Here is a 57,671-nt window from a genome sequence, read left to right as displayed (position 1 = left end):
GGAGTCGCTAACTGTAGATAGACTTAAGTTAGTGGTATATAACTGGTTTCCGGTAACTGCATCTGAAGAATCTACATTCAGGGCTCCGTTTGCTAAATTGGTGATTTTGTATCTAGCACCTTGGACGCCGTGGCTGGCGTCATATCCAACCGTTCCATCCTGATAGCGCTTCCACTGCAAGGCATCTGTCTGCAAATTATTAACAGTTGTAGATACATTATTTGCAGATGATGATAATGAAGTAAGGATGGAGTTGGTTGTAGACAGCTGACTGCCGGTTACTGCGTCTGTAGAACCAGCTAATAATGAACCGGCTGCAACATTGGTGATTTTTTGCGGTGCACCGGAACCATGGCTGGCATCATACGCACTACCATTCCATTGCAGGGCATCTTTTTGTAAAGCAGAAACATTGGTATTTAATGTGTTGATGTTGTTATTGACGTTACTAAGGTCACCTGCTTTGCTTAAGGTAGTAGAGAAAGAATTCAGTGTGGTAGAAGTTAAAGTAGAAATACTGTAAAGCTGTCCGGCATTAACTGCATCAGTAGAATTGGCTGCCAGGTCGGAAGCAGCAATATTCGTAATTTTTTGAGCGGTGCCCGAACCGTGACTCGCATCATAAGAAGAGCCATTCCATTGCAAAGCATCTTTTTGTAGGTTTGTAATTTTATTGTTTAGTGTACTAATGCTTGTGTTAGCGGAACTTAAATTAGTGCCTAAAGATATGACGCTGTTGCTTAAAATGCCAATGTTGGAATTAACATTGCTTAAATCTCCGGCTCGCTCTAATACAGAGGAAAGGGTACTTATGCCCGTCGAGGTTGATGTAGATAGAGTATAAAATTGTGTTCCATTGATCGCATCTGTAGAATTAAAGGCTACAGAACCAGCGGCAACATTAGTAATTTTCTGAGCTGAAGTTGTGCCATGACTGGCATCATAAGCATTGCCGTTCCACTGTAGGGCATCTTGCTTCAGACCGGAAATATTGTTGGTTATGGAGCTGATATTGGTATTGATATTAGTCAGGTCACCGACTTTACCCAAGGTTGTAGACAGCGAATTCAGCGTTGTGGAAGTAGATGATGAAATACTGTAAAGCTGACCAGCGTTGACTGCTTCAGTAGAATTGGCAACTAGTTCGGCTGCAGCGACATTGGTAATTTTCTGAGCGATGTTTGTACCATGACTGGCATCATAGGCAGAACCATTCCACTGTAAAGCATCTTTTTGTAAACCACTAATATTGGTGTTCAGGGTGCTAATGCTGGTATTAGCACTAGTCATTCCGGTGTTTAAAGTAGAAATACTATTGTAAGCTGAGCTTAGGCTGGTAGATGCAGAGGAAGACAAAGTATAGAGTTGTCCGCCGTTAATTGCATCTGTGGAAGATGATGTGACAGACCCAGCAGCAACATTAGTAATTTTCTGAGCAGCATCCGTACCATGACTGGCATCATAGGCAGAGCCATTCCACTGTAAAGCATCTTTTTGTAAACCACTAATATTGGTGTTCAGGGTGCTAATGCTGGTATTAGCACTGGTCATTCCGGTGTTTAAAGTAGAAATACTATTGTAAGCTGAGCTTAGGCTGGTAGATGCAGAGGAAGACAAAGTATAAAGTTGCCCACCGTTAACTGCATCTGTGGAAGATGATGTGACAGACCCGGCAGCAACGTTAGTAATTTGCTGAGCAGCATTCGTACCATGGCTGGCATCATAGGCAGAACCATTCCATTGGAGTGCATCTTTCTGCAGACCGGATACATTTGTGCTAAGCGTGCTGACGCTATTATTCAAAGGGGTTAAATCGGATGCTGCATTGATTGCAGTAGACAGACTGGTGAACCCATCCGAAGTATAGTTTGCAAGATTTTTTAATTGGGCAACGTTAACCGCATCTGTATCGGCTGTACCAGCTGCCAGACCGTTAATCTGGCGGGTAATCTGAGAAGTTGAATTACCGATGGCAACCGCAGCTGCAGTACTTTTCCATGTTGCAGACTGATTAGTGGTATTAGTATTTTTTCCAGAGGGGTCAAAGCCGACAACACCGGCATCAGTATTGGCCAGAGAATCACTACCCAATGCCACAGATTTTTCTAGAGTGGCATTGGCATTGGCACCTACAGCAGTTGCACTGTCTTTCTGAGCCACACTGCTCAAACCAACTGCTACACTGCCGATACCATCGGAAGTTGCTAGTGACCCCAGTGCGACTGCTGAAGTGCCGGTAGCCTGTGAACCAACGCCCATTGCTATTGAGGTTATTCCAGACGCGAGAGCAGCGACTCCATATGCCTGTGCGCCACCGGCTGTAGCAGTGGCATTATTCCCGAAAGCAGTAGAGTAGTTACCTGTGGCATAAGATCCGCAGCCAGTTGCAAAAGAATAGACGCCGTAAGCTACTGGCATAACATTAGAGTCTCCTCCAGTAGGTGTACCCATAAAACCGCTTGAACCGCTTGTTGTTCCGTTTGTTACGCCGTCACCATTCCAGTTTTGTTGACCGTTACTCGTGCCGTAAGGATTAGTGGTTACAGTACCTCCTAACACGGTTTTGCCGGTAAAGGATGAATTTTGTACAAAACGCAGGTACTCTTCTTGCGCTGAGATGCCAGTTTGACCTATATTTCTACGGCCATTCACTTTGTCTGCACCACACCAGTCATCATCGCCTGCAAGAACAACGCTACCATGGCTTCCATTTGAATATAATTCAGTTGCGGCGCTACTACTTGGATTTAACCCACCTGTAATGGCTACGTTTGCTGCTGTAGCTGGTGTAATGAGATGCAATTGCAGCATAAGTGCGGTAAGCGTAAAGCTGACAATTTTTTTCAGTCCACATTTATTCAGTAATCTTTTACACAAGGGAAGATCAGAGACGATATTCGATTTTGTATGGCTATTTGCTAATTCTGATGCTGCTACCCATGTTTGTGTGTGTTCATTCCAGACATTACGATATACCTTGTTCATAGGTGACTCCTGATTTTGATTAATTAACTAACAAACAAACTAAACCTCTTATTTAAATTTCTTTTTCTGCGGTGTTCTGTTGATACCTACAAATAAAACTGTAAATCTGAAAACAAATTGCCTGTATTGCTATCCATTAATCATTAATTAATAATTAATGGCAGCTTTGATGGCAGATTACGCTTGAAAAAAAGATGCTTATAAGTTCTTAATTTTTAATTATTTATATTTTCGGAAGAATGGTTGATTTAACCTAATGTTGTAACTATTTAATATAATGGTATTAATTCAGACCTAATTTTAATATTTAAATTAATTAATTAACAAATGTGGATATTTAAAAAGAGAAATTAGAATAGCTGAAGCACAGGTGGTTATGCTGAATTTGATTAATTTTTGATTTTGCAGACTATCTATATGAATGTTTGTAAAAAAATATCACTTCTAAAAATAAATATTCTAAACATAAGTTATGTTTTTTGCGTGTTTTGGTGTTGTATTCTTAAATATTTTAGATTTTTTATAAATGATTTAATGTATGAGTTGTTTTATGTCAAAAGTATAATTTATTACTGTTTTGTGAATTGGTTTTGTTTTAGTTGTTAGCTTGTTTTTGTAAGGAACGTTGTTCTATAAAGTATTCTGTGTAGTAGGTTATCTGCATCGATCTGCTTTTGGCAAAATATGATGGTATTTAATTGTTTTGTTATTGGTCACTACAGGATAGATATTAGTAGATGTTATGCCAGCAGTTTTGCTGTCTGCTGGCGCTGTATTTTGTAGCTAAACACCTAGTGTGGCTCCGCCATCTACTACAATTTCCTGCATGGTTATCTGAGCTGCTTCATCGGAAAGCAGGAAGGATACGGTATTGGCTATGTCTGCGGGCTGAGCTAGCTTTCTGAGCGGAATACCGAGGCGATATTGGCCTAAATCGCCATCAATAATACTGGCCGGTGGCTGGTTATCTGGCCATAGTTGCTGCTGCATGGCGGTGAGGGTGGAGCCGGGGGAGACGATGTTAACGCGGACGTAAGGGGCGACTTCGAGTGCCAGATTGCGACAAAAATGGCTGAGCGCGGCTTTGGTGGTGGCGTACAGACCGAGCTGGGTACGAGGCATGCGTGCGCTGTTGGAGCTGATGGTAACGATGCTGCCTTGCTGCTGCTGATAGAAATGGCGTGCCATATGCTGGCTGATGGATACGGGGCCAAGCAGGTTGACATTCAAGCTGGTTTGCCATTGTGCCTGTGTGGCGTTGAGCAATGAGGTGAGAATGAGCATGCCGGCACAGTTGACGAGTCCGGTGATGTGGTGTTGGACGATGAGGGTGTTGAGTAGGATCAGGGTTTCTTCACAGGCACTGATGTCTTGACTAATCCCAATCCAGCCGGGTTTATAGGGGGGCTCAATCATTTGCTGTATCGGCCAGCTTGCTGGCACGGGCTGTTTGTCGATACCGATTACTTTGTAGTTTTGCTGAAGAAGCCGGAGGGCTACAGCTGCACCGATGCCCTGTGCGGCACCGGTGACGATAATGGTTGGTTGCATGTGGTTCTCCTTGTGTTATTAAAACTGAAATACGTTGAGCATGGTTTGCATTTTGGCTTCGGTTTCAAGCCATTCGGTGGCGGCATCGGAGCCCACTACGATACCGGCTCCGGCATAAAGGCGAATTTTGTTTTGGTTGAGCAGGCCATTACGGATGGTGACGACCCATTCGCCGTTGCCTTCGGCATCCATCCATCCATTGAGCCCGCTGTAGTAATGACGGTTGTAGCCTTCATGGCTGAGGATAAATTGTTTGGCTACTGGGGTGGGTGTACCACAGACTGCCGGTGTGGGATGCAGATGCAGTGCAAGATTCAGGGCATCAGGGGCGCTGGGTTGTAGCTGTCCCTGAAATACGGACGACAGGTGAAACATGGTGGAGGTGGTAAGAATGTCTGGCGTTTCTGAGGCGCTGTATTCATTGCAGTATTTGCTGAGCTGATGGCGAATGTTGTCGATGACAAACTGGTGCTCGTACCGATCTTTGGCTGAGTGATACAACTCATTACGGATGCGGTTGTTTTCTTCTGTATTGCTGCTGCGCGGACGAGAGCCGGCCAGTGGGTTGCTGCGAACTTGTTGCTGCTGGCGTGAAAGCAGGAGTTCGGGGCTGGCGCCAAAGATGTACTGGTTATCTTCAACAGGTATCAAAAAGCTATAGGCATCGGGATTTTGCCGCGTTAGGGTGGTGAACAGTTGTTCGGGGCTGTGCTGTTGGTTGAATTCGAATTCTGTGGCCTGTGATAACACAATTTTCTGCATATTCCCGCTGTTCATAGCTTTTAAGGCTAGCTTGACGCTGTGTTCAAATGCCGGACGTTCAACCAGTTTTTTCTGATGCAACATGGTGTTGGGTGCTGCTGTGTGTGCTGGTTGTTGAGCTGAGTTTGGTGTGGTCTGCTCAAATTCGCTGTAGAAATTAAGGGTGGCATTTTGGTTGGTGTCAAAGGGGATGGCACCGATAAGAATGGGGTGGGGATACCCTTGGGCTTTGATGAAATTGAAACATTCAGTTATCTGCTGGTTAAAAAGGGTATCGGAATTCACGGGCATGTGGATTTGGTGAATCAGATGCTGTGCATAGATGTGGTGATTTCTGCTGGCGAAACAGGCCAGTTGATTCTGATAATTTGAAATCAGGGACTGGGAAGCGCTGGATTTTTGTGTCGTCATTTGGGTTACCTGTGGGGTTGATACTGACCGTGCTGTAATTAAAAATTCAGATAAATCAAGCTATGTAAGTTTTGTTATATTAATGCAAACAATTATCATTATCAATTAATATGTGTTTATTTAGCTGGTTTGATTGTGTTTGAAGAAAAACTGCCACAGGTTGGTATCAGATGCAGGCGAGGGTGATGATTTCCTGTCGGCTGAAGCGGTAATGGACAATAGCCAGTTGCGGTGCTGCTGGCTGTGCGTGTACCTGAAAAATAAGCTGGTGGCTATCGGCGGTTTGATAAGTAATGGCACTGAAACTGATGAGGTGCTGATATCGGTGAAACCAAGCTTTGATGATGCTTTCTTTGGCCGAAAAGAGTAGTAGTGCCTGCTGTGGGCTAATCTGCGTGGCAATGAGCTGCTGTTCGCGCGGATGCAGAAAAAGATTCAGCCTATTTTGGCGAGTATCTAGATTGTGTTGATGTTGCCGGTGTTCGATGTCGATACCAATATAGGGCTGTGCAGGCTGTATTTTTTGTACGCTGGCTACGGCTGTGCAGTGCTGGGCATAAATGCTGTGGCTGATACTGCCTTGGAGTGATTCAGGAAAAAGCGGTTCTCCGCAGGTACCAGTGGCAAGGGTGATATGCTGATAGCCAAATGGCTGTAATGCATATTGTGCCGCCAGCCGTCCAGCCACGAATTCGTGTTGGCGTTTGGGTCGGCTATGGCGGATGGGTTCAGACAATAAAATGCTGTGTGACTGGCATAGCTCATGCAGTACCGTTGTATCCAAAAAGGGTATGCGAATCTGATGGATGACGCTGTGGCCAATGTTTAAGGTGCGATGGCTAAACTTTATCGTGGCAGAGGTGTTCCTTCCGGACGTATTTGTGTTGCTTAGGGTATTTTCTTCTATGTGCATAGGGCTCAGCTTTGCCGGATGTTAATCTGCGCTGCTTTTTTAAAGCCTATTTCATCCATCGCTATCAGGACATATTCAGTGTCTGTGTAGGCTGCCACGGGGCAGAGCTGCGATGAGATACGAATATTAGGGTAGTGCATTGCTCAAGTATGGTGTTTATCAGTTGCTGTTCAGTATGTTCATCCAGAGCTGAGGTGGCCTCGTCGAGTATCAGTATAGGAGCGTTTTTAATCAGGGCGCGGGCAATGGCCACGCGCTGTTGCTCACCGCCAGACAGGGCTGAACCTTGTTGACCAACGCTTTGATTAATGCCGGTTTCTGCACGGTCTATCACGGCACCGAGCTGGCATTTTCTGGCAATGGCTTCGATTTCGGCATCGCTGGCTTCAAAGCGGCCGATGCGGATGTTTTCAGCCAGTGTGCCGGTAAAGATGATTGGGTTTTGGGCAACATAAGCCATGTTGTTTACCAGTGTTTGATAGGTCAGTTGTGTCAGGGGGATGTCGTCCAACCGGATTTCGCCCTGTGTGGGATCGTCAAATCGCATGCACAGTTGCAGCAAGGTGCTTTTGCCGCTGCCGCTGATACCGGCTACATGTAAGCGTGCCCCGGCTGGTATATCTGCAGTCACTGCTGTGGAACTGGGGGTAGCAACGATGTTGTGCAGGCTGAGACGGGGCTGGTGTGGTGTGCGGGTTTCGGCTGCTTCAGGCAGTACTGGCGGATGAGTAAGCTGCTGGAAATGGCGTAGTGTGGTGATTAAGTCGTTGATGCTTAATCCGGCCGTGGCCAGTGCGCTTAATGGTGCGCCGGCGCGTCCCATCAGCAGTATGGTGGCCAGTATCAGGCGTTCATCACTGATGCCGGACAGGATGCAATACAGTGCCATGCCGGCCATGGGCAAAATATTGGCAATAGCGGCTATCAGGCTGGCCCATGCGGCGCTGCGGTTGATTTTATTCAGTAGGTTTTCCTGTTGTGTCCATTTTTGCTGAATGGAATCGAGTGCACGGGCTGGGCTGGCGGCGGTGCGCAGCAGATTGAGGTGTTCAACTAATTCGATGGTGGAGGTGGTGCTTTCAAGCTCGGTCTGATGGCGGCGGGCATCAGTTTTGTTTAGGTCATACTGTGCCCACAACTGAATGGCAAAGGCGATGGCAATCATGGTTAATGCAACCAGCATGGTGCCGGCATCGGCTACAAACGCCAGCCCGATGCAGATAAATAGGGGCAAACAGGGGGCATGCAAAAATGTTTGTAGCTGGTGCGCCGGTATGCTCATGAAGTTGGGAATTTCCTGTCCGGCGGTTTTGCTGAGCACGGCACGGCGCTGGTCGTTAAACCAGGACAGTTTGGCGCTAGACAGGGCGTGTCCCAGTGCAGCAAATAAATCACCGGCTAGCCGTACGCCGGTTAGAAAACCGTTGCGGGTGACTACGATAGTGATGAAGCTGGCCAGCAGAGCGCTGCAAAGTACCCACTTAGGCGATTGCTGGTTGACGATGGCCAGTGCCAGTAAGGTATAGGCGTAAGCTTCTGCGGCGGCAGCCAATATCCAGCCGATGCTGACAATCAGCAGGTGAGGTCTGGTGGCTGCGGGAATCACTTCTAGTAGATGTGGTTGCTGAGTAGTGGTGGTGTTCATGCCGCGCTCCTGCCATGAGGTAATACCAGTTGTGCATCTGCCTGTTCAGCCAGTGCTTGCTGATGGGTGACCACAACGATGGTTTTGTGTGTGCTGTGGGCCAGTTCGCACAATGATTGAAAAACTGCTTGTGCATGTTGCTCATCAAGGGCGCTTGTGGGCTCATCCAATAGAATAACGCTGGCTGGGCTAAGAAAGGCACGAGCTATATTCAGACGTTGTTTTTCTCCTCCAGATAAGCTGCCAGCTGGTGTGGCTAAATCTGTACTCAGCTGTGCTTTAGCCAATGCCTGTTGCATGGCTTTTTGGCTGGCTTGCGGTGCGGTCAGTGCTAAGTTGGTGTGCACACTGCTGTTGAGTACGTCGTAGCCTTGCGGAATCAGCAGTATGTGTTGGTGAATGGTTGTTTCATGTAAGGCAGTAATATCGGTCTGACCCAGTTGAACGGAACCGGCACTCAGGGTAACCAGTCCAGCCAATGCATTTAATAAGCTGGTTTTTCCGGCACCACTGGGGCCAGTGATGGCGGTAAGGGCACCGGCGGCAAAGGTATGGCTAAGATCCTGCCATACTGGCTGGTCTTGCTGGAGTAGGGTGGCATGGTTAATAAGTAGTATGGGCGGGTTTTTAATGGCGTGGATTTTGCCGCGCGGCAACAGTGGCTGTTGCAGAAATTCTTTTAGACGTCCGGCAGCAGCACGTCCAGTGCGGATATAGTCGACGCTATGTCCGAGGCGTAATACCGGAGTGACGATAGCCAGACTGAATAGTAGGGTGGCTGCCAGTGTGGTGGTATCCGAGGTGTAGCTGACCCAATAGGCAATGGCAAAAGTAGCTACGGCCTGAAGCAGAGCCACGGCGATGGCGGCCGGTGTAGCGACTTTGGCGACCCAGCGCACCATGTCATGGGTGAAGCGTTCGGTGGACTGTGTATAAGCCGTGAGGGCGCTGGAGTGCTGGCCGTAGATGCGGTATACGGGAATGCCGCGTACATATTCATCGGCTTTGTTGATGATATCCAGCATGACTTGCATGCGGGCATGTCCATCACGACGGGTCATGTAGGGCAGCAGAAGTAGATAATACAGGGAGGCGATGACACCGGGCAGCAGTACCCAGATGGCGGACAGGCCGTTGAAGTAAAACAGGACAATAATGGATAATAACGGGATAACGGTAAAAACTGCAATTTCAGCCGGCAGATGCGCAAGCATATGGTGCAGGCTGCCAATGTCGTTGGTCATCAATTGTTTGAGTGTCTGCTCGTTCTGTCTGGCCAGTGTATTCATGGGTAGGCGGATCAGATGCTGCGCGACACTGCGGCGTAAGACAGCGGCAAAGCGGCTTTCTGCTTGATGGGCTATCCAGGCAGACCAAGCTGTAAGTACGGCACCTGCTGCCCAGCACAGCAGTGCGTATTCGAGCCAGAGCCAGCGGCTATTGCCGATGAATTTCACCACAAACCATAATGCAGCCAGCATGGCAATACCAGCCATCACCGCGATGGCGGTACCACCAATGAGACCGGGTAAGGCAACGCGCCATTGCTGAGCCAGATTCGGGGGCGCATCGTGGCCAGACAGGTATGAATCATTCATGATTGGGTTTCCTATGGCTGTTTGCCAGTGTTTTGCTTGTGTAGCTAGTGGTTTTAGACCATGGCTGCGGTCTGCTCTGCTTCAATCAGGCGCCACCAGTTGTTTAGTGTGGGCTGCTGTCCCAGTGCTTCGAAGCCGATATGGATGTTGTGCTGCTTGAGTTCGGCGGCAAACTGCATGATGCGTAATGAATCCAGTCCATACAGAATTAAGTTTTCTTCGGGGTCTATCGGTTCGGACGCTGTTTCGAGCAAGGTCTGAATTCTGTGTGTCAACCATGCACGTGTCAGTCCGTCGGTTTCGGGTAGTAAGGCGGCAGTGGTGGTTACCTGCCCGCAGCAACCAGCTACGTACTGCAGTGCATAGAGGTGTTGTTGCAGGGAAAAATCAGCTAAGGCATCAGCCACAAAAAAAGCCTGAATATCCTGCATAAAGGCTTCGGCAGCAGTAATCATGCAGCCGATATGCGCGTATACGCCACCGATAATCAGCTGGTCGCGCTGCCATTGCTGCATCAGAGTATGTAATTCGGTACGCTGAAAAGCGCTATAGCGCCATTTGGTCAGTACGGTATCTTGCGGCATTGGCGTGAGTGCCGCCACGATGTGCTGTTCTTCTGCCGCGGCGGTGGTGATACCCGGTCCCCAGACATCGGTGAGAAGCGCACGCTCCTGCGGGCTTTGTTGGTGTGGCTGGGCGGTATAGACTACGGGTATCTGCTGTTGTGCTGCCCAGCTGCGCAGACGGTGTAAGTTCTGAATCATTGTCTGTATCAGCGGACTGTCAGGCTGATAGAAATTCAGAAAATATTTTTGCATGTCGTGGATTAATAGCACCGCGCGGGAGCTGTCTGGCAACCAGGTGGTTTTATTCTGCGGCAATTGGGTGGCTTCCGGCATGGGATAATCGGTAATTTGTCTAATCGTCATACTGTTTCTCTCGTTCTCTCAGGATTAATTCATTACGCTGGATGACGCTGTAGGCTTTCGCGCAGGCGTTTTTTATCGGTTTTACCCATGGCTGTGAGCGGCAGGCTGTCTATCATGCACACCTGATCGGGTAGTTTGTAGTGGGCAATGCCCAGATTGAGCAGATGGCGTTTCAGGCTGAGTGCGGATAACTGCGGATTGTGTGACACAATAAAGGCACAGCTTTTTTCACCAAAACGCTCATCGCTGACGGCCACCAGTGCCGCGGCGCTGACATCGGGATGGGTAATCAGCAGTTTTTCAATTTCTTCGGCGGCTATTTTTTCGCCACCGCGGTTAATTTGATCTTTTACGCGTCCGACCACTTTTATATAGCCATTACTGTAACGTTGCACTAAGTCACCCGAGTAGTAGAAACCTTCAGCATCAAAAGCCTGAGCGTTGTGTTCTGGACTCTGATAATAGCCACGAAAAGTATAGGGACCACGTGTTTTGAGCATGCCGGTTTCACCGTCCGGCACGTCGTTGCCGTCTGCATCCACTACGCGTACTTCATCATCTGGACTGATGGGACGCCCCTGTGTGCTGACAATCAGCGCCTCGGTGTCATCCAAACGTGTGTAATTTACTAATCCTTCAGCCATTCCGAATACTTGTTGCAACTGGCAGCCAAATACATGTAATACCTGCCGTGCCACAGACTCTGGAAAGCTGGCTCCGCCTACCTGAATGAGCTGCAATGAACGGGTTTTCAGCCGTTCTTGTTCTGGCTGCTGCATCCACAGGGATATGGCACTGGGCACAAGGGCGACCATGTTGATCTGATGCTGCTCAATCAGTGCAAAGCAGTTGGCCGGTTCGGGACTGGGCGCCATCACCACGCAGCCGCCGGCATGAAATACGCCTAGAGCGCCGGGTGAGCTGAGGATGTAGTTGTGCGGAGCCGGCATGGCACAGAGAAAACGTGTGTGTGCGCTCAGGCGGCATATTTCGGCACTGGCGCGAACGCTGTAATCGTAATCATTATGGGTGCGCGGAATGAGCTTTGGCGTACCAGTGCTGCCTCCAGAGAGCTGGAAAAAGGCAACTTCATCCGCCGGCGTGGGGGCAAATTGGCTGTAGGAGGCGGGCGGATTGCTGTACCAGTCGGCTAAATTCTGGTCACTCTCAAGCGCGTCCTGCATCAGCACCAGTTCGGGAGACAGGTGTTGAGCGGACAAGTGTTGAAGAAACTCGTTGTTGTTGAATACTTCATGTCGGCGGGAGGCAATCAGTAGTTTGGGTTTTATCTGGTGGCAAAAACTGCCCAGTTCATGTTGGCGATGGTTGTACAGAGCATTCAACGGCACGATGCCAGCTTTAAGCAGTGCGAAAAACACAATATAAAATTCGGCGCAGTTCGGCAGCTGCACCAGCGCTGTGTCACCGCTGGCTAATCCTTGTTCCATCAGTCTGGCGGCCAAGTTATCTGAATAATGATTGAGTTCCTGATAGCTGATGCGGCGCTCTGCACAGATAATAGCGGTGGCTAATGGAGACCTTTCTGCCGTTTGGGTCAGTACACGAGTTAACGGTTGATCCAGCCAGTATCCTTGGTCTCGGTAACGGCGGGCAAATTCTTCCGGCCAGTGTGTGAAGCTAATCATTTATCAGCCTTTTGTGCTTAACCGGCTAAAGCAGGCAAAGAGTGTTGATTATTGTTACTTTATTGCTGCTGCAACGTTCTGTTGATTGTCTGCTCAGCGGTTTCTGTTGATGAGTTTACTTTTGTTTTTAATTAAACAAATGAAACTGGTAATCATTTTCATTTACATGTATCATCGTCAAAAATCGTAAATTTGTCAACAGAGTAAAGAAATAATGCGTGAACTTACTTCAATGCAGGCTGCATGCTGGTTTGGGCGGGCGCATGGTGCCATGCTGGGTGGTGTGGCTGCTCATTTGTATACCGAATTCAATGGCAGCCATATCGATGCAGATAAACTCAGGCATGCTATCGAAAATCTGTACCGGCGGCATGAGCTGCTGCGCCTGCAACTTAATGAGGCGGGAGAGATTAGTTTTTGGGATGAACCGCCGGAAAATGTTTTGGAAATAGATGATTTTTTACATTTATCTGCGGCACAACAGCAACAAATGCTGGAACGCAAACGCCGGCTTTGGACACATCAGCAGCTGAATCTGGCAAAAGCGCAGACAGCGCGCTTTTCGCTCAGTCTGCTGGGTGCCGATGCGTTCCGTCTGCATATCGATACCGATATGATTGCGGTAGACCCGTCCAGTTTTCGCATCCTGATGGAAGATATGGCGCAGTTGTATGCAGATGGCGGAGCAGTGTTGCCACCGCCTGCATCTTTTTACGATTGGCGTTGCAAGTTGCAGCAAAACCGGTATGAACAGCAACAGCAGCAGCGTGCCCGTGCATGGTGGCAAGCGCGCATTGCCGCACTGGCACCGGCCCCGACTTTGCCGTTGAAAGAAGTTGCTGTGGCAGCGGCGCAGAGTACGCGGCTGAGTGCTACCCTGGACGCAGCGCAAAATCTACAGTTACGGCAACTGGCGCGTCAACATGAGTTGACTTTTTCCGCACTGATGCTTGGGATTTTTACCTATACACTGGGCAAGAAAACCAAAGATTTAGCTTACCGGCTGAATGTGCCATTTTTCTGGCGCGAACCCATCGTGCCTGATATTGAACGCACCATCGGTGATTTTGCCGATATGGTGTTGCTGAACATTGATATGACTTCTGCCTCCAGTTTGTCTGCATTCTGCCGGCAGGTGGCAGCAGAATGGCGTCAGTGTCTGGATCACCGGCAGTTTAGCGGCGTGAATGTGATGCGGCTTCTGTCGCGCCATCACACCACCCCGCAAATGTCACCGGTCGTATTTACTGCCGCAGTGGATATGCCTGAAAAAAATCTGTTTTCCAGCCGTGTACATGAGCTGTTTGGCAGCATGGACTGGTGTATTTCTCAAGGGCCACAGGTAGCGCTAGACGCCCAGTTTGTCCAAATACAGGATAAGCTACTGATAAACTGGGATGTGCGTTTAGATGCCTTGCCGGAAGACTGGGTAAATGAACTATTTACGTGCTGTTTAACTCTGCTAAATACCTTGATTGCGGAGCCAGAGCGCTTTACCCAGCCGTTGCCAGCACTCAATCAGCTGCTGTATCCAGATGAAAATAATGAGAATGTCATTACTCTGAATCCTTTGCAAAAAGCCTATTTACTGGGGCGCAGCACCACATTTGCGCTGGGTGGCGTGGCTATGCAGGAATTTCGTGAATATACCGGTACATTGGATTTACCGCGCTTTCGGCAGCGTCTGGCTGATATGGTGCAGCATCATGCCAGTCTACGCACCTATATCGATGCCAGCCGTTGTGTCCAGCGTGTGAGCCAGCAGGCAGTGATAAATCTCACTGAAATCAATTTGTGTGAAGACGAGCCAGCAGAGGCTACAGCAAAAATCGATGCCTTGCGCCAGCACTATCAGCAGGCCATATTTGATTTAAATGAGTCACCATGGGATATCACTCTATTTCAGTTAAAGCATGAGCAGTTTGTGCTGTTTGCGCGCTTTGATGCATTGATTCTGGATGGACGAGCCATTGCTGAATTGATGCGGGAATTGTTTACCACGACGCCCTTGCCGGCTATTGGCATGTCGGAAAGTGTAGCGCTGCCGGATAAATACAAGGTGGCTCAGGACGCAGCCTACTGGCAGCAGCGCCTGCAAGCTATCAACTCAATTGCGCAACTACCATGGAAACAGCCTTTGGCCACACTGGTGACTTCACGCTATGTGCGCCAGAGTGCAGCTGTATCCGAACCCGTCTTTCGCGCCTTATGCCGCATGGGCGCTCAGCAGGGGCTGTTTAAGAATTCCTTATTAACGGCGCTGATACTGGCAGTACTGTCACGCGGCCAACAAACAGCAGAATTGCTGTCTGTGGCGGTACCGGTGTTGCCCTTATATAAGGGTGCATTGTCTAATCAGTCCACATTTATTGTCTCCACATGGGAAGCAGAAGCCGGATTCATCGAACAGGCCAAAAAATTACAATCCGATACGCTCGAGGGTTTGCAGCATCTGGCGTTTTCTGGTGTGGAGCTGGCGCGTATGCTATTTGAGCAGCATGGACAGGCACCGGTTTTGCCGGTAGTGATTACTAATGGTCTGTCATGGCCAACGTTACCGGCAGATATTCCGCTTCACTTTGTCAATGGTCTGACCCAAACACCACAAGTAGCCATGGATATCCGTTTTATGCTTGGCGCGGATGGCGCATTGGTGTTTAACGTTGACTATGCTCAGGAAGCCATCAGTGATGCAGTTGTCCGAGACTATCTGGAAGTATTAGTTAGTGTTTGCACTCAGGTGGCAGCTAGTGGGCTGGTAAACATCGAATCCATTTTGCCGCCGCCGCATTTTCTGAATGCACAACAATCGGCTGTTATTTCCGCGCAGCATCAGCAACTGATGCATATCTATCGTGAAACTCTGAATATTGCTCCAGAGTGCGTTATACAAATCTCGCAACCATTCACCCAGCTGGGCTTGCGTCCGGCTCATGTGAAAGCCATTACCGGCCAGATAAATCAAACATTCGCACTGGCTTTGAATCCACGTCAGCTCATTGGCTGCCGCAACATTGAGGAAGTGGCGCAACTGATTAATACAGCCATGGCCATGGCGTAAAGATAATACCCGCAGTAAACATTTGAATATTGTCTAGTTAACATAGGGATGAAATAAACATGGATATGAAACAAACCGATCTGGCTGGTATTGGTATCGGCCCTTTTAATCTGGGGTTGGCTGCTTTATTGTCACGTCATACTGAAGTCAACGCAGTGTTTTTGGATAAAACCCCCACCTTTCACTGGCATGCGGGACTATTAATACCCGGTACCACCTTGCAAGTGCCGTTTCTGGCCGATTTAGTGACCATGGCCGATCCGTGCCATCCCTTAAGCTATCTCAACTATCTGCATCAGCAGCAACGGCTGTATCTGTTTTGCTATTACGACCGCTTCCTGATTCCGCGACAGGAATATGATGATTACTGCCGCTGGGCGGTCAGCCAGCTACCGTCCTGCCATTTCGATGCTTGTGTTACCGCGGTCAATTACGACCGTCAACAGCAAAAATTTATTATTGAAAGTGAATCTGCCGCAGGCGAAAAACAAACGTATTGTAGTCAGGATATTGCTATCGGCGTGGGTACTCGGCCTTATGAACCAGACTGGTTGAAACAATCCAACCATCCTTTAATTCAACATTCCGCCCACTTTCTTAGCATGCAGGAGCAGTTGCAGCAATGTAGGCAAGTTACCGTAGTTGGAGCAGGGCAGAGTGCCGCAGAATGCGTGCTGGCGCTGTATCGCGCATTGCAGCCGGAGCAAATCAAAGCCGGTGCCTCTATCCGCTGGATTACCCGCTCTGCCGGCTTTCATCCGATGGAATTTTCTAAGCTCGGACAAGAATGCTTCACACCGGTGTATATGCAGTATTTCCAGACGCTAACCGCACAGAAACGGCGGGAAATCAGCGCCAATCAGGGACAACTATACAAGGGCATCAGCTTTACCACCATTGGTGACATTTATAATTTGCTGTATGAACGTACCATTGCTGGTGCGCCTGCTGGTCTAAGCCTATATTCCAATTGTGACGTGCAATCGGTGGAAGTACAGCCGTCTGGCGTGATAAACATGACTTGCCTGCACACCCAGCTGAATCAGCACAAAACCATCCAAACCGATGCCATCGTTGCCGCTACCGGCTACAGTCATCAATGGCCGCAATGGTTTGAAGAATTGAAAGGTACAGTGCTGCAAACTGATGATCAGAATGATTATTTGATCAACGAAGACTTTACCGCCGTTCGCTGCGATGGTGGCAAAGGAAGAGTTTTTATTCAGAATGCTGAAATTGCCAAACAGGGTGTTGGGTCGCCTGATTTAGGTATGGGCGCTACCCGTAATGGCGTAATTGTTAATCAACTCTTGGGTAAAAACTACTATCAGGTACCAGAATATTCAGCTTTTCAGCGCTATGGTTTACCAGAATAAAATTCATAGCCAAAAAAAATCGCCTGCGGGCGATTTTTTTTGATGGCTGGTAGGAAATCAGAAATCGTATGAACCAGATACATAGAATGTACGTGGTGCCCCCAGCGATAGATTCGACAGGCGTGGCATGCCCCAATAAGCTTTATTGGTAAGATTCTTCACTTCTGCGCGTACCGTAAACGGATGGCCGGATACTTTAGCGTTATAGCGGGCGCCCACATCATAGACAGTGTGACCGCCCACAGATAAAGTATTTTCCTGATTTAGGTATTGCTTGGATACAGCGGTGGCGTTGGCAGATAGGGTCACAACACCAGCAGCGGCACGGATATCCCATTCTGCACCCAGCTTGCCCTGAACCTTGGCCACACCAGTGGCCATATTGCCTTCATTATCTCGTTTGGCTAGCCGAGTGAGCTCCGGTTTAATGTAGCTGGCACCCCCCATCAGACGAACATTTTCAATCGGCGTGGCAATAAAGCTCCACTCAATACCACGGTTGCGCTGCTGGCCGCCAGAGGTAAACATATTGGTGACCACATCCGTATAACTGCTGGGTTTTTTAATGGTGAACAGGCTGATGGTTTGTGACAGCTTGTCGTAATCAAATTTAATCCCCAGCTCAGCCTGCTTGGTTTTATACGGTGCAAATACTTTCGGGTAGTTGGCCGCCGTAATTGGCGCCGAATCACCCTTTGTCAGCCCTTGTATATAATTACCATACAGCGATATATGGTCATTGGCTTTAAACAGCAGTGCTGTACCGGGCGTTAAAGCATGTTTTTTGTAATGAGTCATCAGCGTTTTATAGCCGGGAGAGAACATATCGCTTTTCACCTCCTGATAACGCAGCCCCAGTGTTAGTTGCAGTCTTTCATCCAGAAAAGACATGATATCGGCCGCTCCATAGCTGGTGAGCTCAAGCGTACTGACTGAAATTGGTGGTTTATTGAACGGTACCGTTTTGCCCCATTTGGGGTGATACATATTGGTAATCCAGTCAGCACCGGCTACTCTTCTCACCCCGTAATCATGCTCATCATGTTTGTAATAAGTGGTATTCATTACCCACTGATGTGCCACCGGACCGGTATTGAATTGACCTTTCAAACCCACGTCTGCGGATTTTTTATCCACATCGAATGCTAGCTGGCCAATCATCGTATTGATGGTGCCTTTATTGTCCAGCAGCTCAGAAGAAGTGGCACCGTTGTATTCATATTTGGTTTTACTGCGACCAAACGCTGCATAAGCCGTGATGTTATCGTTAAAATCATATTCAGCCCGCATCATTGCACCGCGGTCTTTATTGCTGACATAAGACCAGTCGGGATTGACCAGCGTTTTCGGGTTTGGCGGTGCAGGAACATCTTTTATCTTGCCCAGATTGATCCCCCTCACTACGCCATCCACACGGTCATTAGCCATATACACATCGGCTGAAACTCTGGCTCGGTGGCCGCGCCAGTCCATTCCTATCGAACCAAGCTGCGTTTTCAGATCCTGCTGCCTCACCGGTCCGGAACCATCCTGATACACACCGTTGACACGGATACCAAACTGTTTGTCCTGACCAAACCGACGGCTGGCATCAATCGTGCCGCCCCATTGCGAATCAGACATATAGGTAGGTGATATTCGCAGCAGCGGTTCATCTCCGGCGCGTTTGGATACCAGATTAACCGTACCCGCCACCGAACCGGACGGCGGCATACCATTCAGCAGCGCAGAAGGTCCTTTCAGAACCTCAATCCGTGAAAACATGGCCGGTGGCGTACGGTAATATGGCGCAATACCGAATAACCCGTTCATCGACATATCATTGGTATCAGACTGAAAACCACGAATATAGTAATTTTCACTCCAGCCGCCAATTGCCCCATTGGTAAAAACAGATGGGTCGGTAGCTGCAATCACATCTGTAATATTGCGTGCCTGACTGTCTTCAACAAATTTATCCGTATAGCTCACCGTATTAAACGGCGTTTCCATTGCTGTTTTATTGCCAAGAAAACCAATACGACTGTTTTTAGACACATGGCCGCCGGGGTAAGTGCTACTTTGTCCTGCTTCAACCACCACTTCGGCCAGGTTGGCTTCACCGGAAGGTTGTGCCTTAGTAGTAGAAGCTTTCCTCACCGCTGCTTTAGCCTCATCATCAGCCGGTTGAGCATACAGCACCGGCGCATACATCAGCATGGCACTGGCCATACTCAGTAGCAGCGCTTTGGGTGCAAAAGCAGCAGCTTGTAAGCCACGGCTATCGCGTTTCTGGGGCGCAGACAGGCCATCCTGCCTGCGGTGATGCGTGTGTTTACCCATCAATTTCTCCTGAAAATTCAGTCTACAAAAATGTTTAAATTTATTGGCAGTAGTTGATTCCTGTAGGCTGATAAGGGTTTGGTTGTGAAATCGTTATCAGTATTATTGATAACCTTTCATCACATCCTGCATCAGCAAACGCATCGAAGTAGGGCTGGCACCAGTGGTATACCAGGCATCGGCATCCACAAAAACCACGCGCTTATTCTTCCATGCTTTGGTGGCGCGCAATAACGGATTGGTTACCTGAGCCTCCGTAATCACTGGCTGATGTTCCATTACCGAAGTGCGGTCGATGATATACAGAATGTCTGGGTCAGCCCGTTTGATAAACTCACTGGAAATTGGCTGCCCATGCAGCGTGGTGCTGGTGTCATTGCTGGCCGGTTTTACTCCCAGATCGCTGAAAATAAAGCCGTAACGGGAATCCACCCCGTAATTGCTAAAAGAACCATTGTTGTACAGTACCACCAGCGCCTTTTCCGGCCGTCCTTTTGTTACCGCGCGTACTTTATTCACCTCTGCATCCAACTGCGCCACCTTAGTGCTTGCCAGCTCTTCACGGTTGAAAATCTTACCCAGCGTCAGCAGATGGTTCTTAATTGTGTCTAGATGTCCGTGTTCACTGTTATTGAAATTAATTTCATAATACAGCGTGGGTGCAATCTCACTCAGCTCCTGATAATGGTCTTTCTGAATCGGAGTCATTAAAATCAGGTCTGGTTTCAAGGTATGGATGCGCTCCATATTCGGCTGCACAATACCGCCTAAGTCCGCAATATCATCATGATTATTTTGATATTTTTTCAGAAAATGCGGAATAAAATCCTTAGGCATGCCGGCAATCGGCACATTGAGCTGATCCAGAAAGTCTGCTTCATTCATATCCAGCGCCGCCACCCGCTGTGGCACATCATTAATTGTGGTGGTACCCAGCTGGTGTTTGATAACCAGTGGTTGGGCACGCATTTGTACCGGTGTGGCGGTTGTCGGTGCCGCCTGCTTATCACATCCACTCACCGCCAGCAGAGACATCACCGCCGTCAGTCCCAGCACACCGAGTGCACTTTTTCTGAGTTTCCCGTTCATATTTATCCTTTCAACGTATGAAAATACTGACACACATAACCATGCTTACCCTGACTGATTTCAAATTCCAGTTCATATAGCCCGCTCAAACGCTCTTCTGTTATGACTTCATGAGTAGCCCCGCTGAAATACACCTGTCCCTGTTTTAAGGCCACAATATAATCAGAATAATTGGCCGTAAAATTAATATCATGCACCACCATAATCACCGTTTTTTGTTGCTCCTCACACAGCCGCCGCACCGCTGACATAATCTGTACCGCATGATTCATATCCAGATTGTTTAGCGGCTCATCCAGCAGCAGAATCGGTGTTTCCTGTGCAATCGTCATTGCTAAAAAAGCCATTTGGCGCAGACCGCCACTTAATTCATCGATATACACATCGCGCAGCGCACCCAGCCCCAAAAAATCAATGGCCTCATTTATCACCTGATGGTCGCGTGCAGACAGCACCCCGTGCCCATACGGAAAACGGCCGAAAGACACCAGCTCCTTTACCGTTAGGCGCAGGCCGAAATAAGTCGACTGGCGCAGCGTTGCCACCAGACGGGCATATTCAGCAGTCCGGATGGCAGCGATATCCTGCTTTTCCAGCAGAATCGTGCCCGAAGTAGGGGATAGTAAACGGGCCAGAATCATGAGCAGTGTGGATTTACCTGCCCCATTCGGCCCGATCAATGCCGTTACCTGATGCAGCGGCAGCTGCAGATTAATATCCTTCAGCACCGGCTTATGGCCATAACTTTTACAAATATTCCGAATATCAATCATGCCATTCCCCGATGACGCACAATCAGCAGCAGGAAATACACCCCGCAAATCAGGTTAATTAAAATACTGACCGTGGTCTTATAATTGAACACATGCTCCACCAGAATCTGCGCCACCAGAAACACCGCCACCGCCACCGCACTGGCAAACCATAGAATGCGTTTATGCTGAAAATGGCCGGCAAAGGCATAAGCCATATTGGCAATAAATACACCCATAAATGCCGTCGGCCCTACCAGACTAGTCGATACCGCTACCAGCACCGCAATCAGACCAAATCCCCAGCGCACAAAACGTGCGTAATCTACTCCCAGCGACACAGCCTGTTCTTCACCCAGTGCCATCACATCCAGCGTGGATAGATACGGGTAGCCCAAGCTGCCCACAACCAGCATCGCTACTGCTGCATAAATTAGAGTCTGAATTTCCGAATGATTAAACGAAGCATAATTAATACCCTGAAACACCGAAAATTCACCTGGGCTAATTTTCAGCTCAATAAACTGCGTCAGCGTCGTAATCACCATCGTCAGCACCAGTCCAAACAACAGCAATAACCACAGATTCTGCCGTGCGCGTGGCAGCAGAAAATGATGAATCAGCCATGAATACAACAGCATCAGACCCATTGAAGCAAAGAAATTGCCATTGAGTCCCAGCAGCCCCAAACCACTCTGTCCGAGAAAAAACAGCAGCAGCACCTGCCAAAACAGATAAACCGATTCATAGCCCATCACTGCTGGCGTGAGAACACGGTTGGTCACCAATGTCTGAAATACCACCGATGACACCGCAATGCACACACCTGCCAGCAGAATCGTTCCGAGCCGCAACAGGCGTTTGGGCAGTACATAATCAACATCAAAGCCGGAGTCATACAGCATAAAAAACAACGCCAGTCCGACAATGCAGGCACATAGTATCCAGAAGCGACGGTTCATCAGCGTAACCCCCGCAAAATCAGTAACAGAAACACAATGCCGCCCACCGCTCCAGCTGTTAGCCCAATCGGTACTTCGAACGGATAAATCAGCAGACGGCCGCAGATATCACACAACAGCAGCAAGCAGGCACCACCAAGCGCCACCAGTGGCAGGGTTTTAGCCAAATGTTCACCATATTTCAGCGCTACCAAGTTTGGAATCACCAGCCCAATAAATGGAATCGATCCCACCGTAATTACCGTGGCAGCCACCGTTATCGAAACCAGCAGCAACCCCAGCGCCACCGTACGCCGGTAGCCCACACCCAGACTAGTGGCCATTTCCGCCCCCATGCCCACCACTGTAAACCGCTGAGCAAACACAAAGCTGAGCACAAGCACCGGAATCAGCACATACAGCAGCTCATAATGCCCCTGTACCACACGGGCAAAATCACCCATTAGCCAACCTTGCACATTTTGGAGAAGATTATATTTATAAGCATAGAATTCAGCTGCAGCACTGAGCACACAGCCATACATCAGCCCGATAACCGGAATCAGCACAACTTGTTGAAAACGGATTCTGGCAACAATCAAAATATAAATCGCACCGGCTACAAAGCAGAACAGCAGTGCAGTCAGCATTTTGCTGAACACACCGGCTGAAGGCAGCAGCACCAGCGATACCAGAATGCCCAGCTTAGCCGCATCCAGCCCGCCAGCCGTTTCCGGTTCCACAAATTTATTGCGGACAATCTGTTGCAAAATCACCCCGCTAACAGACAGCCCCATACCCGTCAGAATAATGGCTATCAGGCGCGGCAGACGGCTGGCGCGTAGCGTCAGCCAGTCACCCTCGGCACCGGCCAGTAAGCCCGACCATGACACCGGATCTGAGCCTACCAGCAAAGACACAATGCACAAACTGATAAACACAGCCGTCAGCGCGCGATACATCAGCCTAAAGCCTTATCAGCGTGACAACAGCACCTTGCTATCGACATTGAATTGAAAATAAGAAAAACTGCAAGCCGGCAGGATAAATTCTGCGCCTGCTCTGGCTGAAACCGCCCGCGCATTGATTCTCCTCAAGAAGGTGTATTGAATTCTTATCTCATGAGCACATGATTCATAACATATGCCCAAAATAGATAACACCGATTATTATTGATGGAAATGAGAATCAATTGTATTATATTGCTAAATTATATGTAAAGTCTTATTAATACAATAAAAACAATCTAGCTTCAAAAGCAGAATAACACCGACACAAGCCCCTCAAATAGTTAATAAAAGTTAATTTATTGGCTTTTTATACCAATAAACGGCCATCAATTAACATTTACTCACTTAGCATAGTCAAGACAAGAGAGGTTAAACAGCATGCTCAACACCCAAACAGCACCATCACCCGCAACCGAACACGAAGAATACATCTGGATGCAGCAATTGCAGGAACCGGAGCAGATAAAATATCAGCTCACAGCATGGCAGATGCATCCTGCTCCGGATACTGCCATCCTGCAACAAAGCATTCAAAATCTGCTCAGCAACCATCCCGATTTAAATACCCGTTACGAATTCACCGATGATGGCGATTTATACAAATATCCAGACACAGACTGGACAGCCTGCATACATCATGAGCAGACAGACTCAGACAGCGTTGCCGGCTTATTAACTACTCTGGCGCAGCTTCAATGGCAACCAGAAAGCATGCCCCCGTTTTTGGCCGATATCATCAGCACCAGCACTGGCGTTACACTGGCCTTTCGCTTCCATCCAATACTCTCACAATCATTCACAACCGAAGAACTATGTGAAGAAATAATGGCTGATTACACCAAGTTGAGTCATTCTACCCGCCCGCCCGAGCTGATTCCCATTAATCTAGACGGCCTCAACACCATGGTTCAGGCACACGCTAACAGTGCCATTTCTGACCTTATTCTGACCGAGTTCAGAAACACACTGGCTGAGCCGGATATGTCAGCGGACGATGACTTCTTCGACTTTGGCGGCCATTCACTGCTGGCTACCCGCGTCATTGGCAACCTACAAAACAACCACGGCGTCAAACTCACCTTCAACGACTTCTTCAAATCACCCACCGCCCGTGCACTGGCTACCGTCGCACGGCAAGAGCAGGCACCAGCCAACACCACTGAAGCACAGCCGGATGAGCAGGCACCCCTAACACTGGCACAGGATTTTCTATGGCAGGCCTACCGTGCCTTCAACTTTAGTCCCATATATAACTTACCCTTTGCTGTAGAATTTCAGCAGCCAATCAATGAAGAAGCTTTGCATCAGGCTTTTCAGGATTTAATCATCCGCCACGTTGGTTTGCGTACACTATTTCGCAGTGATGGAAAGCAAACCATACAATACACCGTGCCTGTAGCCGAACTAAAGCAATACCACTGGTTCTGGCCAAGCAGCGACAGCACCGGCGCCACATTAGCCAGCGAAGCAGCCTACCAGTTTGATCTGACCCGCGAACTGCCACTCAGAATCCGGTTATTAAAAGCCAAAAACGGCCACACCATTCTTTCCTTTCTCGTGCATCACATGGTCATCGACGAATGGTCTCTAAATACCATCATGGCCGATTTAAACACTGTCTACGCCGCGCGCCTGCAAGGTAAAGCGCCTGAATGGCCAAATAGCGTACCGAGTATTCATGAATTTGCACGCCAGCAACGTTTGCACGGCATCGACCCGCAACACCTCGAATACTGGCGCAGCCGTCTGCAAGGAGCCGTTACCGGCCTGAACCTAAAAACAGCCGTCCCCGCAACCGGCAACAGCATCCCACAGGTAGAATGGCTGCAACTCAGTTTCGACCACACCTTCCATCAACAAATTTCTGCCTTTGCCAGAACCCACCACGCCTCTATTTTCAGCGTGTTTTACACCGCCATCGCCAGCGTGCTGCAAAAAGAGGGCGATTTACAAGAAATCGTTATCGGCACCTCAGCTTCCGGCCGTACCGACCCAAATTACTTTGACACCGTCGGCTACTTCACCACCATGGTGGCTCACCGTATCCGTTTTAGTCCGCATCAGACATTCGATTCCCTGCTAGCTGCCACCAGCCAGCAAATCAACGAATCCATGGAATATGCAGATATCCCGATAAACTATATCCAGCAAGCCATCGGCATCCCCGATAATCAGGGCTTAATGTTTGACGTATACATCCACATCCACTCCGGCAACGCCCTCAACGGTGAGCTCAACACCCCACAGGGTACGGTTCCCTACCGGCAAATACTGCCCGAACGCAATGAATCCATGTTTGGCCTGCATTTCGAAATCATGGAAAACCTCATCAACAACCAGCCCAGCCTGAGCATGATCATCACCTATCAGACACACCGCTTCCCGAGCGCATTAGTCCAACGCATTGCCGCTGAAATACAACAGTTATTGCTGCAATTGGCCGCTCAGGCTGTCATCAAAGCTGGTCGCTAAACCAAAGTCCCAAAACAATAAAGTGCTTAAATCTACTTTAAGCACTTTATTGATATTATTTTCTAACACTAATGCTGCATCTTCTGCTGCACCTGTCGCACCACATCCTGTATCGTCTTACAACGCAGCAGCAACGGCGCCTCAAGCTTAATATCAAACTGCTCTTTAATCCGGTCAGCCACCTGCATCAATTGTTTCAGTCGCATGCCCATCGCTAGAATCTCAGTGTGTCCAGTGATATTTTCGGTACTGGCAGCCGATTGCGAGTGGAAGTCGTGGAAAATAGCCACAATATCCGCAGCCAGAGTCTGCTCCTGCACTGAAGTGGTCTCAGCCTGCGGTGCAGACGGATACAACTGTTCCTGTGCCATTTGCTGAACCAGCTTGCGGTCAATTTTCACATTGCGTGTTAGCGGAATTTCCTCAACCGCCAGCCAGCGTGTCGGAATATGTGATTTAGGCAGGCTCAACAGCAGATGTTCTTTCAACGCCAAAATATCCACATCCTCCATCCCCGCCGGCAGCTTATACACGGCCACCAGTTCCTGCATCGCTGTTACCGGATGCGTACAGCCCACCACCACACTATCGGCTAGGCCGCCGGATTTAGCCAGCACCGCTTCCACCTCTGCCGCCGAAATCCGTACTCCCTTAATCTTCAAATAACCTTGCGTACGCCCCGCAAAAATAATATTGCCATCCTCACGGATATAGCCCAGATCACTCATACGTAATGCAACTTTTCCGCCTGCGCAGTCCAGTGGCACAAAATCATTGGTCAGCATCTGCCCATTAAGCAGATAACCATTGGATAGATTCACACCTGACATATACATTTGCCCCACCTCACCAAGCGCACACGGCTGCAATGCTTCGTCCAGAATATAGTAACGGTTGTGTGGCAAAGCCTGACCATAAGGAATCACATCCACATCTTGTGCTGTTATTTCATGCCAGATACTCCAGATAGTGGTTTCCGTCGGCCCCCCCAGCGAAAACAGACGAGCCTGTGGTACTTGCTGGCGTAAATACTCAATCAGAGCAGGCTTAATATAATCACCTCCCTGTGCCACCAGCCGCAACGATTGTAATTGCTCCGGCCGTGCCACACTGCACAGCATATCCACAATTGCCGGTACACTCACCCACACTGTAATCTTGTGTTCGGCCACCAGCTCAGCCCATGCACACGCATCCTTCACCTGCATTATTGTCGGTACTACCAGCGTTGCTCCCTGAGCCATCGCCGCAAACACATCGAATACCGACATATCATGATGAAATGGCGTTACCGCCATCAACACATCTTCCTGCCGCACTTGCCACCTGTCGATTGTGTGTTCGAGCACATTCGCCGTAGCCTGATTATTCAGAACCACACATTTCGGCACCCCCGTACTGCCGGAAGTATACAAATAATAAGCCGCACTTCTGTCCAGCCGGTAGCGGCATTCCGCCATCGGCATTAACGGAGCTGACGGTAGCTCATCCAGCACAATACATTGCCGACCAGCAATATGCGCTTGTGCAATCACGACATCAACCTCACTATTGTCGAGCAAATACATACGCCGTGCCGGTGGTGCGTCCATATCCACCGGTAACCAAATAATGCCCAGCAGCGCGCATGCCACCACCGCATACACATGCTCCGCGCTTTTAGGCAGACACACCGCCACCACCGCGCCAGCTTGTAAATCTTTTTGTTGCAATGCCTGCATGAATCTGGCCACCTGTTCACCCATCTGTGGATAACTAATGGCCTGACCAGCATAAAAGAGTGCCGTTTTATCCACCGCACCCGCAAACAAATTACGCCGGATACGGTCTAAAAAATCAAACACCTGCTCCCCTGTACCCTCTGTATGCAATCCGTCCGGTACATAGTCATCTGATGCAGAAGGGTAGGGTTGTTGTAGCGCGGCTTGGTCAGATTGCATATCAATTTCTCCCATTATCGTGAAAACACAGTGGCAGCCATCAAGCATTGCCCGCTCAGTTAACTGCCTGCAGACAAACACATTCTATACATGATTAACGCTTTTTAAAAGATAATAATAATTATTTTCATTTATAAATATCGGTATGATTTATAAATATTTTTCTAATCGTATCTGATTGTCAGATATATCTTGTCAAACTCAGCAGGTAATAATTGCCAGACGCAGAAGAGTAGGGACAAATTGGCTGAAAGAGCAGATTTGTATAAAACATAAACAGCCGCAAACATTTAGCAGGAATAAATCACAACAATATTTTTGTTGCTCCTTATTCTAAGTATACATATAATAAGTTTACTTATTAAAAAGGGAAAACAATGGACAAAATAGCAATCACTTTCACTTTGCCAACCACAGCTACACCAGAAAAAATCTGGCCTTACTTCACTGAAATCGCATTAAGACAGCAGTGGGAAACCGATCTAGAAGAATTTCGCCTCACAGGCGAACTCAAAACCGGCGTACAGGGCATGTTTAAAATTCAGCATATGCCCGCAATGCCTGTAACACTTTCAAAAGTCATAACCAATCAGGAATTTACTGAAGAATTTAATATGCCCGATATCGGCTTATTATATTTTTCCCATCAGATAGTGCAGCTATCAAAAGACCAATATGCCTTAAAAGCTGAAATTGCGCTCATTCCTGATGAAAAACTTGATGATGCCGCAACTCGTGATTTTCTAAAACAAATCTCTGATGATATTATGGACAAAGCATACGCATTGAAACATCTCGTCGAGAACTAAAAAATGAGTCAGGACAATAAATTTCATACACAATTTACCAAAGATAGCGATTCAATTGGTTTTGTTTTCATGAAAACTTATTCGTCCTGGCACAACCAAATAAAAAATTGTCTCAAACAGCAGCACATCACCCATCCCCAGTTTATCGTACTGGCCACACTTGCCTATTTGTCACAATATGAGCAAGAAATCACACAAGTCTTACTCGCCGATAAAACCAATATCGACGTCATGACCATCTCACAGATACTGGAAAATCTAGAAAAAAAAGACTATATCATCCGCAGCGTTTCCAGCAGAGACAGCCGTGCCAAATCCATTACCCTCACACCAGCCGGCTTCGACAAGGCCAATCAAACCGTGCCTCTAGTCGAGCACATAGACCAGCAGTTTTTCGCGGCATTAGGGAAAAATAAAAACCGCTTCCATCAGATGCTTTTAGCCCTGTTGAAAGTTTAAAACTAAGTTTTCTTCGGTTTACTTTAACTATAGTAGACTTAAAATGTTAATTATACCAACATCATTTATATGGCAATTGGCTGATATTGCCAATCATTGTTTCCCCAAATTATAGAAAAATTTGCCACAATTATGATCAAAGATTGATTTATATTTGAATAAAAATTGTTTTATTGAATACAAAAAAATAACCGCTCTTGGCGGTTATTAATGGTGGCCAGAGGCAGGATCGAACTGCCGACACACGGATTTTCAGTCCGTTGCTCTACCGACTGAGCTATCTGGCCATCGGGGAAGAGTGCGCATTAAACCAGATATTAGCGTGCTTGGCAAGTATTTTATTGGTTTGGTTGTTTATATGATTGTTTCTGTAACAGAAAAATCTGATTCATGACATTTTGCCTGCTATATTGGCAGCCAATGCTCCACTCTAAATGCTTTCTAGGTCTGGTTTTTGGTTAATAGTGGACGGGTAAACGGAGCTGTATTAAGGTAAGCATTTTTTATCACAAAGGCGAAACAGATGCAGGGCGAAGATAAGCCGCAATGGTTAAATGGCTGGTGGCAGCAATGTACGCATACACCGTCGCCGAATTTTAGTCCCCGCCCGCAGCCGGCCGATATATCGCTAATTGTGTTACATAATATTTCCCTGCCACCCTTTGAATACGGACAGGAAGCAGTACAGCGGCTGTTTACCAATCAGATTAAAGCGGATGAACCGGATGATTTTATGCGCTCGCTTACTGCTTTGCGCGTATCCAGTCATTTCTTGATTGAGCGCAGTGGTGCTTTAGTGCAGTTTGTATCCTGTGATGATGCAGCATATCAGGCGGGCGTATCGCGGTTTGAGGGGCGAGAAGGCTGTAATGCGTTTTCGATTGGTATTGAGCTTGAAGGCTGCGATTTTGAGCCGTTTACAGAGTTTCAATATGCACAGCTAATTGAGTTATTGCAAGCATTATGTGTCCGTTATCCGATACGCGCAATTACTGGTCATCAGCATGTGGCGCCGGGACGTAAGTCTGACCCAGGGCATTTTTTTCAGTGGCCGCGGCTCTGTGAGCATCATTTGCCAGTAATAACGGATTATCAATGGCCTTTGTAGCTTAAAGCTGCCTGTGGGTGGTATTTTTGGTTATAATTCCGGTTAACTGTTAATTAAATTGCGGCTTTCGCAAATTGTCTAGTAGGAATGTAATGAGTGATTCTGTATTGATTGTGCTGGTGGTGGGTGCAGCCATTATTCTGGCGGTACTGGCCTATAATATTTATCAGGAAAGCCAATACCGCAAGCAGTTGCGTGATCAGTTTGGTCATGCCAATAAAGATGCTTTACTGGACAGTCAGGTAAATTCAGTACGCGATGGTGCAGAAGCACAGTCGGTGCTGAATACCAAAGCCATGGTGCCAGAGCCTGAGGAGGATAAAGCTGCAGATGCTGTGGCGGCGCAGGCTGAAACCATATTTACCGGTGAAAACGTCGTGCCCGAAGCCTCTGAAGAGCTGGCAGCGGAAGAAGAAATCATTGAGGCGGTAGAGCCTGTGCCGGCAGCGGATTCTGAAGAGATTGCAGCAGGGAATACATCTGAACGTGCCCCGATGGTGCCATTATCACGTACTGTTGCAGTAAAAGGACGTAAAACTTTGCTGGACGTACACGATATGTCCAAACAGCCACTGCCATGGTTTGATGTTCGTTTTGATTATCTGGCTTATATTGCTTTGTACGAACCGAAAGAATTGCATGCTATGCCGCGCTTGAGCAGCCGTTCCCGTTTTAGGCTGGTGGGCTGCACCATGGACGACCGGTATCAGATAGCCGAGCCGATTCCTAGTGTTTACTATCAGGGATTTGTGGTTGGTTTACAGGCAATCAGTCGTAGCGGTCTGCTGACCCATGAAGAGCTGGCGCATTTTGGTGAACAGGCAAATCGCTTCGCTGAGCAGATGGATGGTCAGTTATTGTTAACTGATATTAACACTTTCCTCGATGTGGCGCGGCCGCTCGATGAGCTGTGCGCCCGTGTTGATCAGACCATTGCCATTCATCTAGTATCGCGTAGCAATGTTAGTGGAATGGAATTGCGCACGGCGGTGGAAAAACAGGGATTTGAGCTTGGGCACGATGGGGCGTTCTTTTATGCCGGTAGTGATGGTGAACCTTTGTTTAATATTGTTACCTTGGATAACACGCCGTTTACATCCACTTTGTTAGCAAATCAAAATTATCGTGGATTCAGTATGTTATTTGATATAGTACATATACCGAACGGCGAAAAATGTTTTGATCAGTTTATGGATATGGCAGTTAAGCTTTCTAGTCAGCTGGGTCTGGATCTGGTTAATGATAAAGTGGAAGAATTATCCACTGAATGGCTGCGAGAAGTGCGCCGTTATGTGATTGACCGGCAGAAAGAAATGAAGCAAGTTGAGCTGGACCCCGGAAGTGAACTGGCAAAAAGACTGTTTTCCTGATATTGCCTGAGATTTTAATTAAAGAAGAGATGGCAAGCCGCAGAATGGGGTTTGCCATTTTTTTTAGCTGCTTTAAGGAAAGACTGCTATGGATTCAGTAAGCGAACAGCAAATAATTGATTTAACTGCACTGCTTAATCGCTATGCCCATGAGTACTATGATTTGGATGCGCCTACTGTCCCAGATGCTGAATATGACCGGCTGTTTCGACAGTTACAAGCATGGGAAGAACAGTATCCGCAATGGCGCCAACCAGACAGCCCAAGCAGACGTGTGGGTGGGCAGGCGCAGCAAAAATTTACTGCAGTGGTGCATCAGATTCCAATGTTATCGCTGAATAACGCATTTTCACCGCTGGACGATAATAATAAGTTTGACCACAGCGAAATGTATGCTTTTGATAAGCGTGTGCGTGATGGTCTGGGTGCTGAGCCTGATTATATTGTGGAACCGAAATTTGATGGTCTGGCCATCAGTCTACTTTATCGGGACGGCTTATTGATACAGGCTTCTACTCGTGGCGATGGCTATACGGGCGAAGACGTAACCGAAAACGTACGCACCATTATCAATATTCCTTTGCGCCTGCAAGAAAACGATGTACCCAGTGTGCTCGAAGTGCGGGGTGAGGTGCTGATGCTGAAAGCCGATTTTGAGCGGCTCAATGCGCACCAGCAGGCAGAAAATCTGAAAACTTTCGCCAATCCGCGTAATGCCGCCGCCGGCAGTTTGCGCCAGCTTGACCCAAAAATTACCGCGCAACGACGCCTGCATTTCTATGCTTATGGTGTGGCACAACTGGATGAACGCTTTGCCGTAGCAAGTCACAGTGAAGAATTAGCTTTAATGGCTCGGTTGGGCTTAACCATTCCGCCGCAAGATACTTTATGTTACCACGCCAATATCGAAAAAATACTTGCCTTTTATGAACATATTTATCAGGTGCGTGCTGATTTACCATTTGGTATCGATGGTGTGGTGATTAAAGTTGATAATCTGGCACAGCAGGACAAACTGGGCTATGTGGCACGCGCGCCGCGCTTTGCTATTGCGCAAAAATTTCCAGCTGAGGAAATGTTGACTACGGTAGAAGCCATTGATGTGCAGGTGGGAAGAACCGGTGCGGTAACACCGGTGGCGCGATTGACGCCGGTATTTGTTGGCGGTGTGACCGTGACAAATGCTACATTACATAATGAAGGTGAGGCTCAGCGCAAAGATGTGCGCGAGGGTGATACCGTAATAGTGCGCCGTGCCGGTGATGTAATACCGGAAATTGTATCGGTGGTGCTGGCACAGCGGCCGATGGTGGAACAACAAACCGATTTAATCACACCTGCAGAAGCAGTACCAAAGTATCCGCCATTTCGTATGCCGGAGCATTGTCCAGTTTGTGGTCATGAAATTGTGCGCGAAGAGGGCGAAGCAGTAGCGCGCTGTAGTGGCGGCATGCTGTGTCAGGCACAGCGGGTACAGGCGCTGATTCACTTTGCATCACGCCGTGCCATGGATATCGAAAATCTGGGCGAGCGCCAAATTGAATTGCTGGTAGCTCAGAAACGCGTTCACCATTTTGCTGATGTCTATCATCTGCAACTAGATGATTTACTGGCGATGAAGCAGCAGGCTAAACAGGAAGCGGCCAATAGTGAAGAGTCTGCGGCAGATGAGCTTGCCTTATCTACAACCGGTAAAGCGGCCAAGCAGCAGCCTTCCAAATGGGCTGAAAATATTCTCGCAGGCATTCAGGCTAGCCGTCAGCGCCCGCTTGCTAATCTTATCTATGCTTTAGGTATTTTTCATGTGGGCGAACGTACAGCCAAACAATTGGCACAGGCTTTTGGTGATCTGACTACACTAACACAGGCTACCGAGCCTTTATTGGCCTGTTTGCCAGATATAGGCAGTGTAGTAGCACATTCTGTGGCTTATTTTTTCAGTCAGAAAGATCAAACCAGCCAGTTAAAGGAATTGCTTGCTGCTGGTGTGCAACCTCAGCCGGAAACCCGTCGTTTGCCACTGCAAGATTATTTTATTCCTGAGCGTATACTCGCGCGTTTACCAGGAGCAAATCTGACTGAGTCGAGAGCACAAAAATTATGGCAACTGGCCGGTATGGACTGGGCTAAGCTTTTTACCGATAAAGCTTTACCCGAAAGCTGGCAGCTGTGGTGTGCTGAACCACAAAATCATGAATTATTAAAACAAACCATAACTTTATGTGAGCAGTTGCTTGCCGTTCAGCCGGAACAAATTACATCAGCAGCCAATGAAGCCATAGCCGGTAAAACCTTTGTGCTTACTGGTACTTTACCTAGCTGGTCGCGCGATGTGGCACAGCAGCATATTGAAGAATGTGGCGGAAAAGTAAGTGGCAGTGTGTCAAAGAAAACCGATTTTGTAGTGGCTGGAGCAGATGCGGGCAGTAAGCTGGCCAAAGCGGAAGCACTTGGTGTTACCATATTAGATCAAAGCGCATTGATGACCATGTTGGGAATAAAAGAATAGAACTGATGAAAATACAACCAATTCGTAAATGTGTATTTCCGGTGGCGGGGATGGGTACCCGCTTTTTACCGGCTACTAAAGCCAGCCCTAAAGAAATGCTACCGATTGTAGATAAACCACTGATTCAGTATGCAGTTGAAGAAGCAGTGGCAGCCGGCTGTACCGAGCTGGTTTTTATTACCGGCCGTAATAAACGTTGTATTGAAGACCATTTCGACAAAGCGTATGAGTTAGAAACCGAGCTGGCATATCGTAACCAAAATAAACTACTAGATTTTGTGCAGGATATTTTGCCACCCAATGTTACCTGTCTGTATATCCGGCAGCCTTCAGCACTGGGGCTGGGACACGCTGTATTATGCAGCCGTGCGGCTATCGGTAAAGAGAATTTTGCCGTAGTTCTGGCTGATGACCTGATAGATGCCCAGCCGGGAGCATTAAGCCAGATGATGGAGGTTTATTATCGTACTGGCTGTAATGTACTGGGCGTGGAAAATATTGACCCGCAGCAGACAGGTGCATATGGCATCGTGGAAATCGCCCGTGAAGATACGGATGATTATATCCAGAGCATCGTCGAAAAACCACATCCTGATGATGCACCTTCACATCTAGGTGTAGTAGGGCGCTATATTTTGTCTGCACGGGTATTTGATTTTCTGACAAATCTACCGCGTGGTGCTGAAGGTGAAATTCAGCTTACGGACGCAATTGCCCGCCTGCTAACTGAGCAGAAGATGATTGCGTATGCATTCAGCGGCACCCGCTATGATTGCGGTGATAAGCTTGGTTATCTTGAGGCTACCGTAGCTTATGGTTTGAAACATCCTTTAGTTGGGGAAGACTTCCGGAAGCTATTGCAACAAATGGTTTGTTAATTATTTCAATAGCCGGCCTGTATCAGGTTTTGCTCCCAGGCCGGTTATGATAATCACGTTATTTAATTCAGACACCAGTTAGAGTAAATATCTATTTCTAAATTCCGGTAGCTAAAAGGTTTTAACAAGATCAGTTTTTTATTTGTTCCCAACTTATATCATATTTAGCCAGATATTTTTTCAGTCTGTCAGCATCATTGGCACGCTGTTTCTGCGCTCGTGACACCGCAAACAGATAGCGGCCCGCTTCAGATAAAGTTCGGCTTTTGCGGCATACTTCCAGCACTTTTTCTAATTGATAGCGGTCAAATTCATCTAATTTAGCCGGAATCAGCGCATCGTTAGTTGTGCGTTGCTGCCAGTGCTGCTGTAAACGCTGGATTTCATCTTCAACCTGTACCAAAGTAATATTTCCTTGGGTGGCTAACGTCGCCATGCGGGTAATGGACGCAGTAAGCTCGCGGAAATTGCCTGTCCACATAGCAGTAGCCGACGTGGCAAAATTCACATAACGGCTTCTAGATTGCTGATTAAAGCGCGGCATGGTGCCATATTCCTGTGCAAAGCGCGCCAGCTCAAAATCAATATTTGGCTCTATATCTTCCTTGCGTTCCGCCAGACTGGGCAATTGATAGCTCCATAAATTAATGCGCGCGTACAAATCTTCTCTAAACTTACCTTCCGCAATAGCCTGCTTTAAATCTCTATTGGTACCGGCAATCAACTGAAACTGACTGGATACCAGCTTATCCGAACCGAGCGGATAAAATTGTTTTTCCTCAATCGCTTTCAGCAGAATAGCCTGCTCATCCAGCCCCAGTTCGCCAATTTCATCCAGAAACAGCAAACCATTATCCGCCTGTTTCAGTAAGCCGCTTCTGGCCGTAATGGCACCCGTATACGCCCCTTTGCTGTGACCGAACAAAGTAGACATCGCATTATCGCCGCTCAGCGTAGCACAATTAATTTCCACAAACTGCCCGCTTAACTGATGTTGATTCAGCTTAAGCTGGTAAATTTGCTTAGCCAGAAATGATTTACCCGCACCAGTAGGGCCACACAGCAGAATAGGTGCATGTGAGCGGCTGGCTACCTGTTCTATTTCAGTAATTAATTGATTGTAATGTTGATTTCGCGTGGCAATACCAGATTTAAGTAACTCAGTCGCCTGACTGGCATACTGCTGGAAACGAGTCAGAATCTGGTCGTAGCGGTGTAGATTCAAATCAATAATATTAATTTGCCCTCTACTGCACAGATGCTGGTGTTCTTCAGCTACAGGCAACACATTTTCCGCCTTGGCTGTATTTTTTTCAGGAGGGGAAGATTGCAACAATCTAGCCGGATAAAAGCGTGATTCAGCCAACAAAAACCAGCAAATCTGCATCACATGCGTACCCGTAGTGATGTTTAAAAAATAATTCTCCGCTTCAGCATCAAACTGATAACTTTTGGCTAAATCCAATAAACAGGTATACACCTCTTCAAAATCCCACGGGTCGCGTATCTGTACCTCTACCGGATTTACCTGAGTTTGCGGCGCAATTGTGTGAATATCCTGCACAATTTCAGTCAGTAATCTCTTATCACAGGCTATATACAACAGCTCAAGGCGTGAAACCGGCAATTCTGGATGATTGCAGACATCAACCGTTGGCCGCCAACGCTCCCAGCGTTTTCTCCCCTTGCCGCGCTGGTCTAGAACATTACCCAAAAAGCCAAAAACAACGTTTCTCTTATTCATCTCATCTTTCTTATCATTTATAAATATACATAAAATTATATATAAAAATATAAAAAAAAGAATGTATTTTATACGATAAAAATGAGCATAAAAACTTAAAAGATATTTATTTAAATATTAAAAATAATTACTTATAAATTTTATTTCAAAAAAATTTCCACTTGGTACAGAAATTGCAATAAGAATGGTGTCTGTCATACAGACTGTCTGATAGGGCAGTCAGGTGCATAGCGAATGTAGCCAGAACAGGTACAAACCAGCTCAATTACATTATCAACATGTATTTCTGCGTAGAACAGACAACTCCTCACAACGGAGAATATTTGAATAGCTCAGTGGTAGAGTAATTGGACCAGATCCAATTTGTAGCAGGTTCGATTCCTGTTTCAAATCCTTGTCATAAAACTTTGTTGTAAAAAGCAATACCAGCCAGTAAACAGCAATAAGCTAGTAGTTAAAGCTTAGGCACAGGAAAAACCGATTAACCGGACAAAATCAGCTTAAGATGATTTATCCGGATAAAAAAACCGGATAGCAGGCAAAAAATTAAAAAAGCATAAACAGGCAGTTTCTAGCTTATGCAGCTTAATCTTTCCCCTGTTATTTCGTTAATTAATCCGTTTGAATGTGTTCATCCTGTTTGCTGGCTGCCTCAACAGGAGAATTAAAATGTTGACCATCATAAATGTAAAAAAGGGTGAACTGGCCATAGTCAGAAAACGCGGAGAGATTGATAACATCATCACCGCAGGCCGTCATTTTTTTTGGAATCCCTTTTCCGTACTAACCTTTACACAGGTAGATTTGGCTGATATACAAATCGAGCCGGACACCGCCAACAAACTCATCAATTTTTATCCACAACTGGTAGAAAAATATTGCCATCACGTCAGCCTAGCAGCGGATGAAATAGTCCTGCGCTATGAAGAAGACAAACTGGTAGAAATAATAATGCCCACTACCAAAACAGTGTACTGGCAGAGTTATAAACCACAATTACTAAAAAAAGTGACTTTGCAACAAGGTTACCGCTTGCCGGATGAAATAGCCCTAGAGCTTATTGAGGCTAAAAATACCGGTAAAGTAATAAAAGGCTTAAACACTCTAACCCTGCATTATTTTACTGACGAACAGATTGGTACCCTGTTTGTGGATAACCAATTTGTGCAGATTATTCCGCCCAAATCCGTATTCGGCATGTGTGAATTTAAACATAAACTGATACTGGGCAAATTCAAATTACAGGATAGCCACATTAACGACGTACTGGCAGCATCGATAGAGCAGAACGCACCAGCACAAATGGCACAATTTTGCGTGCAGATGCAGGTGGGCGCCAATCAGGCCGGCTTACGATTTGAAGATGATTTATTGGTAGAAATCCTGCCACCGGGTACCAAACGCCTATATTGGCAGAATAACTGCAAGCAACACATGCAGACCATAGAACTAAGCGATGGCTATCAATTGTCTGAACAAATGGTGCAGCAGCTATTACAGCCCAAATTGCGCCATAAAGAAGTGCAGGGAGACAGCAGCGTACTGATTGCCCAAGTACCGGCCTATCACCTTGGAGTACTGAAAGTAAATGGCAAAGTGGAAAAACTGCTGGATGCGGGTATCACCGCCTACTGGCGTTTCAACCGTGAAATCAGCGTTGACATCGTCGATACACGCTTGCAGACCAAAGAAATATCCGGTCAGGAAATACTCACCCGCGACAAAGTCAATCTGCGTATCAATCTAGTGGCCAACTGGTGCTACACCGATGTATTAACCGCCTATGCCAAAGTTGCACAGCCGACGGATTTGTTGTACCGACAACTGCAATTTGCACTGCGCGAAGCGATTGGCACACGCACACTGGATGAATTACTGGAAAACAAAACAGTAATCGATGAAGTAATAAATGCTCATATGCAAACAAATATGGCGGGCTATGGCATCGAAACCGTAAGTGTCGGCGTCAAAGACATCATACTGCCGGGAGACATGAAAATCATACTTTCGCAGGTAGTGGAAGCAGAAAAAGCGGCACAGGCCAATGTCATTCGCCGGCGTGAAGAAACTTCCGCCACCCGCTCCCTGCTTAATACCGCCCGCGTAATGGAAAACAATCCAGTGGCCCTGCGTTTAAAAGAAATGGAAACACTCGAACGCATCGCCGAACGCATTAACAAAATTTCCGTAGTTGGCGGACTGGATCAGATATTGCATGGATTAATTAATATCCAACCAAAAATATAGAAAACAAAAACACAAAATCATGCCATCAACCATGGCATGATAAAACCATGGAATAAAAATGACTCAATATAATTTGTTGCAAGCGGAAAATGCAAAACCAATCAAAATGTGGACACAAGGCGTATTAGTCGAAGATGAAGCCAAAAACCAGCTAATCAAAACAGCCCAATTACCATTTATCTTTAAACATATTGCCGTCATGCCCGATGTCCATATCGGTAAAGGCTCGACTATCGGAAGTGTTATCCCAACCATGGGTGCAATTATTCCGGCTGCCGTGGGCGTAGATATCGGCTGCGGCATGATTGCCGTGCAAACCTCTTTAGTCGCAACTGATTTGCCCGATAATTTATTGCCTTTGCGTCAAGTTATCGAAAAAGCCGTGCCACATGGCATGACCACCAAATACCGTGGACGAGATAACGGTAGCTGGCAAAATCCACCACCAATTGTTAATCAATACTGGCAGCAACTGTTACCGGGTTTTGAAAAATTAACCGCAAAATATCCACGCTTCTTAAAAACCAAGAATCACAAACATCTAGGTACACTGGGTACCGGCAACCATTTTATCGAAATCTGTCTCGATGAAACCGATAGCGTGTGGATAATGTTGCATAGCGGTTCACGAGGCATAGGCAATGCTATCGGCAACTTTTTTATCGAATTAGCTAAAAAAGATATGGAAGTGCATATCAGAAATTTACCCGATATAGATCTGGCTTATCTTCAGGAAGGGACAGAGCATTTTCAAGATTATGTTGAGGCCGTACATTGGGCACAGGAATTTGCGAGGCTAAACCGTGAAGCCATGATGCATAACGTTATCGCCGCAATGCGCAAAATCATCACCAAACCATTTACTACACACCTATCCGCTGTTAACTGTCACCACAACTACGTGCAAAAAGAACAGCATTTTGGTGATGAGATTTTTATTACCCGTAAAGGGGCAGTATCAGCGCGTAAAGGCGAACTGGGCATCATACCGGGTTCAATGGGCACCAAAAGCTATATCGTGCGGGGATTAGGTAATGAAGAAAGTTTTTACTCTTGTTCACATGGAGCAGGAAGAATAATGAGCCGAACCGATGCAAAAAAGCAATTTACTATAGACGACCAAATCAAAGCCACCGCCCACGTTGAATGCCGTAAAGACGCAGATGTAATCGATGAAATACCCATGGCTTACAAAGATATCGATGCCGTCATGACCGCCCAAAAAGAACTAGTGGAAATCGTGCATCAATTACGGCAGGTAGTGTGCGTAAAAGGATAAAACGCATCAAGGAGAAATCCTCGATATCAATAAAATATCGAATATCACCAACCTTGATACTGTTAATAGATAGCCTGATGCAAGCAAGGTTTTGCTTATACGCACAACTGTACGATAACTGCTATTTCCAATAAGTTATTGGATAATAAAGTAAAATATAACAGCATTTTAATATTTATCTTATTTGTTATGTTTGTGCAAAATCTACACAAATAAAATTATTCGGAGAGTAAATATTGTACAGAGAAGAAAATTTTCCAATTAAGTAGTAACTCAATAAAAAATATTGTGAATAATCATTTTGAAAGAAGTAATAATGTCTACATTAAAGAACCCATTATTAAAGAATGCAGTTGAATCTATCCAGATTGGCCTAGAAGATTATCAAGACATAGATAAAGATCCACGTAGAGAGTTATCCTCTATACGAAATATCTACGCGGGGATTTTACTTCTCTATAAATATAAATTACAGCAACTAAGTCCTGATGGTTCAAATGAAGTATTACTTAAATCAAAAATTGTTCCTCAACAGAATGCTAAAACAGGCCTTATTTCTTTTAAAGGAAGTGGAAAAAGAACAGTTAATGTGCATGAAATAATAGAACGATTTGAGGAATTAAATATTTCAATTAATAAGGATAATCTAAAAGCGTTAGGGGATGTACGTAATGATACTGAGCATTATTATGTGCAACAAACTGGAATAAATGTAAAAGAAGTTATTACAAAGGCTTTTCATCTATTTACCGAATTTTGTCCTTATATTAAACGTGAACCAGTTAATTTATTAGGTAAACATTACTGGGAAATTATGCTTAACGTTTCAACAATTTATGATGAAGAAAGGCAGAAGTGTTTAGAAAATTTGAAAACAGTTTCATGGAAGTATAAAGAGGTTAAAAATAATATTGAAAAATTAAGATGTCTACATTGTTATTCAGAATTAATTCTAGCAATTGATGTCCACAAAAAAGAAAACTCAGATTTTCGGTGTAAAGCTTGTGGTAAAACGTCTACATATAAAGATATGATAGGCTCATCAATTGCTAATGCTCTAAACTGTTATCATAAAATTGCTAAGGGTAATGAGGAATCAAGTACAGACCTTTGCCCAATGTGTTGCTATGATTCTTATTCGCTTGTTGAGAGGCGATGCCTAGCATGTCACTGGGAACTGGAATATAATTATTGTAATGTTTGTGATGCAGATTTAACTTTAGATGAACAAGAATTAAATGGTTTATGTAGTTATTGTTCATACAAAATTGAAAAAATCATGAATGAATAAAATTTTGTAGAGTTATAATTTGCCCAACAAATTTCTGCTATTTCGGTTAAATTGTTATTCATAATATATTTGATACTTCTACTAAAGCATTTTAAGTTTAATTCAACAATTTATTGATAGCAAAATATCTTTGCTATCAATAAATTGTGTTTCAAAATTTTTATCTTTTATTAGTTCGAATTTTATGTAAAATAAAGCCCTTTTAAAATAGTTGCTTAATTATATAAAAATTTAGATGTTGTGTAGGCCAAGTAAAATGAGTTGCTCGAAATTAAGCACCAACATTAGCAAGTATTACAGCAATTATATGTAAGGGTCTATATTCCTCCTTTTTATATTGTGTTCTTTATAGTGGTTTTTAATTTGACTGAAAATAGCGTAACAATAAAGTGAATAGTGCTTTAGAACAAGAATCTAAAATTGTAATACTATTTTTACTTCCTATAGTTACTAATATAACTATATCGAATCAGGTAAGTACCAGTCTATTAAATTACGAATATCTTCAGGACAGTCTGCAAGGCTAGGGGTATCAAAAATAATTTCATCTTCTGTAATGTGGGAAACATAATTTTCCAGTGTAACAATTTGTTCAGCGGAAAATCCATATCTTAAAAATAAAATATGCTTTGGATTAAATGTTCCATACTTAAACAAATTTATAATATTTAATGCACGATCATCTTTATTAATATTGTGGTAGTTTTGAAATGCACCACAAAATACATCAGAAAGCGAATACGATATCACCGTATCTAAATAATCATAAGTATCAAAAACAACTGTATCATAACTAATATTTTTAGCTTGTATGTTATTCTCGAAAAGAGAAAACTCCTTTAAATTCTTTGAAGGCAGTCTATGAGCCGGCTGTGAAAATTCTGGAGGCTCTTCACGGTTTTTACCACGTTTAGATATATTGTTATATCTTATACTTACAATTTGTTTAAAAGAACGATTCTGCATTAAATGCAAAATAATTGCAATCGCATTACTAAAAACTCTATCTTCGGCTTTATTTAGTTCACGATTCAATGATATTTGAAATATTTTTTGAAATGATTCTTTTATTAAGCTACGCTTTCTAGCGTTTTCTTTTCCTAGTAAGTTTGAACCTAAATTTTCTGAATTATCATAAATAAGATCTAGAATCAATATTATTATGTCTAATGTAGTTTGATTAGATAACCTTTCAATTTTTGATTGAGGAAGATTCAATTCATCGTTAAAACTCTCATTTAAAATTGATTCGATAAGTTCCTTATTATCAACATCTACATTAATTTCAGTTTCTAAAATAGATTCTTCTGATAATTGATAATCAGTATTTAAACGAGTTGCCACCAACTTAGCATTTTCTGTATAAACATAACCATAATCAAATTTAGGACTATCAGTTAACCGTCCACTTCTGCCGATTAAATTCTTAAATGCTAAAGCGCGATGCTTTTCTGTCGTATCAGACATTCGTAAATTATCAAGCCAGACGATATCAAAAGGCATATTGATGCCTTGGGCTAACGTACTAGTTGCAAAACAGATTTTTGCAAATCCTAATCTTATAAACTTTTCTACCAAAAATCTTACTTCTAAAGGTACAGAACCATGATGGATAACAACCCCTTTTTTTAATAAATACACCAATGTAGATTGATGCGATGGATTTGCTCCTATTAAATTTTCAACCCTAGCAATAATGTCTAAAGCTTTTTGCTCAGTAACTTCCGTTAGCTTTTTGATATAGTCTGAATAATTATCCAAATATTTTCCATTGTATAAGGATTTTTTACTGACAAATATCAAAATAGTTTTACTTCTATCAAACGCAAAATCTCTAAAGCTTCCATCAAACTCGATACAATTTTTTAACTGATGACCATCTTTAATATTGGGTGAAAAATAATAATCTCTTCCATTTTTATGTTTTTGGATAAAGATTTTTCCTACTGTATTATGCTTATATGAATAGGTAAAAGCATCTTCATCTGATAATGAATGTTTTTTAATTTGTGCTTCTGGATTATCTATAAATGGATGAGCAAATATAAGTTTGGCAGAAGGAAATATTTTTTCAACCCGACGCACTAATACATCAAACTTAACGCCTCTTTCTTTTTCTTCTGATATTTGCGCCTCATCAAAAAAAAATAATGTTATGTTAGGTGTTTCTTTTTGTGTAAATAATTCTCTAGCTCGTTCTGGTGTTAATATGAATATTCTTCTTAAGTTTCTTGATTTAAATACATATTCAACAAAGGGCAAAATCATAACACTTTTATCATTTTCAAAGTGTTTTTTCATCGTTTCAATATATTCTGCAATTAATGCACGCGAAGGAACGACAATAACAACATCACCATTTGTTTCATAAATATGATGTTTAATCGAAAAAGATTTTCCTGCACTGGTAGGGGCTGAAATAGAAATATATTTTTTTGAATTAATAGCATATCGTATGCTTGCTTGTACGGGAGTTAAATAATTATTATATTGTTCTTGATAAAGTTCACCTATTTGAGCTAAAACAAAAGAATAAAGATTGGTGGGATGTTTATTTTTATAGAATAATCCCAAAACCGAAAGAATTTTTTCTTCATAAATTTCGAAAACATTTTGATGGAATCGTTTATAATAAGAAAGTTTTTCAATTATTGTACTACTTACCGGTCCATTAATATGTAGTTCTTTTATAATATCCTCTATACTCTGGGCTGGATTTGAATCATCTATAATTGACCTTAACATATTACCCCAATCAAATAAATATTTGTAGCTTTAGTGTATATATCTAAATTAGAAATTTTATTTATTGCGTTTTTAATTATTAGTTGGTGGTTATCAGAATTTATTGAAAATGCCGCAACAATACTATAATAATTGTTAACTAAATTTTCAATTGGCTCTTTCTTTTGAATTATGTTTTCAAGATGAATTATATCATAATGATGTTTGTCTTTATTTATAAAATCATTTGCTTGATTGATTGCAGCTTCATAAGGATTTTTTAATGAAGAATATTTTGCTTCGCCAAAATGAATTAAATCTTCTTGGCATACAGTATGAAAATCAAATCCAGGATTTCCCCTAGCTTTTTCTTTCCATAATTCAGAAATAGGTAAGGAGATATGGTTAAATAAATGTTTCAACGATTCAGAAGCTGTTATTGAAACCATTATTTCGCCAAAGTCGCTCTCTATTTCAGGGTTTTTAATTATTCTATTGCATATATCATTGAGTATATTGGATGTTTTTTCAACAGTACCTTCATATGCTAATCGCGCTGTAGGATCTAAAGATATTATCCAAGAATGGTCTAAAATTAATGTGCTAATTTTGTTGGCTATTACTTGCAATGAATCAATATTTACTAGACAAATTTTGATTTTATCTGGTAAATAATCCACTTTTACTTGAGTATATCGACAACCGTGTGTTGAGTCATCTTTATTATTAATAATTTCCATTAAAAAGTCTCACTACTCCATTTCACATTGTTTTTAATATTTTAATATATTTCCAGAACAAACAAACAGTTTTGAATATTTCTGTATGTAAAATTTATAAAAAGTATATATTCTTTTCTTTAATTATCAATATTTATTAGCTTGTGAACATTTTTGATTAGAATATCCATAATTTTGGCAATTTCTTCGATTGGCACATCTTTAGTCAATAATGCGCATCAGTTGTTGCATGTTCAAGTTTTTCCCGACGTTCTATTTCCGCTTTTGCTTTTTGCTGAGCTGTTGTAGTTTTACCTCTTTCAACTGCCAGCTTTTCTTTCGTGATTTACTTTTTTTCTTTTCGGATATGTTCAATAATTGAACCTGAAAATATAAAATAAAAATAGCAAATTCTGTTATCTTTGTCTGATAACTAATAGATAAAATAAAACCCATACCGAAAAATCCACAAGACCAGCTCGGATATTAATACGCTCAGGCAGCCATAACTAATGCTGTCTTTAACCAATCTGTGGCTAGCTTAGAATATAGTTGTAAAAATTTAGTTTGCTTCATTACATATCAGGTTGTATCAATTTATAGTATAAATTAAGAATAAAAAAAGGATGGCTAGGCCATCCCTTTTGATTAAAGAAAACTTGCTTAAATATCCACCTGCGCATTCAACGCATTGTTTTCGATAAAAGCCCGCCGTGGTTCCACTTCATCGCCCATCAGGGTAACGAATACATCATCCGCAGCCATCGCATCTTCGATTTTAACTTTCAGCAGGCGGCGCACGGTTGGATCCATGGTTGTATCCCATAGTTGCTCTGGATTCATTTCGCCCAGCCCTTTATAGCGCTGAATAGATAGCCCTTTTTGTGCTGTGGTCATCAGTAAATCCAATGCTTGCGCAAAGCCGATTACTTCGGTTTTTGTTTCGCCTTTCACTACTTCAATCGGGGCATCCACAATACCGCTTAAGGTTGCAGCGGTCTGGCGGATAATCTGATAAGCGCGGCTTTCGGCAAATTTCTGTTCTAGGTAGCTCACCATCTGATTGCCATGCAATTGACGGGTGATTTTAATCATTTGCACTTCGTCTTCGGCACCAATGCGTTCCAGTGTGAGGTTTTCATCATTGATGAGATTAGTTAAGGCTTGTGTGGCCTTTTCTGCACTGGCTACATTGCTTAAATCCAGATTTTCATTCCAGTAGAGCAGGGCATTTAATACGGCGCTGTCGATAATGCGGCTTTCACGCATAATCATGCTTTGCGCTAAAATGAACTGTTTGGCAATCTCCGCCAGTGCATTTCCTTCAAGGATGGTTTCGCCAATATTCAGGCGTGCTTTGTCCAGAGCAAGACTTAGCAGGAACTGGTCTTTTTCAAACTCATCTTTCAGGTAGCGTTCCTGTTTGCCATGCTTGGCTTTGTAAAGCGGAGGCTGGGCAATGTATACATAGCCGCGTTCTACCAGTTCAGGCATTTGCCGGTAAAAGAAAGTCAGTAGTAAGGTACGGATATGGGCACCGTCTACGTCGGCATCGGTCATGATGATGATGCGATGGTAGCGCAGTTTTTCCGGATTGAATTCCTCTTTGCCAATGCCGGCACCCAGTGCAGTAATCAGGGTGGCCACTTCCTGACTAGCCAACATTTTTTCAAAGCGGGCTTTTTCGACATTCAGAATTTTACCTTTGAGCGGTAAGATGGCCTGAAATTTGCGGTCACGACCCTGCTTGGCAGAACCGCCGGCCGAATCCCCTTCGACCAGATACAACTCAGACAATGCGGGGTCTTTTTCCTGACAGTCGGCCAGTTTACCCGGCAGACCTAATCCATCCATAACGCCTTTGCGGCGGGTAATTTCACGTGCTTTGCGTGCGGCTTCACGGGCACGGGCAGCATCTACGATTTTACCGGTGATGATTTTGGCTTCCGTAGGGTTTTCTTCCAGAAATTCAGACAAACCTTTGCTTAAAACTTCATTGACCACCGGTCCAATTTCGCTGGAAACGAGTTTGTCTTTGGTTTGTGATGAGAATTTCGGGTCAGGCAGTTTCACGGACAATACGCAGGTAAGACCTTCGCGCATATCGTCGCCGTTGGTGTCTACCTTGGCCTTTTTGGCTACTTCATTGGCTTCGATATAATTGTTGATGGTACGGGTCATGACCTGACGTAAAGCAGTCAGATGGGAGCCGCCATCACGCTGAGGAATATTATTAGTAAAACACTGCACGTTTTCCTGATAGCTATCGTTCCACTGCATGGCGCATTCAACGCTCATGCCGTCTTTTTCGCCGCTGGCGTAGAAAACTTTGTTATGTAGCGCAGTTTTATTGCGGTTCATGTATTGCACAAAACCAGCCACGCCGCCACTAAAAGCAAAATTTTCATGTTTGCCGTCACGCTTGTCAAAAAGTTCAATACTGACGCCATTATTCAGGAAAGACAATTCACGGATACGTTTAGCCAGAATGTCAAAGTGATATTCAATATTGCCGAATGTTTCGGTGCTGGCGAGAAACTGTACGCGCGTACCTTGTTTATCGGTATCGCCGACTACGGATAGTGGTGCGATGGCGTCGCCGTGATTAAACTCTACAAAATGTTCTTTGTGATTACGGTAGATAGTCAGGCGCAGCCAATCGGATAGGGCATTCACTACAGATACACCTACGCCATGCAGACCACCAGAAATTTTATAACTATTGTTATCAAATTTACCGCCGGCATGCAGGATGGTCATGATAACTTCAGCCGCAGAGCGGTGTTCTTCGGGATGCATGTCGGTGGGAATGCCGCGGCCATTGTCTTCAATGGTAATGGAGTTATCAGCGTTTATTGCTACGGTGATATGATCACAATAGCCGGCCAGCGCTTCATCAATCGCATTGTCCAGAACTTCGAATACCATATGGTGTAAACCAGTACCATCCTGGGTATCACCAATATACATGCCGGGACGCTTGCGAACGGCATCCAAGCCTTTTAATACTTTGATACTGTCGGCGCTGTAATCTTCAGTGTGTTGATCTGTCATAAGAATTCTTTATAAATCTGGGGCAGCGGTTATGCTTTTAATATGATGCCTGTAGGCAGAAAAGAATATTAAGGATGCTCAATTTTGCCATATTACAGGGCTGAATCGAATAATTCATTAGATAATTATTATAGCAGAAATTAAGTTTTTTTTCAGCCGGTTGATATGTTTAAGATGATGTTTTATCGAATTTTTTATTGAATGATAATCATGTTGAATGTAAAGAAAAAACTGCCCTGAATCAGATATGGATGAGGGAATCATTTATTCTGATTCAGGGCAGTTGCTAAGTCTTTGTATAAGAGATATTTATATTCTCATCGGCATGACTATGTATTTAAAATCAGGATTGTTGGGGATGGTAAATAACGTTGAGCGATTGGCATCGCCGAATGCCAGTTGCAAGTCATCGGCATGTAAATTGCGTAATACATCCATCAGATAATTGATGTTGAATCCGACTTCCAGTGTGTCACCCTGATAAGCGATTTCCAATTCTTCACGTGCTTCTTCTTGTTCATTATTGTTACAGGTGACGCTGAGCAACCCCGGCTGGATTTGTAAACGCGCACCGCGAAATTTTTCATTGGCCAGAATAGCAGCACGTTCTAAAGCACCCAGTAATTCGCTACGATTGGCAAGGAAGATTTTGTCATTATCTAGCGGAATCACGCGGTTGTAGTCTGGGAATTTGCCGTCTACTACTTTGGAAACGATGATGGTATCGTTACAACGGAAGCGAACCTGATTATTCAATAGTTCTATAGTAATCGGTTGCTCAGGGAATGTAAGCAACTTGAATAGTTCCAGTACCGTTTTGCGGGGCAGAATCACTTCTGCTTTAGGTAAATCAGTATCGAGACTACAGGCGGCATAGGCCAAGCGGTGCCCGTCTGTGGCTACTAAACGCAGCTGATTGCCTTCGGTCTGCATCAGTAAGCCGTTTAGATAATATCGAATATCCTGAATGGCCATGCTGTATTGGACCTGTGACAGCATTTCTCTGAAGGTCTCCTGAGGGAGGGAGAAGCTGGCATTTACGTCTTCTCCTACACTCATCAGTGGAAAGTCTTCTGCCGGCAAAGTTTGTAGATTGAAGCGGCTTTTGCCGGCTTTTAGGACCAGACGGTTATTGTTCCAGTCTAGTGAAACCATGGCGCCGGCTGGTAGGGCGCGCAGAATATCCTGTAGTTTTTTAGCATTGGTGGTAATGCGGAAATCTTCAGCTTCGCTTTTTGGGCCTATGGTATCAATCTGAATTTCCAGATCGGTGGCTAAAATTTTGATTTGCCCCTGATGGTTCTCCAGTAATACGTTAGACAGGATCGGCAAGGTATGGCGACGCTCGACAATGCCGGTTACGGCTTGCAGAGGTTTAAGTAAACTATCACGTTCTGCTTGTAGAATCAGCATGTTGTTTTCCTTGGTTTAATCTCGCAAAATCATCATTAAAGTTTCGTACGCTTTGGTTGTCTCGGCATCTGATTTACGGAGTTTGGAGATGCTTTTTACCGCATGCATGACTGTGGTGTGGTCACGGCCACCAAATCCGCTGCCAATAGCGGGTAAACTAAGTGGGGTGAGTTCTTTAGCCAAGGTCATGGCCATCTGACGCGGACGTGCCAGATTACGTGTACGTTTTTTGCCTACCATATCACTGATGGTGATGCCATAGAATTTGGCTACGGTGTTTTGGATGTGTTCCAGTGTCATTGGTTTGTGATTGACGGCCAGAATATCCTGTAGTGCTTCTGTGGCTAAACCGACATCAATCGGCCGGCTGGCAAAACGGCTTTGTGCCACAACGCGCTTGAATGCGCCTTCTAGTTCGCGCACATTACTGCGGATATGTTTGGCAATAAAGAACGCAGCTTCGTCTTCAAGTTTTACCTGAGCCAGCTCAGCTTTTTTCTGCAGAATGGCAACACGCATTTCCAGTTCAGGTGGTTCCAGCTCTAGACTTAGTCCCCATGAAAAGCGTGATTTTAAGCGATCGTCCATGCCATCAATATGAGTAGGCAAGGTATCACATGTAAGAATAACCTGTTTTTTTTCGTCAATTAAATGGTTGTAGACGTAAAAAAACTCTTCCATGGTGCGGTCTTTACCAGCAATAAACTGAACATCATCCATAATCAGCAAGTCCACCTGTTGGTATTGCTGACGCATGGCATCGAAAGATTTAGCATGGAAAGCGTTCATGATGCCACGGATGAATTCATCGGCATGTATATAACGGATTTTGACTTTGGCATCAGCAGCAAAGAGCTGGTTACCAATGGCCTGTACTAAGTGAGTCTTACCCAAACCAGTGCTGCCATAAACAAAAAACGGGTTGTACATGCTATTGCCTGGGTTTTCAGCTATAGAGAGGGCGGCCGCATGAGCTAGCCGGTTACCTTTGCCTTGTACCAGTGCAGCGAAGGTGTGTTCAGGATTGAGATTGGTGTCGGTATAGCGTGATTTTTTACTGTTTGGCAGTACATTATCAGACTCAGTTGTAGGTGTAGTTGTTTCTTTTTTATCTACTTTGCTTGGTTTGCTAGGGTTGACTTCACTGCTTTCAGCCGTATTTCTATCACTTTTAGACTGATTATTTTTTAGCCTTTTGGCAATAATGTCCTGAGCGGATTCAGTGCGTTTAGTTGTTGAACGCGGTTTGGCTTCTTCAGGTGCAGGGGTTGTGTTTAAGGGTTCATGTTTATTAAGGTTTTCAGTCTCCACCTGAACCGGAGTGCTGCTTTCAGCTTTCACAGAAGAATTAATGGTATTGGTAATTGCCTGAGCCTGTGTAGCTGCTTGTAAAGATTGCCCCTGACCAATTTTGAGGATTAAAGGAGTTTGTCCGTGTGGGAGTATGGCCAGACGGGCGTTTTCCACAGCTGGCCAGAAACGCTCACGTATATGGTTGAATGCAAAGGTATTGCGCGCGAATATTACCCAATTGCCATTTTCTTCACCTACGGTTAGGGGAGCAATCCACATTTGGTATTGCTGGGGCGGTAGGTTTTGTTTAAGTTGTAACAGGCACTGCGGCCAAAATTCTGTTAGGGTCATGCGTGAAGCTTATTTTGTCTGCCAATGGGACTTGGCTTAAGTAATGGAAACAGGTATCGCCTATTATGCTAATTATACGCAATAAAGAACTTTATGACCACGATTTGCACTCTGTGTTAACCCGTTTGCAGTCTGGGTTTCCTGTAGATTATATTGATTGACAAAGTGCTGTTCTTGTTGTGTAATGCTACGTTTTATTTAAAGTTAATTCGGGAATAAATTATGAAACGTACTTATCAACCATCCGTTACCCGTCGCAAACGCACTCATGGCTTTCTGGTTCGCAGCAAAACACGCGGTGGACGTGCTGTACTGGCTGCCCGTCGTGCCAAGGGTCGTAAACGTTTGGCTGTGTAAGCACAAGAATGGATTATCATTTTGGCAAAAAATATCGCCTTTTAAAAACGGATGATTTTTCATCCGTTTTTGCGTTACGTTGCCAGAAAAGCCGTGCTTGGATTCAGGTGTTTCATGCACGCAATACACTTGGTTTTCCGCGTCTGGGTTTGGTAGTGGCCAAAAAAGTGGCCAAACGAGCCAATCGGCGCAATTATATGAAACGTGTATTAAGAGAATGGTTTCGCCTGCACCGGCATGAATTGCCGCCGGCAGATATAATCATTCGTGTACGCCAGCCCTTCCGGCATGCGGATTATGCTGGTGTAATCAAGACTTTACAACAGTTGCTTGTGGCAGCTGACGGGTGTAAAGCAAAGTCGCAATGAAATATTTATTGCTGGGTCTGATTCGGTTTTACCAGTATGCCATCAGCCCGCTTTTACCGCCCCGTTGCCGCTATAGCCCGACCTGTTCGCAATATGCAGTACTCGCTCTGCAAAAATACGGGGTATTCAAGGGTGGCTGGCTGGCAATCAAGCGCATTTGCCGCTGTCATCCTTGGGGTGGTTGCGGTCATGACCCACTTCCTTAGCGAATACACACGGAATACACTATGGATTTTAAACGATTACTGATATTTTTTGTGCTGACCATGGCCATTTTGCTGGGTTGGGAAAAATTATACCCACAACCCGAAAATCAGCCAGCGGCACAACAAACATCATCTACGAGCAATGCAGTTTCCACTGGCGTGGGAGCTGAGGGTGCATTAAGTAAAACTGAGCCAGTTACGGTCACTACGGATACTGTTAAGGCGGTTATTGATGAAAAAACTGGCGATTTGCGCCAGCTTATACTGACTAAATACAAAGCTACCAGTGATGCCAGTAAGCCATTTGTGCTGCTGGATAATGGTGCGGATGGCCATCAGTACATTGCCCAGTCGGTATTATTAAACCGTCAGGGTGATTATCAGTTTAAAAATCTGATTTTTACTGCGCCGCAAAAACAATACACACTTAATGGCGACAAGCTGGATGTGCGTTTGACAGCAGCAGAACAGAACGGTGTGCAGGTAAGTAAGATTTATACCTTTACTAAAGGTAGTTATTTGATTGGCCTTCGCTATGAAATTGCCAATCACAATGCACAGCCGCTGCAAATGGATGTGGCCTATCGGGTTTTGCGTGATGACAAGGAGCCGGAAGGTACTGGCTATTTTGATCACACCTATACTGGTCCGGTGCTGTATACGCCCAATGGTAAATTTGAAAAAGTGGCTTTTAAAGATCTGGACAGCGATTATGCTTCCGGTCGTGACCGAGCAGACTATCAGCGTAAAACCAATACCGGCTGGATTGGTATGACCCAGCACTACTTTATGACTACGTGGATTCTGCAGCCGAAAGAGGGCAGCAGTGTTTGTGGCAGCAATGATGATTGCAAAATTGATATTCGCAAACGTAGTGATGGCTTATATTCGGCAGGCGTGCGTGTACCAGTAAAAGATATTCCCGCTAATTCCAGTGCTAGCTTCGGCATTTCTTTATATTCTGGTCCGCAGATTTATTCAGTGATTACTAAGGTAGCTGATCATCTGCAGATGATTAAAGATTATGGCAAGGTATCGCTGTTTTCTTCACCGTTATTTTGGCTGTTAAACTGGTGGCATGGACTGGTACAGAACTGGGGCTGGGCAATTATTCTGCTGACGCTTACAGTAAAAGCTATTCTTTTCCCGCTTACTCATGCTTCATATAAGTCCATGGCTAAGATGCGTGCTGTAGCACCTCGCTTGCAGGCATTGAAAGACCAGTATGGCGATGACCGCATGCGTATGCAGCAAGAAATGATGTCGTTGTACAAAAAGGAAAAAATCAATCCTGTTGGCGGCTGCCTGCCTATGCTGTTGCAGATACCGGTTTTCATCGGTTTGTATTGGGCACTCTTTGCTTCGGTAGAATTGCGTGGTGCTCCATGGATTGGCTGGATTACCGATTTGGGACGTCAGGATCCTTATTACATTTTGCCGGTATTGATGGCACTGACCATGTATCTGCAAACCTTTATGAATCCGCCTCCTACGGATCCGATGCAGGCTAAAATGATGAAAATCATGCCGGTAGCGTTTTCTGTGATGTTCTTCTTTTTCCCTGCCGGTCTGGTACTGTACTGGCTGACGAACAATATTTTGACGCTAGCACAACAATGGTTTATTAATAAACGTATTGAACGGCAGGCGAAACTGCATCGCTCATTGGATGTATAAGTATAGCTTGTTAGTAAAAAGCACTTCAGTTTGAAGTGCTTTTTATTTGCTAAGTGCTTCAGATACTTATCGCTGGTGTAAGAGTTAATCATTAATGTGTTTGTCTATATAAATAGTTTGAAGCTGCTCTTATATTTTCTACTGTAAGCATTGGTGCACATTTATGATATTCGTTCAGGTATTTTCAGAAATTAGTTTATGTAGAAAATATGCTTACTTTTTTTATAAGCTGATGTGTATTAAATGTAAAGCAGGTACCTGATTTCTAGATGATAAAAAATAAACAAAAATACTTATGGTAGGGAATTAAATTTAATTTTTAATGGAATGCATCACTGACCGTTATCGGTTTTTTGGCTTGAGAATCGCGATAAATGTTTTTTGTATTCAGATTTTTATTTATCAATAATCAATTTGCATATTTATGTTTTTTTCTTTTAGGAGAAAAATGAGATTGGTATGAATAGTAACTTGTTCGGGTAATTACAGTAAATTAAGATTGTCGGAATTTAGTAAGTCTATCCGACTTTAGTATTGCAATGATGGTCGTTATATCTGCTCAAATTTGCTTTTGGCTGGATTAACTCCTCCAAATTGAGCTATGAATTTTTTATTTTTAATATCTCTTTTTTACGTTAGTATTATTATTAATACTATCATATTTTATTTTAAAACAAGCACTTCTGTCTGAAGTGCTTGGTGATTATTGCGCATATTTTATTACGGATTAGATGATGGATAGCTTGGCTTAATTGTGATTAAGTTATCAAACTTAATCATCATTGCTTTAAGCCTTAAAACTGATGTGCTGAATTAGCGATAATGCTACCGAAAATGGCTAGGGCAATTATATATAGTATTATCGTTATTGCCACGACTATCAGGTATGCTTTGCAAAAATTAGAGCGGTTAGGATTGCCGTTGCCACTAAAAGCCCAGACTAAAACCATGATCAGATTGACAATGGGTATGCAAAACACGATAAACATTATGAGCCAGTCCCCAATAGACATGACTGGCGCAAGGTTGCCTGAAGAAGAGTTGAAAGTGTTATTTTTTGTTGTATTTTGCATAATTATTCATTTCAATAGTTAATAAATGTTATTAAATATTAACACATTTAATATTGTAAATGAATATCATTTTGAAAAATTTGTAAATTTAAGGCGTGACAGACTGAATGAAACGATATAGTGTCTATCACGCCTTTTAGTCGTTACTGTACGTAGGTAGTGGTTTGTTGTGTAGTAGTGGTAGCTGTTTGTTGAACAGGGTTAACACGAATTTCTACACGGCGATTTTTGGCACGGCCTTCCACTGTGGCATTGCTGGCAATTGGATTGGCAGAACCGTAGCCTACTGCGCTAATACGATTGCTGGCGACGCCACGGGCGCTCAGGAATGTGGAAACAGACTCAGCGCGACGTTGTGATAATGGCCTATTGATATTGTCATTACCGGTGCTGTCGGTATAACCAGCGATGGTGATATTGGTATCCACATATTTAGCCAGAATCTCAGCTACAGAAGATAGGGAAGATGTGGCGGCGCTGCTTAATTCAGAGCTATTAGTTGCAAATGTGATGTTTTCTGGCATGGTGAGTTTTATTTGGTCACCTTCACGCTGTACTTCAACATTTGTATTAGCCAGTTTTTGACGCAATAGTTTTTCTTGGTAATCCATATAAGCGCCGATGCCAGCACCGATAGCACCACAGCCCAGAGCAGCATTACGTGCACCTCGGCTATTGTGGGTAATTGCACCAACGATTCCGCACACGGCAGCTCCACTTAGGCCGTAAACAGCGGTTTTGCTGGCATGGGTTTGGCCGGTACTAGGATCGGTAACACAGCCAGTCAGGGCTAAGGTAGTGGCGGCAGCGAGTGCAGCCAATGGTTTCATGATGGTCATACTTACTCCTTCTCTTAAAATTTGATTATGGTTTTCACATGTATGTTTTATGCTATCTATAGCAGAAAAGCAAGTGAGGGAGGGAGGAGGTGCGCAAACTGAAAATATTCTGTCCGGTTTGCATATCTGTAATTTATTTTGTAGCAATGCTGGTTTAAGCGACAAGTTTACTGCGCTATATTACAATTTAGTCTTATTTAACGTGTTTGAGGCTCGTTCGCCCTTGAAAACGGCCAGTTTAGCCTCATTCAATTAAATTGCCTGTATTCAGGGCTACTATCAGTCACTTTGGAACCAGACATGCTCAGCTTGTATAACACCTTAACTAGAAACAAACAGAAATTTACACCGATTAATCCACCACAGGTGCGTATGTATGTGTGTGGCATGACCGTTTATGATTATTGCCATCTGGGGCATGCACGGGTGATGATTGTGTTTGATATGGTGGCACGCTGGATACGTGAGCTGGGCTATGAGCTTGATTATGTGCGTAATATTACTGATATAGACGATAAGATTATTAATCGGGCAAATGAGCGCGGCATCAGTATTTCTGAGCTGACTGATTATTATATTCAGGCTATGCATGAGGATGCGGCTGCTTTAGGTGTGCTGCCACCAAACCATGAGCCGAGAGCCACACAGTATATTGGACAGATGATTGCCATGATTGAGGAGATTATGGCAAATGGTAAAGCTTATTTGGCTGAGAATGGTGATGTATTCTATGCGGTACGTGAGTTTCCTGACTATGGCCAGCTGAGCGGTAAGAGTTTGGATGATTTGCGCGCAGGTGAACGAGTGGATGTGGATGGCTACAAGCGTGATCCCTTGGATTTTGTGTTGTGGAAAGCGGCCAAACCCCATGAACCGGCGTGGGACAGCCCGTGGGGACGTGGTCGGCCGGGCTGGCATATTGAGTGCTCGGCTATGAGCAAAGCTTTGTTGGGTGATAATTTTGATATCCACGGCGGTGGAGCTGATTTGCAGTTTCCTCACCATGAAAATGAGATTGCTCAGAGCTGCGGTGCAGAAAAACAAGGTTGTTGCACGGAAAAAAATCACTTTGCTAGCCATGTAAAATATTGGCTACATAATGGGTTTATTCGTGTGGATAATGAAAAAATGTCTAAATCCCTTGGAAATTTCTTCACTATCCGCGAAGTGTTGCAAAAATACGATGCAGAGGTGGTGCGTTTTTTTATTTTACGTGCCCATTATCGTAGTCCTTTAAATTATTCTGACGCCCATCTTGATGATGCCAGAGGCAGTTTGACTCGATTGTATACAGCACTGAAAAATACACCTGCAACAAATGTTGAAGTTAATGCGGATTTAAATGATTATACACGCCGGTTCTATGCTGCTATGAATGATGATTTTGCTACAGTGGAAGCTGTTGCCGTTCTATTCGAACTGGCTAATGAAATTAATAAAACTCACGATGCGCAATTAGCAGGTTGCTTAAAAGGGCTGGGTGGTCTGCTGGGTTTGTTACAGCGTGATCCGGAGGCGTTTTTGCAGAATGAGGTGGGTGAAGGCGTACAAGGTCTAGATAATGCCACTATTGAAGCGATGATTGCTGCACGACAGCAGGCGCGTGCAGAACGCAACTGGGCAGAATCAGACCGTATTCGCGATGAGCTAACGGCTGCCGGCATTGTGTTGGAAGATGGTGCTAATGGTACAAGCTGGCGCCGTGCCTGATTTTTTATACAAAACAGATATTTAAGAGGCGATGGATCTATTCTGAATCAGGGACTTGACAGCAGTATTATACTTTTAATGTACAGTATGTTTTGAATCTGGTAATACACTGCATCTTTTTCACAGAACATCTGAGTAATATGGCTGATCTGTGTACTGATTTACTTGAAAATCTTACTCATGCGAGTATAATCGCCCGATTCGAGACATCCGTTTCAAGAGGTACAGGCACATCCCCTGTGCCCGCTTAACTAAGGACGATACTATGAATAACAGCATTCAACCTAATTATCACGACGTAACTGTGACTTGCTCCTGCGGTAATACTTTTGTAACTAAATCCGCAATGGAAAAAGATACTTTCAATATTGAAGTATGCTCTGCTTGTCACCCGTTTTATACCGGTAAACAGAAAATCGTTGACTCTACTGGTCGCGTGGACAAATTCAATCAGAAATACGGCAATATGTTCAAACGTTAATCTTGTTTGCAAGATATTGCACCCAAAAAGACTGCCATTATGGCAGTCTTTTTTAATAGTAAATTAATTTGCCTTTTATCCGATGGGATATTATCAAAATTTTTTTTCAAATTTCTTTACTCACTTTACTCATACGATCAAAAAAATCAAATCTATCTATTCTATATCCGTTTTATTTACGCAAAAAACTTCAGAAATATGAAATTTCTGAGGATTTTTTAATTAAGGCAACCTAACTACTGGCTATTGTATTGCAGTTAAGAGGCTAAATGTTCATAGTTACTGCGTTTGAGCAAAGGAATCAAATGT

At 44.7% G+C, this 57,671-nt stretch carries 39 protein-coding genes and 2 tRNA genes (1 of these 41 only partly in view); 19 read left to right on the top strand and 22 right to left on the bottom strand.

All coding sequences use genetic code 11. The features are described 5' to 3' along the window. From J3U67_RS03860 to J3U67_RS03825, 8 genes are all read right to left on the bottom strand, one after another. Window positions 1-2,985: the start of an ESPR-type extended signal peptide-containing protein gene (locus J3U67_RS03860; RefSeq protein ID WP_267403891.1), read on the bottom strand. Its footprint begins 5,460 nt before the window's first position; 2,985 of the gene's 8,445 nt are visible here — the first part of the coding sequence; the start codon lies at window positions 2,983-2,985; the stop codon falls past the left edge of the window. 783 nt (window positions 2,986-3,768) lie between these two features. After that, on the bottom strand, window positions 3,769-4,536 hold the full coding sequence (locus J3U67_RS03855; RefSeq protein WP_267403889.1) for an SDR family NAD(P)-dependent oxidoreductase: 768 nt from the start codon (window positions 4,534-4,536) through the stop codon (window positions 3,769-3,771). Window positions 4,537-4,554: 18 nt separating this feature from the next. Continuing rightward, a complete protein-coding gene (locus J3U67_RS03850) occupies window positions 4,555-5,709 on the bottom strand; it encodes an isochorismate synthase (protein WP_267403888.1) in 1,155 nt (384 codons plus the stop codon). A gap of 166 nt (window positions 5,710-5,875) precedes the next feature. Beyond that, window positions 5,876-6,622 carry a 4'-phosphopantetheinyl transferase family protein gene (locus tag J3U67_RS03845; RefSeq protein WP_267403887.1) on the bottom strand — a complete coding sequence of 249 codons (747 nt, stop codon included), beginning with the start codon at window positions 6,620-6,622 and terminating at the stop codon, window positions 5,876-5,878. 64 nt (window positions 6,623-6,686) lie between these two features. Continuing rightward, window positions 6,687-8,267, bottom strand: a complete 1,581-nt coding sequence (locus J3U67_RS03840) for an ATP-binding cassette domain-containing protein (protein ID WP_267403886.1) — start codon at window positions 8,265-8,267, stop codon at window positions 6,687-6,689. Then, on the bottom strand, window positions 8,264-9,865 hold the full coding sequence (locus tag J3U67_RS03835) for an ATP-binding cassette domain-containing protein (protein ID WP_267403885.1): 1,602 nt from the start codon (window positions 9,863-9,865) through the stop codon (window positions 8,264-8,266). Before J3U67_RS03835 ends, J3U67_RS03840 begins: the two co-directional genes overlap by 4 nt. 53 nt (window positions 9,866-9,918) lie before the next feature. Beyond that, window positions 9,919-10,794 carry an isochorismatase family protein gene (locus tag J3U67_RS03830; protein WP_267403884.1) on the bottom strand — a complete coding sequence of 292 codons (876 nt, stop codon included), beginning with the start codon at window positions 10,792-10,794 and terminating at the stop codon, window positions 9,919-9,921. 32 nt (window positions 10,795-10,826) lie between these two features. After that, window positions 10,827-12,440 carry a (2,3-dihydroxybenzoyl)adenylate synthase gene (locus J3U67_RS03825; protein ID WP_267403883.1) on the bottom strand — a complete coding sequence of 538 codons (1,614 nt, stop codon included), beginning with the start codon at window positions 12,438-12,440 and terminating at the stop codon, window positions 10,827-10,829. Window positions 12,441-12,654: 214 nt separating this feature from the next. Between J3U67_RS03825 and J3U67_RS03820 the strand changes: the two genes are divergently transcribed. Then, entirely contained in the window at window positions 12,655-15,501 is a 2,847-nt protein-coding gene (locus tag J3U67_RS03820; protein WP_267403881.1) for a condensation domain-containing protein, read from the top strand. 59 nt (window positions 15,502-15,560) lie between these two features. Continuing rightward, window positions 15,561-16,877 carry a putative histamine N-monooxygenase gene (gene basC, locus J3U67_RS03815; protein ID WP_267403879.1) on the top strand — a complete coding sequence of 439 codons (1,317 nt, stop codon included), beginning with the start codon at window positions 15,561-15,563 and terminating at the stop codon, window positions 16,875-16,877. A 57-nt stretch (window positions 16,878-16,934) separates the two neighbouring features. Here basC and J3U67_RS03810 read toward each other — a convergent pair whose 3' ends face one another. The 5 genes from J3U67_RS03810 to J3U67_RS03790 form a co-directional block, all read right to left on the bottom strand. Continuing rightward, window positions 16,935-19,199: a TonB-dependent siderophore receptor gene (locus J3U67_RS03810; RefSeq protein ID WP_323811360.1), complete on the bottom strand. Its 2,265-nt coding sequence runs from the start codon at window positions 19,197-19,199 to the stop codon at window positions 16,935-16,937. 102 nt (window positions 19,200-19,301) lie between these two features. Next, window positions 19,302-20,288, bottom strand: a complete 987-nt coding sequence (locus tag J3U67_RS03805) for a siderophore ABC transporter substrate-binding protein (RefSeq protein ID WP_323811361.1) — start codon at window positions 20,286-20,288, stop codon at window positions 19,302-19,304. A gap of 2 nt (window positions 20,289-20,290) precedes the next feature. Continuing rightward, window positions 20,291-21,061: an ABC transporter ATP-binding protein gene (locus J3U67_RS03800; RefSeq protein WP_100156536.1), complete on the bottom strand. Its 771-nt coding sequence runs from the start codon at window positions 21,059-21,061 to the stop codon at window positions 20,291-20,293. After that, window positions 21,058-22,002 carry an iron chelate uptake ABC transporter family permease subunit gene (locus J3U67_RS03795; RefSeq protein ID WP_100151897.1) on the bottom strand — a complete coding sequence of 315 codons (945 nt, stop codon included), beginning with the start codon at window positions 22,000-22,002 and terminating at the stop codon, window positions 21,058-21,060. The genes J3U67_RS03800 and J3U67_RS03795 overlap by 4 nt, the downstream gene beginning before the upstream one ends. Further along, a complete protein-coding gene (locus J3U67_RS03790) occupies window positions 22,002-22,943 on the bottom strand; it encodes an ABC transporter permease (RefSeq protein ID WP_267391561.1) in 942 nt (313 codons plus the stop codon). Before J3U67_RS03790 ends, J3U67_RS03795 begins: the two co-directional genes overlap by 1 nt. A 426-nt stretch (window positions 22,944-23,369) precedes the next feature. Here J3U67_RS03790 and J3U67_RS03785 point away from each other — a divergent pair, with 426 nt between their 5' ends. After that, window positions 23,370-25,463, top strand: coding sequence for a condensation domain-containing protein (locus J3U67_RS03785; RefSeq protein ID WP_267403878.1), 2,094 nt, complete (start codon window positions 23,370-23,372; stop codon window positions 25,461-25,463). Between the two features lie 68 nt (window positions 25,464-25,531). On the opposite strand, the gene J3U67_RS03780 is transcribed toward J3U67_RS03785, so the two are convergent. Continuing rightward, entirely contained in the window at window positions 25,532-27,403 is a 1,872-nt protein-coding gene (locus J3U67_RS03780) for a non-ribosomal peptide synthetase (RefSeq protein WP_267403877.1), read from the bottom strand. 377 nt (window positions 27,404-27,780) lie between these two features. On the opposite strand from J3U67_RS03780, the gene J3U67_RS03775 reads away from it, so the two are divergent. Both J3U67_RS03775 and J3U67_RS03770 read left to right on the top strand, forming a co-directional pair. After that, entirely contained in the window at window positions 27,781-28,212 is a 432-nt protein-coding gene (locus tag J3U67_RS03775) for a hypothetical protein (protein ID WP_267391564.1), read from the top strand. A gap of 69 nt (window positions 28,213-28,281) precedes the next feature. Then, complete coding sequence (locus tag J3U67_RS03770) at window positions 28,282-28,671, top strand: MarR family winged helix-turn-helix transcriptional regulator (RefSeq protein ID WP_267391565.1); 390 nt, start codon at window positions 28,282-28,284, stop codon at window positions 28,669-28,671. A gap of 211 nt (window positions 28,672-28,882) precedes the next feature. On the opposite strand, the gene J3U67_RS03765 is transcribed toward J3U67_RS03770, so the two are convergent. Then, window positions 28,883-28,958, bottom strand: a tRNA-Phe gene (locus tag J3U67_RS03765). A gap of 236 nt (window positions 28,959-29,194) precedes the next feature. Between J3U67_RS03765 and ampD the strand changes: the two genes are divergently transcribed. The 4 genes from ampD (at window position 29,195) to galU (ending at window position 34,536) form a co-directional block, all read left to right on the top strand. Next, complete coding sequence (gene ampD, locus J3U67_RS03760; protein ID WP_267391566.1) at window positions 29,195-29,779, top strand: 1,6-anhydro-N-acetylmuramyl-L-alanine amidase AmpD; 585 nt, start codon at window positions 29,195-29,197, stop codon at window positions 29,777-29,779. Window positions 29,780-29,886: 107 nt separating this feature from the next. Further along, complete coding sequence (locus tag J3U67_RS03755) at window positions 29,887-31,149, top strand: cell division protein ZipA C-terminal FtsZ-binding domain-containing protein (protein WP_267391613.1); 1,263 nt, start codon at window positions 29,887-29,889, stop codon at window positions 31,147-31,149. An 88-nt stretch (window positions 31,150-31,237) separates the two neighbouring features. Next, window positions 31,238-33,658, top strand: a complete 2,421-nt coding sequence (gene ligA / locus J3U67_RS03750) for an NAD-dependent DNA ligase LigA (RefSeq protein ID WP_267403876.1) — start codon at window positions 31,238-31,240, stop codon at window positions 33,656-33,658. Window positions 33,659-33,669: 11 nt separating this feature from the next. Beyond that, complete coding sequence (galU, locus tag J3U67_RS03745) at window positions 33,670-34,536, top strand: UTP--glucose-1-phosphate uridylyltransferase GalU (RefSeq protein WP_100151929.1); 867 nt, start codon at window positions 33,670-33,672, stop codon at window positions 34,534-34,536. A 130-nt stretch (window positions 34,537-34,666) separates the two neighbouring features. Here the strand turns inward: galU and rtcR are convergent, their stop codons facing one another. Beyond that, window positions 34,667-36,280, bottom strand: a complete 1,614-nt coding sequence (rtcR, locus tag J3U67_RS03740) for an RNA repair transcriptional activator RtcR (protein WP_267403875.1) — start codon at window positions 36,278-36,280, stop codon at window positions 34,667-34,669. Between the two features lie 321 nt (window positions 36,281-36,601). On the opposite strand from rtcR, the gene J3U67_RS03735 reads away from it, so the two are divergent. The 4 genes from J3U67_RS03735 to J3U67_RS03720 all read left to right on the top strand — a co-directional run bounded on the left by J3U67_RS03735 (window position 36,602) and on the right by J3U67_RS03720 (window position 41,097). Next, window positions 36,602-36,673: transfer RNA gene (locus J3U67_RS03735), tRNA-Leu, on the top strand. A 276-nt stretch (window positions 36,674-36,949) separates the two neighbouring features. Further along, window positions 36,950-38,527: a slipin family protein gene (locus J3U67_RS03730; RefSeq protein WP_267391569.1), complete on the top strand. Its 1,578-nt coding sequence runs from the start codon at window positions 36,950-36,952 to the stop codon at window positions 38,525-38,527. A 58-nt stretch (window positions 38,528-38,585) separates the two neighbouring features. Beyond that, window positions 38,586-39,806 (top strand): RtcB family protein, encoded by a 1,221-nt coding sequence (locus tag J3U67_RS03725; protein WP_267403874.1) that lies wholly within the window; start codon window positions 38,586-38,588, stop codon window positions 39,804-39,806. Window positions 39,807-40,122: 316 nt separating this feature from the next. After that, window positions 40,123-41,097, top strand: coding sequence for a hypothetical protein (locus J3U67_RS03720; RefSeq protein ID WP_267403873.1), 975 nt, complete (start codon window positions 40,123-40,125; stop codon window positions 41,095-41,097). Window positions 41,098-41,556: 459 nt separating this feature from the next. Here J3U67_RS03720 and J3U67_RS03715 read toward each other — a convergent pair whose 3' ends face one another. The 5 genes from J3U67_RS03715 to dnaA form a co-directional block, all read right to left on the bottom strand. Beyond that, complete coding sequence (locus J3U67_RS03715; RefSeq protein ID WP_267403872.1) at window positions 41,557-43,842, bottom strand: DEAD/DEAH box helicase; 2,286 nt, start codon at window positions 43,840-43,842, stop codon at window positions 41,557-41,559. Continuing rightward, the gene (locus J3U67_RS03710; protein ID WP_267391573.1) at window positions 43,836-44,561 is read right to left on the bottom strand and encodes a hypothetical protein; all 726 of its coding nucleotides are present in this window, start codon (window positions 44,559-44,561) and stop codon (window positions 43,836-43,838) included. Before J3U67_RS03710 ends, J3U67_RS03715 begins: the two co-directional genes overlap by 7 nt. Window positions 44,562-45,203: 642 nt before the next feature. After that, on the bottom strand, window positions 45,204-47,594 hold the full coding sequence (gyrB, locus tag J3U67_RS03705; protein WP_267403871.1) for a DNA topoisomerase (ATP-hydrolyzing) subunit B: 2,391 nt from the start codon (window positions 47,592-47,594) through the stop codon (window positions 45,204-45,206). A gap of 309 nt (window positions 47,595-47,903) precedes the next feature. Further along, window positions 47,904-49,007 (bottom strand): DNA polymerase III subunit beta, encoded by a 1,104-nt coding sequence (gene dnaN / locus J3U67_RS03700; protein WP_100140729.1) that lies wholly within the window; start codon window positions 49,005-49,007, stop codon window positions 47,904-47,906. Window positions 49,008-49,022: 15 nt separating this feature from the next. Further along, window positions 49,023-50,651, bottom strand: coding sequence for a chromosomal replication initiator protein DnaA (dnaA, locus tag J3U67_RS03695; RefSeq protein ID WP_267403869.1), 1,629 nt, complete (start codon window positions 50,649-50,651; stop codon window positions 49,023-49,025). Between the two features lie 222 nt (window positions 50,652-50,873). On the opposite strand from dnaA, the gene rpmH reads away from it, so the two are divergent. The 4 genes from rpmH to yidC are packed head-to-tail and all read left to right on the top strand — an operon-like array spanning window position 50,874 to window position 53,259. Next, entirely contained in the window at window positions 50,874-51,008 is a 135-nt protein-coding gene (gene rpmH, locus J3U67_RS03690) for a 50S ribosomal protein L34 (protein ID WP_004283944.1), read from the top strand. A gap of 8 nt (window positions 51,009-51,016) precedes the next feature. Next, window positions 51,017-51,376 (top strand): ribonuclease P protein component, encoded by a 360-nt coding sequence (gene rnpA / locus J3U67_RS03685; protein ID WP_267403867.1) that lies wholly within the window; start codon window positions 51,017-51,019, stop codon window positions 51,374-51,376. Beyond that, a complete protein-coding gene (gene yidD / locus J3U67_RS03680; protein WP_267391578.1) occupies window positions 51,373-51,582 on the top strand; it encodes a membrane protein insertion efficiency factor YidD in 210 nt (69 codons plus the stop codon). The genes rnpA and yidD overlap by 4 nt, the downstream gene beginning before the upstream one ends. A gap of 21 nt (window positions 51,583-51,603) precedes the next feature. Beyond that, window positions 51,604-53,259, top strand: coding sequence for a membrane protein insertase YidC (gene yidC / locus J3U67_RS03675; RefSeq protein ID WP_267403865.1), 1,656 nt, complete (start codon window positions 51,604-51,606; stop codon window positions 53,257-53,259). 1,216 nt (window positions 53,260-54,475) lie between these two features. Here the strand turns inward: yidC and J3U67_RS09170 are convergent. Then, a complete protein-coding gene (locus tag J3U67_RS09170) occupies window positions 54,476-55,171 on the bottom strand; it encodes an OmpA family protein (protein ID WP_100151878.1) in 696 nt (231 codons plus the stop codon). Window positions 55,172-55,471: 300 nt separating this feature from the next. Here J3U67_RS09170 and cysS point away from each other — a divergent pair, with 300 nt between their 5' ends. After that, the gene (cysS, locus tag J3U67_RS03665; RefSeq protein ID WP_267403863.1) at window positions 55,472-56,881 is read left to right on the top strand and encodes a cysteine--tRNA ligase; all 1,410 of its coding nucleotides are present in this window, start codon (window positions 55,472-55,474) and stop codon (window positions 56,879-56,881) included. A 265-nt stretch (window positions 56,882-57,146) separates the two neighbouring features. Continuing rightward, window positions 57,147-57,362 (top strand): 50S ribosomal protein L31, encoded by a 216-nt coding sequence (gene rpmE, locus J3U67_RS03660; RefSeq protein WP_100090964.1) that lies wholly within the window; start codon window positions 57,147-57,149, stop codon window positions 57,360-57,362. Window positions 57,363-57,671 lie beyond the last annotated feature (309 nt).

The organism is Snodgrassella sp. B3837 (assembly GCF_026535955.1).
Classification (GTDB): domain Bacteria; phylum Pseudomonadota; class Gammaproteobacteria; order Burkholderiales; family Neisseriaceae; genus Snodgrassella; species Snodgrassella alvi_E.
Note: the sequence above shows the minus strand (reverse complement) of the source record. Positions and strands in the feature narration are given on the sequence as shown.

Excerpts from the sequence above, each read along its gene's own strand:
- J3U67_RS03720 (WP_267403873.1), top strand. The coding sequence starts at position 40,123 with ATGTCTACATTAAAGAACCCATTATTAAAGAATGCAGTTGAATCTATC.
- J3U67_RS03825 (WP_267403883.1), bottom strand. The coding sequence starts at position 12,440 with ATGATTAGCTTCACACACTGGCCGGAAGAATTTGCCCGCCGTTACCGA.
- J3U67_RS03715 (WP_267403872.1), bottom strand. The coding sequence starts at position 43,842 with ATGTTAAGGTCAATTATAGATGATTCAAATCCAGCCCAGAGTATAGAG.
- dnaN (WP_100140729.1), bottom strand. The coding sequence starts at position 49,007 with ATGCTGATTCTACAAGCAGAACGTGATAGTTTACTTAAACCTCTGCAA.
- rpmH (WP_004283944.1), top strand. The coding sequence starts at position 50,874 with ATGAAACGTACTTATCAACCATCCGTTACCCGTCGCAAACGCACTCAT.
- rpmE (WP_100090964.1), top strand. The coding sequence starts at position 57,147 with ATGAATAACAGCATTCAACCTAATTATCACGACGTAACTGTGACTTGC.
- basC (WP_267403879.1), top strand. The coding sequence starts at position 15,561 with ATGGATATGAAACAAACCGATCTGGCTGGTATTGGTATCGGCCCTTTT.
- J3U67_RS03810 (WP_323811360.1), bottom strand. The coding sequence starts at position 19,199 with ATGGGTAAACACACGCATCACCGCAGGCAGGATGGCCTGTCTGCGCCC.
- J3U67_RS03855 (WP_267403889.1), bottom strand. The coding sequence starts at position 4,536 with ATGCAACCAACCATTATCGTCACCGGTGCCGCACAGGGCATCGGTGCA.
- J3U67_RS09170 (WP_100151878.1), bottom strand. The coding sequence starts at position 55,171 with ATGACCATCATGAAACCATTGGCTGCACTCGCTGCCGCCACTACCTTA.
- J3U67_RS03840 (WP_267403886.1), bottom strand. The coding sequence starts at position 8,267 with ATGAACACCACCACTACTCAGCAACCACATCTACTAGAAGTGATTCCC.
- J3U67_RS03795 (WP_100151897.1), bottom strand. The coding sequence starts at position 22,002 with ATGAACCGTCGCTTCTGGATACTATGTGCCTGCATTGTCGGACTGGCG.
- J3U67_RS03785 (WP_267403878.1), top strand. The coding sequence starts at position 23,370 with ATGCTCAACACCCAAACAGCACCATCACCCGCAACCGAACACGAAGAA.
- J3U67_RS03730 (WP_267391569.1), top strand. The coding sequence starts at position 36,950 with ATGTTGACCATCATAAATGTAAAAAAGGGTGAACTGGCCATAGTCAGA.
- J3U67_RS03790 (WP_267391561.1), bottom strand. The coding sequence starts at position 22,943 with ATGTATCGCGCGCTGACGGCTGTGTTTATCAGTTTGTGCATTGTGTCT.
- yidD (WP_267391578.1), top strand. The coding sequence starts at position 51,373 with ATGAAATATTTATTGCTGGGTCTGATTCGGTTTTACCAGTATGCCATC.
- J3U67_RS03835 (WP_267403885.1), bottom strand. The coding sequence starts at position 9,865 with ATGAATGATTCATACCTGTCTGGCCACGATGCGCCCCCGAATCTGGCT.
- cysS (WP_267403863.1), top strand. The coding sequence starts at position 55,472 with ATGCTCAGCTTGTATAACACCTTAACTAGAAACAAACAGAAATTTACA.
- J3U67_RS03805 (WP_323811361.1), bottom strand. The coding sequence starts at position 20,288 with ATGAACGGGAAACTCAGAAAAAGTGCACTCGGTGTGCTGGGACTGACG.
- J3U67_RS03770 (WP_267391565.1), top strand. The coding sequence starts at position 28,282 with ATGAAAACTTATTCGTCCTGGCACAACCAAATAAAAAATTGTCTCAAA.
- J3U67_RS03710 (WP_267391573.1), bottom strand. The coding sequence starts at position 44,561 with ATGGAAATTATTAATAATAAAGATGACTCAACACACGGTTGTCGATAT.
- gyrB (WP_267403871.1), bottom strand. The coding sequence starts at position 47,594 with ATGACAGATCAACACACTGAAGATTACAGCGCCGACAGTATCAAAGTA.
- ligA (WP_267403876.1), top strand. The coding sequence starts at position 31,238 with ATGGATTCAGTAAGCGAACAGCAAATAATTGATTTAACTGCACTGCTT.
- J3U67_RS03775 (WP_267391564.1), top strand. The coding sequence starts at position 27,781 with ATGGACAAAATAGCAATCACTTTCACTTTGCCAACCACAGCTACACCA.
- rnpA (WP_267403867.1), top strand. The coding sequence starts at position 51,017 with ATGGATTATCATTTTGGCAAAAAATATCGCCTTTTAAAAACGGATGAT.
- ampD (WP_267391566.1), top strand. The coding sequence starts at position 29,195 with ATGCAGGGCGAAGATAAGCCGCAATGGTTAAATGGCTGGTGGCAGCAA.
- J3U67_RS03780 (WP_267403877.1), bottom strand. The coding sequence starts at position 27,403 with ATGCAATCTGACCAAGCCGCGCTACAACAACCCTACCCTTCTGCATCA.
- J3U67_RS03845 (WP_267403887.1), bottom strand. The coding sequence starts at position 6,622 with ATGCACATAGAAGAAAATACCCTAAGCAACACAAATACGTCCGGAAGG.
- yidC (WP_267403865.1), top strand. The coding sequence starts at position 51,604 with ATGGATTTTAAACGATTACTGATATTTTTTGTGCTGACCATGGCCATT.
- J3U67_RS03830 (WP_267403884.1), bottom strand. The coding sequence starts at position 10,794 with ATGACGATTAGACAAATTACCGATTATCCCATGCCGGAAGCCACCCAA.
- J3U67_RS03850 (WP_267403888.1), bottom strand. The coding sequence starts at position 5,709 with ATGACGACACAAAAATCCAGCGCTTCCCAGTCCCTGATTTCAAATTAT.
- J3U67_RS03820 (WP_267403881.1), top strand. The coding sequence starts at position 12,655 with ATGCGTGAACTTACTTCAATGCAGGCTGCATGCTGGTTTGGGCGGGCG.
- J3U67_RS03725 (WP_267403874.1), top strand. The coding sequence starts at position 38,586 with ATGACTCAATATAATTTGTTGCAAGCGGAAAATGCAAAACCAATCAAA.
- rtcR (WP_267403875.1), bottom strand. The coding sequence starts at position 36,280 with ATGAATAAGAGAAACGTTGTTTTTGGCTTTTTGGGTAATGTTCTAGAC.
- J3U67_RS03800 (WP_100156536.1), bottom strand. The coding sequence starts at position 21,061 with ATGATTGATATTCGGAATATTTGTAAAAGTTATGGCCATAAGCCGGTG.
- dnaA (WP_267403869.1), bottom strand. The coding sequence starts at position 50,651 with ATGACCCTAACAGAATTTTGGCCGCAGTGCCTGTTACAACTTAAACAA.